This is a genomic window from Nocardia sp. NPDC059177, from assembly GCF_042755165.1.
Taxonomy (GTDB): Bacteria; Actinomycetota; Actinomycetes; order Mycobacteriales; family Mycobacteriaceae; genus Nocardia.
On record NZ_JBHZBX010000001.1, the window covers coordinates 127,913 to 185,384 of the forward strand.

Annotated in this window: 52 protein-coding genes (1 of these 52 only partly in view); 15 read left to right on the top strand and 37 right to left on the bottom strand. The window is 69.2% G+C overall.

The window, feature by feature from the left end; genetic code table 11:
- Positions 1-2,491: tetratricopeptide repeat protein (locus tag ACFXK0_RS00610; RefSeq protein WP_379407494.1), on the bottom strand; the 2,491-nt coding region annotated here is incomplete at its 3' end.
- Positions 2,492-2,673: 182 nt separating this feature from the next.
- Between ACFXK0_RS00610 and ACFXK0_RS00615 the strand changes: the two genes are divergently transcribed.
- Positions 2,674-3,129: a carboxymuconolactone decarboxylase family protein gene (locus ACFXK0_RS00615; protein ID WP_379407495.1), complete on the top strand. Its 456-nt coding sequence runs from the start codon at positions 2,674-2,676 to the stop codon at positions 3,127-3,129.
- 30 nt (positions 3,130-3,159) lie between these two features.
- Positions 3,160-3,588, top strand: a complete 429-nt coding sequence (locus ACFXK0_RS00620) for a nitroreductase family deazaflavin-dependent oxidoreductase (RefSeq protein WP_379407496.1) — start codon at positions 3,160-3,162, stop codon at positions 3,586-3,588.
- A 38-nt stretch (positions 3,589-3,626) separates the two neighbouring features.
- Here ACFXK0_RS00620 and ACFXK0_RS00625 read toward each other — a convergent pair whose 3' ends face one another.
- The 8 genes from ACFXK0_RS00625 to ACFXK0_RS00660 all read right to left on the bottom strand — a co-directional run bounded on the left by ACFXK0_RS00625 (position 3,627) and on the right by ACFXK0_RS00660 (position 11,642).
- The gene (locus ACFXK0_RS00625; protein WP_379407497.1) at positions 3,627-5,009 is read right to left on the bottom strand and encodes a VWA domain-containing protein; all 1,383 of its coding nucleotides are present in this window, start codon (positions 5,007-5,009) and stop codon (positions 3,627-3,629) included.
- Between the two features lie 151 nt (positions 5,010-5,160).
- Positions 5,161-6,051, bottom strand: a complete 891-nt coding sequence (locus tag ACFXK0_RS00630) for an AAA family ATPase (protein ID WP_379407498.1) — start codon at positions 6,049-6,051, stop codon at positions 5,161-5,163.
- Between the two features lie 36 nt (positions 6,052-6,087).
- Positions 6,088-7,329, bottom strand: a complete 1,242-nt coding sequence (locus ACFXK0_RS00635) for a DUF2252 domain-containing protein (protein WP_379407499.1) — start codon at positions 7,327-7,329, stop codon at positions 6,088-6,090.
- Between the two features lie 169 nt (positions 7,330-7,498).
- Positions 7,499-7,795: a hypothetical protein gene (locus ACFXK0_RS00640; RefSeq protein ID WP_379407500.1), complete on the bottom strand. Its 297-nt coding sequence runs from the start codon at positions 7,793-7,795 to the stop codon at positions 7,499-7,501.
- Positions 7,792-7,998: a hypothetical protein gene (locus ACFXK0_RS00645; protein ID WP_379407501.1), complete on the bottom strand. Its 207-nt coding sequence runs from the start codon at positions 7,996-7,998 to the stop codon at positions 7,792-7,794. Before ACFXK0_RS00645 ends, ACFXK0_RS00640 begins: the two co-directional genes overlap by 4 nt.
- 97 nt (positions 7,999-8,095) lie before the next feature.
- Positions 8,096-9,097 carry a ketol-acid reductoisomerase gene (gene ilvC / locus ACFXK0_RS00650; protein ID WP_379408049.1) on the bottom strand — a complete coding sequence of 334 codons (1,002 nt, stop codon included), beginning with the start codon at positions 9,095-9,097 and terminating at the stop codon, positions 8,096-8,098.
- 51 nt (positions 9,098-9,148) lie between these two features.
- Positions 9,149-9,652: an acetolactate synthase small subunit gene (ilvN, locus tag ACFXK0_RS00655; RefSeq protein WP_189024559.1), complete on the bottom strand. Its 504-nt coding sequence runs from the start codon at positions 9,650-9,652 to the stop codon at positions 9,149-9,151.
- A gap of 76 nt (positions 9,653-9,728) precedes the next feature.
- Entirely contained in the window at positions 9,729-11,642 is a 1,914-nt protein-coding gene (locus tag ACFXK0_RS00660) for an acetolactate synthase large subunit (protein WP_379407502.1), read from the bottom strand.
- Positions 11,643-11,949: 307 nt separating this feature from the next.
- Here ACFXK0_RS00660 and ACFXK0_RS00665 point away from each other — a divergent pair, with 307 nt between their 5' ends.
- The gene (locus ACFXK0_RS00665; protein WP_379407503.1) at positions 11,950-12,690 is read left to right on the top strand and encodes a PH domain-containing protein; all 741 of its coding nucleotides are present in this window, start codon (positions 11,950-11,952) and stop codon (positions 12,688-12,690) included.
- A 294-nt stretch (positions 12,691-12,984) separates the two neighbouring features.
- Positions 12,985-14,826, top strand: coding sequence for a dihydroxy-acid dehydratase (ilvD, locus tag ACFXK0_RS00670; RefSeq protein WP_379407504.1), 1,842 nt, complete (start codon positions 12,985-12,987; stop codon positions 14,824-14,826).
- Positions 14,827-14,958: 132 nt separating this feature from the next.
- On the opposite strand, the gene ACFXK0_RS00675 is transcribed toward ilvD, so the two are convergent.
- From ACFXK0_RS00675 to ACFXK0_RS00705, 7 genes are all read right to left on the bottom strand, one after another.
- On the bottom strand, positions 14,959-15,399 hold the full coding sequence (locus ACFXK0_RS00675; RefSeq protein WP_379407505.1) for a hypothetical protein: 441 nt from the start codon (positions 15,397-15,399) through the stop codon (positions 14,959-14,961).
- Between the two features lie 21 nt (positions 15,400-15,420).
- On the bottom strand, positions 15,421-16,083 hold the full coding sequence (locus ACFXK0_RS00680; protein WP_379407506.1) for a pentapeptide repeat-containing protein: 663 nt from the start codon (positions 16,081-16,083) through the stop codon (positions 15,421-15,423).
- Positions 16,071-17,579: a hypothetical protein gene (locus ACFXK0_RS00685; protein ID WP_379407507.1), complete on the bottom strand. Its 1,509-nt coding sequence runs from the start codon at positions 17,577-17,579 to the stop codon at positions 16,071-16,073. The genes ACFXK0_RS00680 and ACFXK0_RS00685 overlap by 13 nt, the downstream gene beginning before the upstream one ends.
- Positions 17,580-17,584: 5 nt before the next feature.
- The gene (locus ACFXK0_RS00690; protein WP_379407508.1) at positions 17,585-17,884 is read right to left on the bottom strand and encodes a WXG100 family type VII secretion target; all 300 of its coding nucleotides are present in this window, start codon (positions 17,882-17,884) and stop codon (positions 17,585-17,587) included.
- A gap of 7 nt (positions 17,885-17,891) precedes the next feature.
- Entirely contained in the window at positions 17,892-18,221 is a 330-nt protein-coding gene (locus tag ACFXK0_RS00695) for a WXG100 family type VII secretion target (RefSeq protein WP_379407510.1), read from the bottom strand.
- A gap of 698 nt (positions 18,222-18,919) precedes the next feature.
- Complete coding sequence (locus tag ACFXK0_RS00700) at positions 18,920-19,657, bottom strand: DsbA family protein (protein ID WP_379407511.1); 738 nt, start codon at positions 19,655-19,657, stop codon at positions 18,920-18,922.
- Between the two features lie 194 nt (positions 19,658-19,851).
- Positions 19,852-21,465, bottom strand: a complete 1,614-nt coding sequence (locus ACFXK0_RS00705; protein ID WP_379407513.1) for a DHA2 family efflux MFS transporter permease subunit — start codon at positions 21,463-21,465, stop codon at positions 19,852-19,854.
- A gap of 85 nt (positions 21,466-21,550) precedes the next feature.
- Here ACFXK0_RS00705 and ACFXK0_RS00710 point away from each other — a divergent pair, with 85 nt between their 5' ends.
- Positions 21,551-22,048 (top strand): MarR family winged helix-turn-helix transcriptional regulator, encoded by a 498-nt coding sequence (locus ACFXK0_RS00710; RefSeq protein WP_379407515.1) that lies wholly within the window; start codon positions 21,551-21,553, stop codon positions 22,046-22,048.
- 2 nt (positions 22,049-22,050) lie between these two features.
- Here ACFXK0_RS00710 and ACFXK0_RS00715 read toward each other — a convergent pair whose 3' ends face one another.
- Entirely contained in the window at positions 22,051-22,899 is an 849-nt protein-coding gene (locus ACFXK0_RS00715; protein WP_379407516.1) for a DoxX family protein, read from the bottom strand.
- Between the two features lie 90 nt (positions 22,900-22,989).
- On the opposite strand from ACFXK0_RS00715, the gene ACFXK0_RS00720 reads away from it, so the two are divergent.
- Positions 22,990-24,111, top strand: a complete 1,122-nt coding sequence (locus ACFXK0_RS00720; RefSeq protein WP_379407517.1) for a PQQ-dependent sugar dehydrogenase — start codon at positions 22,990-22,992, stop codon at positions 24,109-24,111.
- A gap of 60 nt (positions 24,112-24,171) precedes the next feature.
- On the opposite strand, the gene gatB is transcribed toward ACFXK0_RS00720, so the two are convergent.
- From gatB to ACFXK0_RS00765, 9 genes are all read right to left on the bottom strand, one after another.
- Positions 24,172-25,677 carry an Asp-tRNA(Asn)/Glu-tRNA(Gln) amidotransferase subunit GatB gene (gatB, locus tag ACFXK0_RS00725; RefSeq protein ID WP_379407519.1) on the bottom strand — a complete coding sequence of 502 codons (1,506 nt, stop codon included), beginning with the start codon at positions 25,675-25,677 and terminating at the stop codon, positions 24,172-24,174.
- A gap of 45 nt (positions 25,678-25,722) precedes the next feature.
- Complete coding sequence (locus tag ACFXK0_RS00730) at positions 25,723-27,105, bottom strand: alpha/beta hydrolase family protein (RefSeq protein ID WP_379407520.1); 1,383 nt, start codon at positions 27,103-27,105, stop codon at positions 25,723-25,725.
- A 30-nt stretch (positions 27,106-27,135) separates the two neighbouring features.
- Positions 27,136-28,170 carry an ATP-dependent 6-phosphofructokinase gene (locus ACFXK0_RS00735; RefSeq protein ID WP_379407521.1) on the bottom strand — a complete coding sequence of 345 codons (1,035 nt, stop codon included), beginning with the start codon at positions 28,168-28,170 and terminating at the stop codon, positions 27,136-27,138.
- A 28-nt stretch (positions 28,171-28,198) separates the two neighbouring features.
- Positions 28,199-29,086 carry a hypothetical protein gene (locus ACFXK0_RS00740; protein WP_379407522.1) on the bottom strand — a complete coding sequence of 296 codons (888 nt, stop codon included), beginning with the start codon at positions 29,084-29,086 and terminating at the stop codon, positions 28,199-28,201.
- 109 nt (positions 29,087-29,195) lie between these two features.
- A complete protein-coding gene (gene fdhD / locus ACFXK0_RS00745; protein WP_379407523.1) occupies positions 29,196-30,005 on the bottom strand; it encodes a formate dehydrogenase accessory sulfurtransferase FdhD in 810 nt (269 codons plus the stop codon).
- 29 nt (positions 30,006-30,034) lie between these two features.
- Positions 30,035-31,255, bottom strand: coding sequence for an FUSC family protein (locus ACFXK0_RS00750; RefSeq protein ID WP_379407525.1), 1,221 nt, complete (start codon positions 31,253-31,255; stop codon positions 30,035-30,037).
- A 169-nt stretch (positions 31,256-31,424) separates the two neighbouring features.
- Positions 31,425-35,342 (bottom strand): protein kinase, encoded by a 3,918-nt coding sequence (locus ACFXK0_RS00755; protein ID WP_379407527.1) that lies wholly within the window; start codon positions 35,340-35,342, stop codon positions 31,425-31,427.
- 43 nt (positions 35,343-35,385) lie between these two features.
- Positions 35,386-36,075, bottom strand: coding sequence for a response regulator (locus ACFXK0_RS00760; RefSeq protein ID WP_379407528.1), 690 nt, complete (start codon positions 36,073-36,075; stop codon positions 35,386-35,388).
- Entirely contained in the window at positions 36,072-37,397 is a 1,326-nt protein-coding gene (locus ACFXK0_RS00765; protein ID WP_379407529.1) for a sensor histidine kinase, read from the bottom strand. Before ACFXK0_RS00765 ends, ACFXK0_RS00760 begins: the two co-directional genes overlap by 4 nt.
- Positions 37,398-37,553: 156 nt before the next feature.
- Here ACFXK0_RS00765 and ACFXK0_RS00770 point away from each other — a divergent pair, with 156 nt between their 5' ends.
- The 3 genes from ACFXK0_RS00770 (at position 37,554) to ACFXK0_RS00780 (ending at position 41,126) form a co-directional block, all read left to right on the top strand.
- Positions 37,554-37,877 carry a hypothetical protein gene (locus ACFXK0_RS00770; RefSeq protein WP_379407530.1) on the top strand — a complete coding sequence of 108 codons (324 nt, stop codon included), beginning with the start codon at positions 37,554-37,556 and terminating at the stop codon, positions 37,875-37,877.
- Positions 37,878-37,944: 67 nt separating this feature from the next.
- The gene (locus ACFXK0_RS00775) at positions 37,945-38,637 is read left to right on the top strand and encodes an ABC transporter ATP-binding protein (RefSeq protein ID WP_379407531.1); all 693 of its coding nucleotides are present in this window, start codon (positions 37,945-37,947) and stop codon (positions 38,635-38,637) included.
- Positions 38,634-41,126 carry an FtsX-like permease family protein gene (locus tag ACFXK0_RS00780; protein ID WP_379407533.1) on the top strand — a complete coding sequence of 831 codons (2,493 nt, stop codon included), beginning with the start codon at positions 38,634-38,636 and terminating at the stop codon, positions 41,124-41,126. The genes ACFXK0_RS00775 and ACFXK0_RS00780 overlap by 4 nt, the downstream gene beginning before the upstream one ends.
- 42 nt (positions 41,127-41,168) lie before the next feature.
- Here the strand turns inward: ACFXK0_RS00780 and ACFXK0_RS00785 are convergent, their stop codons facing one another.
- The gene (locus ACFXK0_RS00785; protein ID WP_379407534.1) at positions 41,169-43,991 is read right to left on the bottom strand and encodes a protein kinase; all 2,823 of its coding nucleotides are present in this window, start codon (positions 43,989-43,991) and stop codon (positions 41,169-41,171) included.
- A 196-nt stretch (positions 43,992-44,187) separates the two neighbouring features.
- Between ACFXK0_RS00785 and ACFXK0_RS00790 the strand changes: the two genes are divergently transcribed.
- The gene (locus ACFXK0_RS00790; protein WP_379407535.1) at positions 44,188-45,090 is read left to right on the top strand and encodes a hypothetical protein; all 903 of its coding nucleotides are present in this window, start codon (positions 44,188-44,190) and stop codon (positions 45,088-45,090) included.
- Positions 45,091-45,100: 10 nt separating this feature from the next.
- Here ACFXK0_RS00790 and ACFXK0_RS00795 read toward each other — a convergent pair whose 3' ends face one another.
- Positions 45,101-45,766, bottom strand: coding sequence for a response regulator (locus ACFXK0_RS00795; protein WP_379407537.1), 666 nt, complete (start codon positions 45,764-45,766; stop codon positions 45,101-45,103).
- Between the two features lie 18 nt (positions 45,767-45,784).
- Positions 45,785-46,948 (bottom strand): sensor histidine kinase, encoded by a 1,164-nt coding sequence (locus ACFXK0_RS00800; RefSeq protein WP_379407538.1) that lies wholly within the window; start codon positions 46,946-46,948, stop codon positions 45,785-45,787.
- A gap of 166 nt (positions 46,949-47,114) precedes the next feature.
- On the opposite strand from ACFXK0_RS00800, the gene ACFXK0_RS00805 reads away from it, so the two are divergent.
- Both ACFXK0_RS00805 and ACFXK0_RS00810 read left to right on the top strand, forming a co-directional pair.
- The gene (locus ACFXK0_RS00805; protein ID WP_379407539.1) at positions 47,115-47,882 is read left to right on the top strand and encodes a hypothetical protein; all 768 of its coding nucleotides are present in this window, start codon (positions 47,115-47,117) and stop codon (positions 47,880-47,882) included.
- A 39-nt stretch (positions 47,883-47,921) separates the two neighbouring features.
- Positions 47,922-48,362, top strand: coding sequence for an SRPBCC family protein (locus ACFXK0_RS00810; RefSeq protein WP_379407540.1), 441 nt, complete (start codon positions 47,922-47,924; stop codon positions 48,360-48,362).
- 46 nt (positions 48,363-48,408) lie between these two features.
- Here the strand turns inward: ACFXK0_RS00810 and gatA are convergent, their stop codons facing one another.
- The gene (gene gatA / locus ACFXK0_RS00815) at positions 48,409-49,896 is read right to left on the bottom strand and encodes an Asp-tRNA(Asn)/Glu-tRNA(Gln) amidotransferase subunit GatA (protein ID WP_379407541.1); all 1,488 of its coding nucleotides are present in this window, start codon (positions 49,894-49,896) and stop codon (positions 48,409-48,411) included.
- The gene (gene gatC, locus ACFXK0_RS00820; RefSeq protein ID WP_067493225.1) at positions 49,893-50,189 is read right to left on the bottom strand and encodes an Asp-tRNA(Asn)/Glu-tRNA(Gln) amidotransferase subunit GatC; all 297 of its coding nucleotides are present in this window, start codon (positions 50,187-50,189) and stop codon (positions 49,893-49,895) included. Before gatC ends, gatA begins: the two co-directional genes overlap by 4 nt.
- Positions 50,190-50,446: 257 nt before the next feature.
- Here gatC and ACFXK0_RS00825 point away from each other — a divergent pair, with 257 nt between their 5' ends.
- On the top strand, positions 50,447-51,097 hold the full coding sequence (locus ACFXK0_RS00825; protein WP_379407542.1) for an amino acid-binding protein: 651 nt from the start codon (positions 50,447-50,449) through the stop codon (positions 51,095-51,097).
- On the opposite strand, the gene ACFXK0_RS00830 is transcribed toward ACFXK0_RS00825, so the two are convergent.
- The 5 genes from ACFXK0_RS00830 to ACFXK0_RS00850 all read right to left on the bottom strand — a co-directional run bounded on the left by ACFXK0_RS00830 (position 51,094) and on the right by ACFXK0_RS00850 (position 55,207).
- Entirely contained in the window at positions 51,094-51,615 is a 522-nt protein-coding gene (locus ACFXK0_RS00830; RefSeq protein ID WP_379407544.1) for a GNAT family N-acetyltransferase, read from the bottom strand. The genes ACFXK0_RS00825 and ACFXK0_RS00830 overlap by 4 nt on opposite strands.
- A 72-nt stretch (positions 51,616-51,687) precedes the next feature.
- Positions 51,688-52,035, bottom strand: a complete 348-nt coding sequence (locus ACFXK0_RS00835; RefSeq protein WP_379407546.1) for a hypothetical protein — start codon at positions 52,033-52,035, stop codon at positions 51,688-51,690.
- A gap of 92 nt (positions 52,036-52,127) precedes the next feature.
- Entirely contained in the window at positions 52,128-53,312 is a 1,185-nt protein-coding gene (locus ACFXK0_RS00840) for an ATP/GTP-binding protein (protein WP_379407547.1), read from the bottom strand.
- A 153-nt stretch (positions 53,313-53,465) separates the two neighbouring features.
- On the bottom strand, positions 53,466-54,272 hold the full coding sequence (locus tag ACFXK0_RS00845; RefSeq protein ID WP_379407548.1) for an ABC transporter permease: 807 nt from the start codon (positions 54,270-54,272) through the stop codon (positions 53,466-53,468).
- Positions 54,269-55,207, bottom strand: a complete 939-nt coding sequence (locus ACFXK0_RS00850) for an ATP-binding cassette domain-containing protein (protein WP_379407549.1) — start codon at positions 55,205-55,207, stop codon at positions 54,269-54,271. Before ACFXK0_RS00850 ends, ACFXK0_RS00845 begins: the two co-directional genes overlap by 4 nt.
- 120 nt (positions 55,208-55,327) lie before the next feature.
- Between ACFXK0_RS00850 and ACFXK0_RS00855 the strand changes: the two genes are divergently transcribed.
- Together ACFXK0_RS00855 and ACFXK0_RS00860 are read left to right on the top strand one after the other, a co-directional pair.
- On the top strand, positions 55,328-55,966 hold the full coding sequence (locus ACFXK0_RS00855; RefSeq protein WP_379407550.1) for a PadR family transcriptional regulator: 639 nt from the start codon (positions 55,328-55,330) through the stop codon (positions 55,964-55,966).
- An 87-nt stretch (positions 55,967-56,053) separates the two neighbouring features.
- Complete coding sequence (locus tag ACFXK0_RS00860; protein WP_379407552.1) at positions 56,054-56,407, top strand: hypothetical protein; 354 nt, start codon at positions 56,054-56,056, stop codon at positions 56,405-56,407.
- 8 nt (positions 56,408-56,415) lie between these two features.
- Here the strand turns inward: ACFXK0_RS00860 and ligA are convergent, their stop codons facing one another.
- Positions 56,416-57,472, bottom strand: partial view of an NAD-dependent DNA ligase LigA gene (gene ligA / locus ACFXK0_RS00865; protein WP_379407554.1) — the 3' portion only. Its footprint extends 1,052 nt past the window's final position; the window shows 1,057 of its 2,109 coding nt (coding positions 1,053-2,109); its start codon lies off the right edge, out of view; its stop codon occupies positions 56,416-56,418.

The following is a 57,472-nucleotide window of genomic DNA, read 5'->3' on the forward strand; positions in this document are numbered from 1 at the left end:
GGGCCTCTTCTTTTTTTTTAACGACCCTGTTCTTGGGGCTCCCACCCCCCCGCCCGGCCGCGCCCCCCCCGCCCGGCCCGGCGCCCGCGGCCGGATCGGTGTCGGCCAGGACCTCGGCGATGCCCCGGTGCGCGGTCGCCCGCTCGAAGCGGTAGCCGAGTTCCGGTGCCAGGTCCAGGGTTTCGCGGTAGCGGCGCAGTGCCTCGGCGGGGAGGCCGGCGAGGCGGCAGGTTTCGGCGTAGCTGTTGAGGAAGTGGATCTTCCAGTGTTCTTCGAACAGTTCATCGAGCAGGGCGAAGGCGGCGCGGTGCGCGTCGAGGGCCTCGCTGTAGCGGCCCATCCGGCGCAGGGCGACACCCTGACAGTTCAGGCACCAGGCCTCGTTGTGTTTGTGGCCGTCGGCGCGTGCCGCGGCCAGGGCCTGGTCCAGCTGCGCGAGGGCGGCCTCGGGTTCCTCGGCGGCGATGGCGACGCCGAGGGTGATCTGGGCCTGGAGCGAGGGCGGGTGCTCGCCGGCGAGGTCGAGGGCTTCGCGCGCGAGGCGGGCGGCCTCGGCCGGCTCGCCCAATTGCAGGACCGCCCAGGCCTCACCGGCGAGTGCGTCGGCGGCGCTGGCCGGGCAGCCGCTGGTGGCGTAGAGCTCGCGGGCTTGGCGGAACAGTTCGAGGGGCTCCTCGACATCGCCCTCGTCCCAGCGCAATTGGGCGCGGCGCACGATGAGCTCGGCGCGCGGGAGCGGGTCGCCCGCCGCGTCGACCAGGGGTGCGGCGGCGGCGTAGGCGGCGGCGGCCTCGGTCATCCGGCCCGCGTTGTAGCGGGCGAAACCGAGGTCGCTGTGCGCTTCGGCGAGCCGGCGCGGGTCGCCGAGCTGTTCGGCGGCGGCGAGGGAATGCTCGAAGAGCGCGTTGAGATGTGTTGTGCCGCACCGGCGGGCGAAAAAGGTCCGTAGGAAGCGCGGGAGTTCGCAGACGTGTGTGTCGGCGCCGGTTTCGACGGCGGCGTAGAACACCGACATCAGATTCGTGTATTCGGCGACGAACCAGAAGAACGCGGCGTCGCGGCCGGGGAAACGCGGCAGCTCGGCTGGTGGCGGGCCGGCCGAGACCGGTCTGGTCGGGGTCAGGAACGGCATGGCGGCGTCGGCGGCCGCGGCGGTGTGCACGTAGTAGTCGAGGACGCGGCGCAGCGCGCGCTCGCGGTCGGCGTCGGAGTCGGTCTCGAAGGTGGCGCGGCGGGCGTGCTGGCGGACCAGGTCGTGCAGGCGGTAGCGGCCGTCGGCGGGCTGCTGGACCAGGTGCGCGTCCAGGAGGTCCTCGAGCATGGTGCGCGCGGTGCGCAACGAGACATCGGCGACGGCGGCGGCGACATAATCGGTGAAGGTGGATCCGGGGATCAGGCCGAGCAGCCGGAACAGGCGGCGCTGATCGCGGGCCAGCTGACGCACCGACATGCCGAACGCGGTATCGAATTCGCTGGGCCCCTCGGCCATTCGCTCGACCAGGATGCCCACCGACCAGCCCGGCCGGTGCCGCAACCTGGCCGCGGCCAGCCGCAGCGCCAGCGGTAGATTCCCGCACAGCCGCAGCACCTCGGCGGCCTGCTCGGGTTCCCTGGCCAGCCTGCCGTCGGGTCCGCGGGAGTCGCCGCTGGCGCGGGCCAGCAGTTCGGCGCTCTCCTGCTCGCTGAGCACGTCGAGGGTCACCGGGGGCACTTCGTCGAGCTCGAGCAGCCGGTTGCGGCTGGTGATGATGGCGACCGACTCCCCCGCGCCGGGCAGCAGGTGCGCGACCTGCGCCGCGTCGGCGGCATTGTCAAGCACGACCACCGCGCGCAGCCGGGCCAGTTCCGCACGCCAGCAGGCAGCGCGCAGTTCCACGCCGCCGTCCTGGGGCACCTTCTCCGAGGGCACCCGCAGGGCGGCGAGCAGGGCGCGCAAGGCGGCGTCGGGGTCGAGTGGTTGCCTGCCGTCGGTGAATCCGTGCAGGTCGAGGTAGAGCTGGGCGTCGGGGTAGTCGGCGGTGAGCTGGTGGGCGGCGTGCACGGCGAGCGAGGTCTTGCCGACCCCGGCCATGCCGTCGACGGCGACCACCCGATCGCCGCGGACGGCGGCGAGCACCTCGGCCAGCGCCTGCTCGCGGCCGGTGAAATCAGGGACATCGCGGGGCAGATCGTTGCGCGGCGGGGGCGGCGCGTCGGCCGGCGGACTCGGCGGGGCGACCTGGCGGCTGGTCTTGGGTGGGGCGGGCAGCGGGTTGGCGGCGCGCTCCCACAGCGGACGCAGCGGGCGCGGATCACGCTTGACCAGGCGGCATAACTCGAGCACGGCGGGCCACGGCGGCACCGTCTGCCCGCTGAGATAGCGCGACAGCGACGACGAACTCAGGCCGGTGTCGCGGGCGAGGGCGCGCACGCCGCGCCCGGACAGTTCCTGGAGCAGGCGCAGCCGGGTGGCCAGTTCGTCCTGGGGGTAAGGGGCCGTCTGCTGTTGCACAACCACCGTTCTCCGCTCTGTCGTCCCATGCCGAAACAACTAATTCCCGGCCGCTGATCCCGAGGTCAGGGCCGTTTTCCGATGTCCCACAGTGTCCCACAGGCATCGCTTCGCGACCCAGCGCGAGCTGTTATGGGGACACACCGCGAACAGCGGAAACCACCCCGGACAAGGAGAACACAATGCAGTCTCGGATGCAGAACCCGGCCATGGTCCTCACCGACGCGATGGGCCCGCTCCAGCAGGTCCTTGCCGCCGTGCGGACCGGCGGCGTCGACGGCGAGATCCTGGAGCTGGTGCACGTGCGGGTCAGCCAGATCAACGGCTGCAGCGCCTGCGTGGACGGCGGCATCAAGACCGCCCGCAAAGCCGGCGTCGGCGATGATCGTCTCGCCACCGTGGTGGCTTGGCGCGAGACGCCCTACTTCAGCGACGAGGAACGCGCCGCCCTGGCACTGGCCGAGGCCGCGACACGCCTGGCCGACCGTTCCGACGCGGTCACCGACGAGATCTGGGACGCTGCTGCCAGCTATTTCGACGAGCGTCAGCTGGCCTCGATCGTGCTGATGATCGGCGTGACCAACATGTTCAACCGCCTCAACACCACCACCCGCCAGATCGCCGGCGCCTGGGGCTGAGCCCCGACCCGAATCGAAAGGACGACTCCGATGGCCACCTCAGCCTTCTCCCGCTGGATGCAGCACAAGATGAACGCCCGCATGAACCGCAAGATCCGAAACGGCAAGGGCGAGTTCATGGGCATGGACGTGCTGATCCTGCACACCGTCGGCCGCCGCAGCGGCGAGCCACGCCAGACCCCGATCTCCTGGTTCTCCGACGGCGGCGACGGCTGGCTGCTGGTCGCCTCGGGCGGTCAGGGCGGCGACCCCGACTGGCAGCGCAATCTCATGGCCAACCCGGACAAAGCCACCATCGAACTGCCCGCGGGCCCGCCGCAACCGGTCCGGCCGCAGGTACTGCACGGCCAGGAGCGCACGGCGGCCTGGGAAACGATCACCACCGCCCAGCCCCGCTACGCGAAGTACCAGGCCAAGAGCGAGCACGAGTACGCGGTGGTCCGGCTCACCGCGCGGTGAGTCATCCCGTCGGCGTCGGCTGCGCAGTCCTGCTGAGTTCAGGCGGGCAGCAGCCGGCCGACGACCTCGGCGAGCTGGCGGACGTTGCGGCACTCGTGCATGGTGACCACTTCGGTGTAGGCGTCGGCGGCGGAATCGCCGGTCGACCAGGAGCGAGCCGGTTCCGGGTTGAGCCAGTACACGGCCTTGGCCTGTTCGGTGATCTGTTGCAGGGCAGCAAGATTCGGGTCGGTGCGGTTGGTGCGGGCGTCGCCGAGGATGAGCACGCAGGTGCGGGGGCCGAGGGCGTCGAGGTAGTGGTCGGTGAAACCCTGTAGTGCCTCGCCGTAGTTGCTCGAACCGAAGCGCACCACGCCCGCCTCGCGGACGATGCTCTGCGCGAAGCCGGGTGGAGGGGGTTCGCCGGGGGTGAAGTAGTGGGTGATCTCGGCGCACACGTCGACGAAACCGAAGCTGCGGACCCGGCTGAACTGGTCCTGCAGCGCCTGCACCAATTGCAGGGTGAACTCGGAGAAGCCGGTGACCGAGCCCGAGACATCCGCCAGCACAACGAGATCCGGGCGGCCCCGCTTGCGGGCGCGCAGCACCGGATCGACCGGTACGCCACCGGTGGCCATCGACCGGCGCAGGGTGCGGCGCAGGTCGATCTGACCGCGCACGGCCTTCTTGCGACGCACCGCGAGGCGGGTGGCGAGTTTGCGGGCCAGCGGGTGAACGAGCCGGCGCATCTCGGCCAGGTCCTGTTCGCGGGCGCCGAGGAAATCGGTACTGTCACCGCCGGGTTCGACCCCGCGCCGGGCGATGTAGTCGGTGCCGCGCAGTTGCGCCGAGCGCAGGCGGGCTTCGGCCTGGACCTGCGCGCGGAACTGCTCGACGCGGCGGCGGGCCTCGATGGTGTGCACGGCGGCATCGAATTGCCCTGTCCCACCCAGGGTTTGCGCGACCTGCTCGGAAATCTCGCCCGGACGCAGTGATTTCATCGTCAGATACGACGACCAGCCCGCGCCGGAGGCCGTGGTGACGCGCCCCGCCGACTCCCCCGCGCCGCCGTAGGCGCCGAAGGTGTTGAGCGCTTCGCGGGCCAGCTCGGCGGTGTCGGAGCCCTGGATCAGGGTGGCGACGAGGCGGTCGCGCAGGTCGCCCGCCGGCTCGCCGGGGACGGTGACCGGGCGGGCGCCGTCGAGGAAGAACAGGTCGAAGAGCTGGTCGAAGACTGTGCGCTGGCCGTTGCGGCGCAGCAGGCAGGCGGCCAGGCCCGAGCGCAGGACGCGCGGATCGTCGGTACCGAGGGCGACGATCGCAGCGGCGGCGTCGACAGTCTCGCTGGGACCCGCGTGGATGCCGTGCTCGCGCAGCAAGCCGACAAAACCAACCAGGCGGTCGGTATTCGGCAGGGCATCGCGCAGGAGAGTGCCGGTCATCGGGTCACCCTGGGCGTCGGCCGGGCAGCCGCGCCAACACACGCGGTCCCTGCGGTAAGGCGTCGTCGCTCGCGCTCGGGCCGGAGGCAAGCCGTCCGGACCTTCCGCACCTGCTCGACCGGGCAGGCGGCGCCGTGTCGCGGACCGCCGGTCACTGGGCCGCGCTCGCTGTCGCGGTGCCGTCGTCGAGGCCGAGCCGTTCGATCGCCATCCGATGGTCGGACTGGTATTTCAGCAGCACACCCAGGGTCGAGCGGACCACACTCCCGGTCAGCGTGCGGGTACCCAGGGCGACCAGCGTTTTCGCCCAGTCCACGGTTTCGGCGATGGAGGGCGCCTTGCGCAGCGACAGCTGACGCAACGCGCTCACCGTCGTCACCACCGGTTCGGCCAGGTCGGCATCCAGCTCCGGCACCTTGAGCCGGACGATCGCCTTCTCCAATTCCGTTGTCGGATAGTCGATGTGCAGGTAGAGGCAGCGGCGCTTGAGCGCTTCGGACAGGTCACGGTGTGCATTGGAGGTGAGGATGACGAACGGCTTGCGGACCGCGGTCACCGTGCCCAGTTCCGGAATGCTGACCTGGAAATCGCCGAGCACCTCCAGCAGCAGGCCCTCGAGTTCCACGTCGGCCTTGTCGAGTTCGTCGATCAGCAGCACCGTCGGATCCGGGTTGCGGATGGCGGCCAGCAGCGGGCGGGCGAGCAGGAACTCCTCGGTGAAGACGTGGTCGCGAGTGCTGTCCCAGCCTTCGCCGTCGGTGGCGGTGATGCGCAACAGCTGTTTGGCGTGGTTCCACTCGTAGAGCGCGCGGGCCTCATCGATGCCCTCGTAGCACTGCAGGCGGATCAGCTCGGCGGAAACGGCGGTGGCGATCGCCTTGGCCAGCTCGGTCTTGCCGACCCCGGCCGGCCCCTCGATCAGCAGGGGCTTGCCGAGGCGGTCGGCGAGGAAGACCGCGGTCGCGATGTCGAGGGACGGCAGGTAGCCGGCCGCGGTCAAGCGCTGGGTCACGACGTCGACCGACGCAAAGAACTTACTCATCGGTAGCCAGATTACCCGGCCGCCGGAAACCGCCGGTCAGTACGCGTGCTCTGCGGCCTTCACCTGGCCGGAGTCGATCGCGGCGAGCAGCGAATCGCGGTCAGCGGCGGTCTGGTCGGCGTAGGCGAGGGCGAACTCGCTCATCGCCTTGTCGAATTTGTCGCTGCCGCCGAGATAGGCGTGGATGGCGAGGCGATCACCGGAGCGGGCGTGCGCGCGGGCCAGCACACCGCCGCACAGGCCACCGTAGTAGGCCAGCTCGCGGTGCGAGAGGCTGCCGATATCGGCGGAACCCTTCATGTCCTTGAGCTGACGCCAGTAGAAGAAGCGGCCGGCCGGTCCGGTCGCCCAGCCCAGGAAGATGTCGCTGGCGGCCTGCGTGAGGCGCTGGCCCGCGACCACCCGGTGGCCCTGATGGTGGTATCTGCTCGCGGTCAGATGCGCCGCCAGCACCGAGGCCTCGGCCTCTTTGACCTGCAGAAACAGCGGGGTGCCTGATTCCTTGTCCATGAACAGGACAATGAAACAGCGGGTGCCGACGCTGCCGACGCCGACCACTTTCATCGCCATGTCGACCATCACATGCCGGTCGAGCAGGGTGCGCCGTTCATCAGGCAGGCTGCGGCGATAGTCACCGAGCACGGTCTTCACCTCGCGTTCGTCGAGCAACTCCATCGGCACCAACAGCGGTGGCTGGTTCTTGATGCGCGGGACCCCGTCGGCGTCGGGCTCGGTGAGCTTGTCCAGGGCCTGCAAGCTGGTGCGTTTCCGGGCGGAGTGCACGGTCTTCTCCGCGACCCGGCGGCGTTTCTGTTTCGGGATCATCGCGGTCACGTCGTCGGCGTCGACACGGGCGTACCAGATGCTGAGCGAATCGAGTTCGACCATGGCGGCCATCGCTTCGCGGTAGCCGCGGGCGGTGGCCTCGGCGGCGGTCGCGGCGTGCTGATCGGAGCAGCCGTTGTCGCGGGCGGCGACGGCGACGCTGGCCGCCAGGCGTTTGACATCCCATTCGAACGGGCCGGGCAGGGTTTCGTCGAAATCGTTGAGGTCGAAGACGAGATTGCGTTCCGGGGAGGCGAACAGGCCGAAGTTGGACAGGTGCGCGTCACCACACAGCTGCACGGTCAGGCCGGTGTTCGCGCTCTGCGCCAGATCCGCGGCCAGCACCGCGGGCGCGCCACGCAGAAAGGTGAACGGCGAGATCGCCATTCGCGCGTACCGGATCGGCACCAGCTCCGGCACCCGCGTCTGCGCCTGCCGCTCGAGAATCGCCACCGGATCCTCCCGCCCCGGCCCCGCTCCCCACACCCCCAACCCCGACCGCGAGATCAGCTTCCGCGCCGCCCGCCCCGCCTCGACAGCACTCCGATCGAAATCCGCCACCGTCGTCATCGAGCAAGTCTCGCGCTACCAGGGCGCGACAGCAAGGACCTGAGGCGTGCTGTCAGGAAGCAATGAGCGCATCGAGATCGGACTCCAGCTCGCGGTCACGATGAAACCCCCGTTCGGTGATCAGCCGCGCGGCGCCCCTCGCCTCCGCGATATCACCGGGGGACGCGATGGACAGTAGCCCGCGCAGATCGGCCAGGTCTTGCGGACGGGTGGCGTCGTCGCGCGCGAGCAGCGTGAAGCGGGGGACCGAGCGGGCCGACACCTCGAATCCGCCGACCAGGGCCCATCGATATCCCAACTGGTCGATATCGGCGGTGGCCTGGCGCAATGCCGTTTCGAGCGGGTTCACGCGAAGCGGGGCGACGGCCGGCCGGGCGCGTCTCCGAGCGGTGCACCGGGCCGGGACAGCAACCAGGCGTGCACCTTTGCCTCGACGGCGCCCTCGGAGGCGTCGGGGAATTCGCGACGCATACGCGCTCGATACATCTGGATACCGAAGTCGGACATCTCCAGAGCGAGTTTGAGGCGCTGGGCCGGGGTACCTTCCGTCACAGGTCCAGCGTACCGGTCGCCCGATGTCAGCTGTGAAAACGCGCAGGGCCCGTTCGATCCGGGGATCGAGCGGGCCCTGCGGGCGATCAGCGAGGAATTACGCGGTTTCGGTGATCGGGCGGTCGACCCAGCTCATCAGGCCGCGCAGCTTGGCGCCGGTGACCTCGATGGGGTGCTCCGAGTTGGCCTTGCGCAGGCCCTCGAGCTCGGTGTTGCCGTTCTCGACGTTGGCGACCAGGCGGCGGGTGAACTCGCCGGACTGGATGTCGGCCAGGATCGCCTTCATGCGCTCCTTGGTACCGGCGTCGATGACGCGCGGACCCGACAGGTAGCCACCGAACTCCGCGGTGTCGGACACCGAGTAGTTCATGCGCGCGATGCCGCCCTCGTACATCAGGTCGACGATCAGCTTCAGCTCGTGCAGCACCTCGAAGTAGGCCATCTCGGGGGCGTAGCCCGCCTCGACCATGACCTCGAAACCGGTCTTGACCAGTTCCTCGGTGCCACCGCAGAGCACGGCCTGCTCACCGAAGAGATCGGTCTCGGTCTCTTCCTTGAAGGTGGTCTTGATGACGCCGGCGCGGGTGCCGCCGATGCCCTTGGCGTAGGACAGCGCCAGGGCCTGGCCCTCGCCGGTCGGGTCCTGGTCCACGGCGATCAGGGCGGGGACGCCCTTGCCGTCGGAGAACTGACGGCGCACCAGGTGGCCGGGGCCCTTCGGGGCGACCATCGCGACGGTGACGTTGGCCGGAGCCTTGATCAGACCGAAGTGGATGTTGAGGCCGTGGCCGAAGAACAGCGCGTCGCCGTCCTTCAGGTTCGGCTCGATGTCGTTGGTGAAGATCGACGCCTGCGCGGTGTCGGGCGCCAGCACCATGATCACGTCGGCCCACTCCGAAACCTCGGCGGGGGTGCCGACGGTCAGACCGGCCTCTTCGGCCTTCGGCCGCGACTTCGAACCCTCAGCGAGGCCGACGCGCACGTCGACACCGGAGTCGCGCAGGCTCAGCGAGTGCGCGTGGCCCTGGCTGCCGTAGCCGATCACGGCGACCTTGCGGCCCTGGATGATCGACAGGTCAGCGTCGTCGTCGTAGAACATCTCGACTGCCACTGTGGAGTCCCTTCTGGATAATTTCTGGTGGGTAAAAAGTTAGCGGGTGGCCGTGATCGACTTCGGACCGCGTCCGACTGCGACCACGCCCGACTGCACGATCTCGCGGATACCGAACGGTTCGACCATGCGCAGCAGGGCATCCAGCTTGGACCGGGTGCCGGTGGCCTCGATGGTCAGCGCGTCGGGCGAGACGTCGATCACCTTGGCGCGGAACAGCTGCACGGCCTCGATCACCTGCGTGCGCACCGACGCGTCGGCGCGCACCTTCACCAGGATCAGCTCGCGGGCCACCGAGGCGTCGGCGTCCTGCTCCACGATCTTGATGACGTTGATCAGCTTGTTGAGCTGCTTGGTGACCTGCTCGAGCGGCAGATCGTCGACGGTGACGACGATGGTCATGCGCGAGATCTCGGGGATCTCGGTGCCGCCGACGGCGAGGGACTCGATATTGAAGCCACGGCGCGAGAACAGGCTCGCGACTCGCGCCAGCACGCCCGGCTTGTCCTCGACGAGAACGCTCAGGGTGTGGGTCGTGCTCATGCCGCCACCTCGCTAGCGCTCGGCGTCGGCACGATCACGATCGTGGCTGTGCTCATCGGGCGCTCGCTGCGCTCGCTCATTCCTGCTCCTTGTTCATCGCCTCGTGGATGACGGCCGGTTCGGAGACCGACTCGTCCTCGTCGAAGAGCGGGCGGATACCGCGGGCGAACATGATCTCGTCGTTGCTGGTGCCCGCGGCGACCATCGGCCACACCTGGGCGTCCTTGCCGACGATGAAGTCGATCACGACCGGACGGTCGGTGATCTCCTGCGCCTGCCGGATCGCGGCCTCGACGTCTTCTTCCTTCTCCACGCGGATGCCGACGCAACCCAGTGCCTCGGCCAGCTTGACGAAGTCGGGGATGCGCAGGGTGTGCGTGCCCAGATCGGTGTTGGAGTAGCGCTGTTCGTAGAACAGGGTCTGCCACTGGCGGACCATGCCGAGGTTGCCGTTGTTGATCAGCGCGACCTTGATCGGCACACCCTCGATCGCGCAGGTGGCCAGCTCCTGGTTGGTCATCTGGAAGCAGCCGTCACCGTCGACCGCCCAGACTTCCTTCTCCGGGGCGCCCATCTTGGCGCCCATGGCCGCGGGCACCGCGTAGCCCATGGTGCCGAGGCCACCGGAATTCAGCCAGGTACGCGGGTTCTCGTACTTGATGAACTGCGCGGCCCACATCTGGTGCTGGCCGACGCCGGCGCAGTACACGGCTTCGGGACCGGCCAGGCGGCCCAGCGCCTCGATGACGAACTCCGGCGACAGCGAACCGTCGCTGGGGGTCTTCCAGCCCAGCGGGTAGTTGTCGCGGATCTCACTGAGGTAGGCCCACCATTCGGTGAGCTTCAGCAGCGGGGCCGCGCCGGACTGCGGGTCGGCCTTGAGGGTCTCGATCAGCTCGACGATCACCTCACGCGCGTCGCCGACGATCGGGACGTCGGCGTGGCGGTTCTTGCCGATCTCGGCCGGGTCGATGTCGGCGTGGATGACCTTCGCGTCGGGCGCGAAGGAGTCCAGCTGACCGGTGACGCGGTCGTCGAAACGGGCGCCGAGGGTGATCAGCAGATCCGAGCGCTGCAGGGCGGCCACGGCGCCGACGGTGCCGTGCATGCCGGGCATGCCCATGTTCAGGGTGTGGCTGTCGGGGAACGCGCCCCGCGCCATCAGGGTGGTGACCACCGGGATGCCGGTCAGCTCGGCCAGTTCCAGCAGTTCGGCCGAGGCGTCGGACTTGATGACGCCGCCACCGACGTAGAGCACGGGTGCCTTGGACTCCAGGATCATCCTGGCGGCCTCGCGCACCTGCTTGCCGTGCGGCTTGGTGACCGGGCGGTAGCCGGGCAGGCGCATCTCCGGCGGCCACGAGAACGTGGTCTGGGCCTGCAGGGCGTCCTTGGTGATGTCGACCAGGATCGCGCCGGGGCGGCCCGAGGCGGCGAGGTAGAACGCCTCGGCCAGGATGCGCGGGATGTCGATCGGGTCCTTGACCAGGAAGTTGTGCTTGGTGATCGGCATGGTGATGCCGGAGATGTCGGCTTCCTGGAACGCGTCGGTGCCGACCAGGCTCGACGCCACCTGACCGGTGATCGCCACGATCGGGACCGAGTCCATCTGCGCGTCGGCCAGCGGGGTCACCAGGTTGGTGGCGCCGGGGCCGGATGTGGCCATACACACACCGACCTTGCCGGAGGCCTGCGCGTAGCCGGTCGCCGCGTGACCGGCGCCCTGCTCGTGGCGCACCAGGACGTGGCGGACCTTCTTGGAATCGAACAGCGGGTCGTAGACAGGAAGGACCGCGCCGCCGGGAATGCCGAATACGGTGTCGACGTCGAGCTCTTCGAGGGACCGGACCACCGACTGCGCGCCGGTGACGCGCTCGGGCGCGACCTGGCGGCGGGTGGGGTTGGTCGCCGGGCTACCAGCGGCGGGCTGGTTCGCCGAAGGCGCTGACCTGCGGGCCGATGGCCCGGGCCGTGCGGTAGGTGCACTCACCGTCTTCGTTCCTAACTTTGTCGTTCCGACTCCGGACTGGCGCGGAATTCTCCCGAACACAAAAAAGCCCCCGACCAGCGTATAGCTGTTCGAGGGTGGCGCGTCGCAACGCGAGCTGACGTATTCGACTCAGGTAGTCAGGCTCAACGCTGGACGCGCCGGCCGAGTACGAGCAACTCGTTTCGATTCACGTCACCGACGTTATTCGCGTGCGAACCGAAGAGTCAAACAGGCTACTCTCTGCATCCCATTATGTGGGACTCGAGTGGTTGCGTGGGTCCGTGTACCAAGATGCGAGGATAGGAGGGTGTCATCACCGCATCAGTCCGTGCCACCGGCTAAATCGTCCCACACCGCCGACGAGGGAACCGATACGGGTCGCCCCTCGCGGCCCGGCGGTCTGCGCTCGGCGAGTCCGGGCCGGCTCGCCGCGATCGCCGCGGTGGTGCTCGCGTACCTGATCTTCGTCGTCGCCGGGACCGTGCAGGACTGGTCGCTGGGCCTGCGGATCGGCCTGATCGTGCCGGTCGCGGTCGTGGTCTGGCTGCTGGTGCCGCGCCGGGCGAGCGTCCCGACGCCGGGTGTGCGGGTGATCGGCGTGCCGCGACTGGCCTACATCGGCGTGCTGGTGCTCGCGTTCTGCGTGTTCTTCCCGTTCGTCGGCTGGCCCGCCGGGCTGTGGTGGCTGCTGCTGTTCCCGCTGATCGCGATCTGGTGGGTGATCCGCACGCACACCACCGTCTCCGACGCGGGGCTCGACCTGAGCACGATGATCGGCAAGAAGCACCTGGACTGGGCACAGGTCAAGGGCGTCAGCATCCCCAAGCGCGGATATGTGCGGGCCCGGCTGTCCGACGACTCCGAGGTGCGACTGCCCGCCGTCGGCTACGACCGGCTGCGTGAGCTCATCGACGCCGCCGGTGGCCGGCTGCCCGACGTCTTCGCCGCCGCCGAAGCCGCCGAGGCCGAACGGCTCGCCGCCGAGCGGGCGAAGGAGCAGGCCGAAGCCGAGGCGAAGGCCGCCGAGGAGCCCGGCACCGAGCAGTGACCGCCGGCTCGGCTGTGGGAATCAGCATGGCGCCGCGCGCGTTCGCACCGGTAAGCTGACGGCACCGGGCACCCCGCGCCGACGGCATCACCGCGGCGACACCCTCCGGAGCGACACTCCCGCCTCGAGCCCGGTTCCGGCACTCCCCCACCGACGACCGGCGCGACGCGACCAGCGCACGCCGGAGTAACGTGCGAGGTTGCCGGACGCACCGCGCACTCGCTCTGTGCCGCGCAGATCAGCCCGTCTGCGCGCACGCTTGGACGCACCCAGCGACACTACGAGGACTCCCCCATGCCACCGCTTCGCTCACGCACCACGACCATCGGCCGCAATGCCGCAGGCGCCCGCTCGCTCTGGCGCGCCACCGGGATGACCGACTCCGATTTCGGCAAGCCGATCATCGCGATCGCGAACTCCTACACCCAGTTCGTGCCCGGTCACGTGCACCTCAAGAACATGGGCGACATCGTCGCCGAGGCCGTGCGCGCCGCCGGTGGCGTGCCGCGCGAGTTCCACACCATCGCCGTCGACGATGGCATCGCCATGGGTCACGGCGGCATGCTCTACTCGCTGCCCTCGCGCGAGATCATCGCCGACTCGGTCGAATACATGGCCAACGCGCACACCGCCGACGCGCTGGTGTGTATCTCCAACTGCGACAAGATCACTCCTGGCATGCTCAACGCCGCCATGCGGCTCAACATCCCGGCCGTGTTCGTCTCCGGCGGCCCGATGGAGGCCGGCAAGGCCGTGGTCGTCGACGGTGTCGCGCACGCCCCGCTCGACCTGGTCAGCGCCATTTCGGCGAGCGCGAGCCCGGCCGTGTCCGAGGAGGGCCTCGACGAAGTCGAGCGCTCGGCCTGCCCGACCTGCGGTTCGTGTTCGGGCATGTTCACCGCCAACTCGATGAACTGCCTCACCGAGGCGCTGGGCCTGGCCCTGCCCGGCAACGGTTCCACGCTGGCCACGCATGCGGCGCGCCGCGCGCTGTTCGAGCGGGCGGGCACCGTCATCGTCGATATCGCCAAGCGCTGGTACCAGGACGACGACGCCTCGGTCCTGCCGCGGAACGTGGCCAACGCCAAGGCCTTCCGCAACGCGATGGCCCTCGACGTCGCCATGGGCGGTTCCACCAACACCGTGCTGCACACCCTCGCCGCCGCGCAGGAAGGCGAGATCGACTTCGATCTGCAGACCATCGACGAGATCAGCCGCCGTGTGCCGTGCCTGTCGAAGGTGTCGCCGAACTCGGACTACCACATGGAAGACGTGCATCGCGCCGGCGGCATCCCCGCCATCCTCGGCGAACTGCGTCGCGGCGGCTTGCTCGAAACCGATGTGACCACCGTGCACACTGCCGACTACACGGAATTCCTCGACACCTGGGACATCCGCTCCGGCAAGGCATCCGAGGAAGCTCTCGAGCTCTTCCACGCCGCGCCCGGTGGCGTGCGCACCGTCGAACCGTTCTCCACCAGCAACCGCTGGTCCTCGCTGGACACCGACGCCGCCGGCGGCTGCATCCGTGACATCGAACACGCCTACACCGTCGAAGGTGGGCTGTGCGTGCTGCGCGGCAACATCGCCCCGGACGGCGCGATCCTCAAGACCGCGGGCATCGACGAGGAACTGTTCACCTTCGAAGGACCGGCCGTGGTGGTCGAGTCCCAGGAGGAGGCGGTCTCGATGATCCTGGGCAAGAAAATCCAGCCCGGCGACGTCATCGTCGTCCGCTACGAGGGCCCCTCCGGCGGTCCCGGCATGCAGGAGATGCTGCACCCCACCGCCTTCCTGAAGGGCGCCGGCCTGGGCAAGGTGTGCGCGCTGATCACCGACGGCCGCTTCTCCGGCGGCACCTCGGGCCTGTCGATCGGCCACATCTCCCCCGAAGCCGCCCAGGGCGGCGTGATCGGCCTGATCGAGAACGGCGACCGCATCCGCGTCGACGTGCACACCCGCGCGCTCGAGGTGCTGGTCTCCGACGAGGTGCTGGCCGAACGCCGCGCGAAGATGGAGGCTTCGGAGCGTCCGTGGCAGCCGGTCAACCGGGAGCGCCCGGTCACCACCGCGCTGCGCGCCTACGCGGCCCTGGCCACCTCAGCCGACAAGGGCGCCGTCCGCAAACTGCCGTAACCGCCTCTCCGGGAATTCTGGCCGAACTCAGGCACGCCGCTGGTTGTTGATGCGACCGGCGGCGTGCTTGTCGGTCGGGTCATCCCGTACCCGGCAAGTTACCTATGTGCTCGCCGGATGCCTCCCTGCTGGTCATGGCCACAGCCTGACTCGCCAGCATCCCGTAGATCGCACCGACGGGGCGCGTGCGGAATCAATGCTGCCGACAACGTCAACATTGTATCGACCTGATGGAGCATAAAAATTCAGGTAGTCCAGACCCGCAGCGGAGGAGATCGATATGTTTTCATTCTCACCCACTGCGATCTCCGATTCGAAAGCAACCGCCCAATTATCCCGGTCGTTCGGCGGCGGTGCACTCCACAGTTCAACAGTGAGCTTCATCTTCGGATCGTATGAAATCGGTGAGAGCACTACGAAATTGCTGCCGTCGCTAGCAAAGCGGCCGTGCTCAATCGCCATGTCGACAATGTCGGTCAGCTCGAGATCACTCGAGGTCGCCGCAAAAAGGTAGAACTGACCATAGTCGATGGCAAGTTCGTATGACTGTCGGCGTATCAGGCCTACTGGCATGGCGCTCCCATGACAGCTGGATCACGATCGAATGGTGACATCCACAGCTCCATTTTCGCTGAACCATTTCTTGAGCTCGAGACCCGCGAGAACCATAGCCGATTTCACTCCGACATCCACTGGACCAATTATGGACCCCGAAGCGCCTGCCACCGAACATCCGCCCATTCGTGCGTCCGAAAAATCGGTCGAAGAAAACTCGCAGCCTCGCAGATCGGCGGATCCGAGATCGGCATCCGCAAAGCTTGCGCTCCGCAAGTCAGCACCAACCAGATTTGCACGCCGAAAGTCCGAATCCTCGAAGACCGCGCTCTGAAGACGGGCATCACAGAAAATACCACCAGATGCCGAACAGCCACGACCTTCGACCTTGCGGAGATCGCTACGACTGAAATCAGCATTACGCAAGTCGGCCGAAATCATCCACGCTGTATACAGATCCGCATCGGAGACACATGCCGAAGTCAGATCGGCCCCATTCAAGGACGCACCCTCCAAGAACAAACCCGATACATCAGAGCGGGAAAGGTCCAGACCGTCCCCATTGAAGAGATTAGATACCGACATCGACATCGACATCGGTGGCAATTGATCCAGGTAGAGCCCCAGAGCCGCTTGAGCCGCAGGGTCCGAAGGCCAACGCTTGACATCGCTCCTGGTCCGGCCATAAATCAACTGCCCCATACTACTTTTCCTTCCCACTCGGGATGTTCAGAAACTAGTTGTTCCAATCGCGCACGCCGCGCTGGCGACATTCCGTCAGGATCAATTAGGACATTCTCATCGTCAGCGAGGTCTTTATTGATCATCTTGACAAATTTCTCATCAGATTGAGGGTTGCTGATCTCCTGACCAGCATTTGGCCGGTACGATGGCTGACTGTCAGGAGAGCTCTTCACGTCCCAGCGCTTGCCCGTCGCATCTACGAACTCGCCCATATCTTCATTATTCGGCCCCGGTTGAGCACGCGTTATAGGCCCCGGAATCTTGCCATCACGTTCCGCTTGCAATCCTACCTCAGCTTCTCTCTGCGATGCCGGATTGGACTTTCCATTTTTTGCGGGGTCCTTCGACAACTCATCGTGACGGGCTTTATACTCAGTCGTCCCGGGCGTGTTCGATTTGTTCTCTGGACTCTTCCCGATTACCTCGGTGTTCGTGGCAGTGATCACTATCGGCAACTCGACAATGGCCAGAAGGTCGCCGTTTATCAGCGTGGCAGTGGTGAAAGTGATAGCGCTGAGAGTGGCGAGAAAGGTATTGGCGGGCCCGGCTATGGCCCAAGCCGCGTCGTTGAGGAAGTCGATATCTATCTCGACTTTGTTGTCGTCGGAGGGCTGCCGCTTGCTCGGCGCCTTTTCCTTCGCTGGTTGCTCTTTGACATTTACCATCGAACGCCCGATCGATATGGCGGTGACGGCAACTACCGCTGCGAACTGAGTATTGATGTCCGCGCGCATTTGCGCCAAGGCTGTCGAGTGAGCCTCGACTGCATTGGCGATGTCGTGCGCTGCGGTGCGGATTTCGCGGAGTTTGTGTGCGAGCTTGGTGAGGTTGGCGGTGTGGTTCGGGATGTCGTCCGGGACTTTGTGTACGAATCCTTTTTCCAGCCCGGCGGCGACGGTTACTAGTTGTACCACACCGTATTCGAGAGGGTCTGAATTGGCGAAGGTCTTCCACATGGCTGCGGAGCGTGCGAGTTTGTCGGTGTCTCCGTCGGGGACTTGGCCACCGGTGACAAACGTGGTGACCTTTTCCTGCAGCTCGGTCCAATCTGTCTGAAGTCCGTTAGTGTAGGCCCCGGACGATGCGATCCCGACTACTGTTCCTGCGCCGTAGGGCAGCTCGGACGGGATGCCGGTGGGCAGTGACGGTGGGGCTCCCTTGTTGGGATCGCGGTTGGCTGTGTATTCTGCGGACTTCCAGTTGTAGCCCGACGCAGTAAGGATGTCCCCCATGTGCTGCAGGGCTCGCGCGAAGTTGGTTGCGACCGTTGTCAATGCGGCGGCCCGGTCGTCGTAGGCTTTCGACCACGACTTGACGGCTTGATAGCCGCCGGCCATCGCACTTGTTTCCAGCAGTACGGTTTGCGGTGTCTCGTAAACGGTTTGGAACTTCTTCGACAATTCGTAGCATGCCTTGGCCGCACTGTCATAGGACTGCGGCGCGATTGCGGCCATAGAAGTCAGCCACCGCTCATTCTCAAGTTGGCTTCCGCTGCCGCGCTGTAGGCGTCGCGGGCGGTGACGGCGGCGTTGTACATCTGGGTGATTCCTTCAATTGCCGTGGCAGCCCCGGTAGCCCATTCTCGGTAGGCTTGCTCTTGGGCGTCGGCAGCGGCTCCCTGCCAGTTTTGCTGCACGGATACGATTCGTTTGTCGATGCCGTCGAGGCTATCGGTGAGGAAGCCGATGAATCCATTGGCACGGCTGATGAGCTGGTCCAGCTCATCGATGTCGAAGGTGAAGTCGCGAGAGTCGTCCATCACATGTTCACAGAGGTAGGTCGAGTGAACTCAAAGTATCGGAGTTCGAGATATCCTGACCGACAACGGCTTTGCTTGCGATGCCCAGAAGTTCGCCCATCGTCGTTAGGGCGTTCAATACGTCTGCAGCACCCTTCTTGGTTTCAGTCCAGCCGTCCTCGAACGCCTCGGCCGCCGCACCGCTCCAATTGTCCAGGACAGTGGATACCTCGCGGTCGAGCGTGCCGAGCCCGTTGATCAAAGATTCCGCGATCTGCTGGATATAGACACCGGCATCGGTCACCTCTGCCGGCACGATCGCGAAAACTGTTCCAGAAGTATCGTTTTCACCCGTCATGCTTCCCCCCGTTCTCAGGCCATCGGAGTCAGCCTAGACACGGCAGCGTGGGGCTGCAACAGACGAGGTCTCTGCCCAAAGGAATCGAGCCCAGCCAGCACGACCGGGCATTCCGGGCGATTCGACCACTGACCGAGCACAAGGCGTTCAAGCTACTGCCCGACGAATGTAGGATTGCCGGTCGCGACGGGTTCGGATCCGACGCCGGTGCGGAAGTTGCCGAGGTGGCGGGCACTTGGGCAGGTCGCCCGGTCGATCGCCGAAGCCATCACTCAGACGTCCTGAACTCGCCCGAAGCTGGTCACAGTGTCACCGGAGTCGCTGACCACGGTGACATAGGGCTGGATGCTGGCGGGACCGACGACCCCGGTCACCGTGCCGAGATGTGGACGATGCTGATCTTGCCGGTCACGCCGCTGATCCTGCCAGAGGCCGCCTCGACCTGCTTGACACCGGGTCCGATACCGACTTCCATCTCATGTTGTCGGGCACGTCAATACTTTCGGTGCCGTTCTGCTTCATGCCAGCGGTGAGGACCCCACGCACTATTTCCACAGGTCAGGGGGTTCACGCTGTCGGCTGTACCCGACCCGGTTCGCTCTTGACAACGAGCACCAGCCGCAAGCTAGCTGATGCGAGTGCATGGGGTTACCCATGTTCTTGCGAAATCTGTTGTTGCTGTGGATGATGCCGTCCGCTCAGCGGGCGGAGTCGATTGCGGCGCGCAGGCCTGCCTCGGTGGAGACGGCACGGCTGTCGGCCTTGACGCCGTTGATGAAGACCGTCGGGGTGCCCTGGACCGTTCCGTCGAGGATCTCGGCGGTGCGGGCGCGCAGGTAGGCGTCGTGGGTGCGGGCGGAGATGCATTGCGCGACAGTGGGGTCACGGTAGCCGGATTGTTCGGCCAGGGCGATCAGTTCGCTATCGGGGAAGCCGGCGTCGCCGCCCTCGCTGGGCTGGTTCTCGAACATGGCGCTCAGCCAGCGTTGATAGTTCGACAGACCCGAGGCGGCGACACAGTAGGAGGCGTTGCCCGCGCGGGAGGAGTACTCGTCGGTGGAGGCGCGGTCGAGGAAGGTGATGATGTTGTATTCGACTGCCGCGGTGCCGTTGTCCACCACTTCGGCCAGCAGCGCGCCATGGACCTCCTCGAAGTGCGCGCAGGCCGGGCACTGCAGATCCGCCACGACCCGGATGGTGACCGGAGCCCCCGGCTCACCGACCCGGATCGCACCATTGGCGGTCGCGCCCACCGGGACAGGACCGGCGGCATCGAATGTCGCGGGCAGCGCGCTGCCCGCCACGACCGAGCCGAAGCTACGCCCGGCCAGCACGCCCACCACGACCGCCATTGCCAGCGCCAGCACGGCAGCCACGCCGGTCAGCGCCATCGTGCGCGCCGATCGCGGCTGTCGCCCCGCATCATTCGTACCCATGCACCGTCCCGCTTTTCTCTGAGTGATGTCGACCGCCGGCGACAACACGCTCGACCGCAGTCGAGCTCGCACGCCACCAGGACGAGGTCCCGGCGGCGTGCGAGCTGGTATCCGGCGATCTTGTGATCGAACCATGTTCGATCACCCGGACCGGCGCGGTACCCCCGCACTCACCGAAAGCGGCGTTCCGTCGCTCAGACGAGTGCGGGTTGTGGTGTCGGCGTGGACGAGTCGTCGCCCGCGCGGGACGGGATGAGCGCGGTGGCGATCAGCCCGAGCAGGACGAAGCCCGCGGCCAGGTAACCGCCGAGGGTGATGCCGTCGGTCATCGCCGTGCGGCCGGATTCGGCGACCTGCTGCGTCTCCGGTTGCGCGGCGAAGCCTTCGATGGCCGCGCCCGCGCTGCTGGTGACGGCGTGCGCGAACTGCTGTGCCTGGGCCGGGGGCAGGCCGGCGGCGGTGAGGTCGTCGTCGATCTGGGAGCTCAGCGTGGTGAAGAAGACCGTGGTGAGCACCGCGATGCCGAGGGCGGAACCGAGCTGGCGGAAGGCACTCTGGATACCTGAGGCCTGGCCGTTGTCGTTCTCCGGGATCTCGGCCAGCACCACATTGGTGACCTGGGCCGTCGCGAAACCGACGCCGATGCCGTACACGCACAGGATCAGCGAGATCGCCCACCAGGAACTGTCGGTGGCGGCGAAGAAGGCCAGCGCAGCCAGGCCGACGACCTCGAGCGCGAGACCGAGCCGGACCATGTTCAGCGGTGACGCCTTGCCCGCCATACCGAAGCTGGCACCGCTGGCGATGAAGCTGCCGATGGCGATCGGCACCAGCGCCAGCCCGGACTGCACCGCGCTGTAACCAAGGGTGAACTGCAACCACAGCGGCATGACCGCGACGATGCCGAACTCGCCGAGCCCGATGATCAGCGTGGCGATATTGCCGTTGCGGAACGAGGCCAACCGGAACAGGCTCAGATCCATCAGCGCCTTGTCGGCATCGGGACCACGGCGCAACAGCACCTGGCGCACCACGAAACCGGCCAGCGCGAGCACACTCAGCACGAGCGCGACCAGCACCGGCGAGGGCCCACTGCCCCAGGTGAAACCACCGATCCCCAGCGGATGAACCGTGCTGATCCAGCCGTAGGTGCGGCCTTCGACCAGGCCGAAGGCGAGCAGCCCGAGACCCAGCACCGACAGGATCGCGCCGAGCACATCGAGCCGCCCTGGCACCTTCGGCGACGGCGCGATGCACGCCAGCACACCGATCACGATCAGCACCGCCAGCGGCACATTGATCCCGAACGCCCAGCGCCACGACACGTGTTCGGCCAGCCAGCCACCGAGCAGCGGGCCGAGCGCGGCGGCGGCACCGATCGTCGAGCCCCACACCGCGAACGCCTGACCACGCGCTTTACCGGTGAAGGTGGCGTTGAGCAGGGCCAGCGAGGTCGGCAGGATCATCGCGGCGCTCGCACCCTGCAGGAACCGCGCGACGATCAGCAGCCCGCCACCGGGCGCGAGCCCGGCCAGGACGCTGGTCGCGCCGAACACGACGACACCGGCGACGAACACTCTGCGCGCTCCGACGATGTCGGCGATCCGGCCGACCACCAGCAGCAGCGCCGCGAACACGATCGCGTAGGACTCCTGAATCCATTGCGCCTCGGTCGAACCCGTCGCCAGATCTTCGATGATCGACGGGATGATCACGTTCACGATCGTGGTGTCGACCACGATCAGCGCGACACCGAGGGCGATGGCGATCAAGCCGAGCCATCGGCGGATGGACGACTCTTGACTCATCGCATCTCCTATTTCCATGGTGGAATATTTCCATGGTCAAAGTAAATTGCGGGCAATAGGATGTCAACCGACGCGAAAGGAACCCATGAGTCGGTCGGACGCTGGTGCGCAGTATCAACGGATCCACGAGGGCATGCGCGCCTATGGCGCGAACTACCGCGAATTCACCCATCGGTTCGCGACCTGGCTCGGGTTGCACTCCACCGATGCCGAGGCGCTGATCGAGATCCTCACCGCGGAGGAACGCGGCGGCACTCTGTCACCCGCGCGGCTCAGCGAGCGGATCTCGTTGTCCAACAGCGCGACCACCGCGCTGCTGAACCGGCTCGAGAAAGCCGGTCATATCGTCCGCAGCCGCGAGCACGACGACCGGCGCATCGTCACCCTGCGCAGCACTCCGCGCATCCACGCCATGGCCGATGACTTCTTCGGTCCGCTCGGGGTGAAAGTGGAGGACACAGTGATGGGGCGATACTCCGCCGCCGAACTGCGGCGGTTCGAGGAATTCCTGGCCGATGTGCAGACCGCGATGACCGCCCACCTGGCCGAACCCGGGCCGCCGCGGCCGCCGGAGCTGGGCTGAGCTCAGTCGAACGGACCGACACCGGTCAGCGGGTTGCCGCCGTGCAGGAACCAGAAGGTGAGGATGGCGGCGGCGATCGCGAGCAGGACCACGACGCCGGAGCCGTAGGCGGGGCGGGTGGCCCAGCCCCGGGTGCGATCGAGGGACCAGCGGCCGGGGCCGGTGAGCACGATCGCCAGGGCGGCGCCGGCCAGGATCGAGTCGATCTCGACACCCGAGGGGGTGGCGGCGTTGTACTGGAAACCGGGGATCATGCCCTGCTTCCACATCCAGGCGTTCAGGATCGTCGCCAGGACCGCGCCCGCGGCCAGCGGGGTGGCCAGGCCGATCACCAGCAGGATGCCGCCGCCGAGTTCGCCGGCGATCACCAGGGCCGTCGACAGCGAGGGATAGTCCCAGCCGCCGGATTCCATCATGGCCTTGGTGCCGTCGAGGCCGGGGCCGTGGAACCAGCCGGTCAGCTTCTGCAGGCCGTGGTAGATGAAGGTGTAGCCGACGACCAGCCGCAGCACGAACAGGCCGAGGTCGAGGGTGCCGCGGCGGGGTTCGCGATTGCGGCGCTGCAAGCGCACCGCACCGGCCGAGGCGGCGGTCGCGGGCGGGATCGAGGCATAGCCGTAGTCGTCGCCCCCGCCGCCGGACTGCACCGAATCGGCGGTCGGGACGTCCTCACCGGGATCGAGGTCGAGGTCCTCGTCGGTGTGCGGGAGGTCCTTGCGCATATCGGCCTTGCGCATCTGCGTCGTCGGCGAATCGTACGGGCTGGTCACCGGGCGACCCGCCGACGACGCGGCCGGTCCGGCCTGCGCCGACTTGTCGGCGTCGGGTGTGTCATTCGACTTGTCGGTCACCGCCTCACCTTATGACGTGGAATCGTGGTGCGCCGCTCTTCCCTCGATCAGGCGTGTCCACCCCGCTCGACTGCCGGTAACGTCTGACGCATGAGTTCGGGAATCGCGGGCCGCGTGGCAGTCGGGTTGGCAATCGGTACCGTGCTGGTCGCCGGGTGCGCGCGGTTCGACGAATCGGCGTCGAGCCCGTTCACGACCGAGCCGTCGCTGGGTGGGTCGGGGGCGGAGCCGAAGAAGCCACAGGATTCGCCGTCGCAGCCGCCGCGGCCGACGGGTCCGTGTATCGATCCCGATCCGAATGTGATCGCCACCTGCCTGGATTCGGCGTCGGGGCTGATCTCGGTGGGTGAGGGCGCGCTGGTGGCCGAGCGGCGCACCGGCCGCATCCTGCAGGTGACCCCGGTCGACGCGAGTACCCCGCAGCCGCCGCCGGTGGAGGTCGCCAGCGTGGCCGTCGACGGATCCGGTGACGGTGGCATCTCCGATATCGTGCTCTCGCCCACCTTCCACGAAGACGGCCTGATGTACGCCTACATCACCACCGGCAGCGACAATCGCGTGGTCCGTATCTCCGAGGGCGGCGGCACCAAGGAGATCCTCACCGGAATTCCCAAGGGCGCCACCGGCAATCGCGGTGCGCTCGAATGGGCGACACCCACTCAGCTGCTGGTGCTCACCGGCGACGCCGGGAACCCCGCCGCCGCGGCCGATCCCAGCTCGCTCGGCGGCAAAGTCCTGCGCCTGGAGTCACCCACGTCGGGCACCAATACCCCGCAGGTGGTCGCCTCGGGGATCGGCACGGCCGGTGATCTGTGCCGCGACGGCAAGGACGGCATGTGGGTCACCGACCGCACCGCCGCCGAGGACCGGCTCCAGCACCTCGGCGCCGACGGCACCCTCACGGTCGCCTGGACCTGGCCCGACCATCCCGGCGTCGGCGGCTGCACAGCCACCGGGGACGGGGTCGCGGTGGCCCTGAGCGAAGCCAAGGCGCTGGCCGCGGTCGCCGCCGACCCGGCCACCTTCGCCGTCACCACCGCGCCCACGCTGATCGCCCAGGACAAGTACGGCAAACTCCTCGGCGCCACCGCGAGCGCCGACGGCAGCGTCTGGGTGACCACGATCAACAAGACCGACGGCGAGCCGGGCGAATTCGACGACCGCGTCGTGCGCATCCCGCCCCCGCAGGGCGGCGCGGGCGGCCCGGACTAGAGCGGATACGCGACGGCCGCCCGCCTGTGAAAACAGTGCGGGCGGCCGTTTTTCGTCGTCCTAGGAGCAGGCGGCGATAACCAAGTCGCGGACCTTGGCCGCGTCGGCCTGGCCTCGGGTGGCCTTCATGACGTCGCCGACGATCTTGCCCGCGGCCTGGACCTTGCCCGCGCGGATCTTGTCGGCGATGTCGGGGTTGGCGGCCAGTGCCTTCTCGACCTCGGCCTGCAGGGCGGAGTCGTCGCTGACCATGCCGAGACCCTTGGCCTCGACGATGGCGGCCGGCTCGCCCGCACCGGCGAGGACGAAGTCGACGACCTGCTTGGCGACCTTGTTGTTCACGGTCTTGGCCTCGACCAGCCCGATGACCGCCGCGACCTGGGCCGGGGTGATGGGCAGCTCGGCGAGGGCGACCTCGCGCTCCTTGGCCTTCTCGGTCAGGTAGGCGACCCACCAGGAGCGGGCCTCGTCGGCGCCCGCGCCCGCCTCGACGGTGGCGATGATCAGGTCGAGGGCACCCGCGTTGACCAGGTCGCGCATGACCTCGTCGGACAGGCCCCAGTCGGCCTGGATGCGCGCGCGCACCAGCCACGGGTATTCGGGAATGGTGCCGCGCAGTTCCTCGACCCAGGCCGCGTCCGGGGCGACCGGCTCGAGGTCCGGCTCCGGGAAGTAGCGGTAGTCCTCGGCGGTCTCCTTGCGGCGGCCCGCGGAGGTGGACCCGTCGGCCTCGTTGAAGTGGCGGGTCTCCTGGACGATCTCGCCGCCCGCGGTGAGCACGGCGGCCTGGCGGCGCATCTCGTAGCGCACCGCGACCTCGACGCTCTTGAGCGAGTTCACGTTCTTGGTCTCGGTGCGGGTGCCGAATTCCTTCGCGCCCACCGGCATCAGCGACACATTGGCGTCACAGCGCAGCGAGCCCTGCTCCATCTTCACGTCCGAGACGTGCAGCGAACGCAGTACCTCGCGCAGCGCGGTGACATACGCGCGGGCCACCTCGGGGGCGCGCTCGCCTGCCCCGGTGATCGGTTTGGTGACGATCTCGATCAGCGGCACGCCGGCGCGGTTGAAGTCGAGCAGCGAGTGACTGGCGCCGTGGATCCGGCCGGTCGCACCGCCCACGTGCAGCGACTTGCCGGTGTCCTCCTCCATGTGGGCGCGTTCGATGTCGACCCGGAAGGTGGAGCCGTCGTCGAGCACCACGTCGAGGTAGCCCTCGGTGGCGATCGGCTCGTCGTACTGGCTGATCTGGTAGTTCTTCGGCTGGTCCGGGTAGAAGTAGTTCTTGCGCGCGAACCGGCCCCACGGGGTGATCGAACAGTTCAGCGCGAGGCCGATGCGGATGGCCGACTCGACGGCCTGCTCGTTGACCACCGGCAGCGAGCCGGGCAGGCCGAGGCACACCGGGCACACCTGGGTATTGGGTTCGGCGCCGAATTCGGTGGGGCAGCCGCAGAACATCTTGGTCGCCGTGGACAACTCGACGTGGACCTCCATGCCGAGCACCGGCTCGTACCGGGAGATGACATCGGCGTAATCCATCAACTCGACCGTAGGTGCGCTCATACCCAAGAGTCTAGGTAAGCCCTCCGACGCCGCTCGGCGGTGGTCCTAGCGCGGCGGGACGCGCTGGGTGAGCCAGTCGGTGACATAGGTCAGCACGGCCGGGTCGACGGTGGTCTCGATGGTCGAGTACTCGCTGGGTTTGCCGGTCTCGGTGGGCTGCATGAGGTGGTTGAGGCCGGGGAAGCTGTGCACTGTCGCATCGGGCGAGCCCGCGAGATTCGCCCGCATCGGGCCCTCGTTCTGCGCGGCGGGCACCTGTAGGTCCTTGCCGCCGAAGAACGCCAGCACCGGGATCCGCATGGCCTCGAGCGCCGGTTTCGGGTCGTAGGTGACCAACGCCGTCATGTACGGGGTGTTGAAGGAGTCGATGGCTTCTTGCGTGGCGCGCTGGTCTTCGGGCTGGGCCTGGTTGTGCTGCTCGACGAAGGCCTTCGCGCCCGCGGTGTCACCGGCGCGCAACAGGTTCGTCCACTGGGTGAGGTAGTCGATCTGGGCGTCGATATCGCTCTGCGCGGCGCCCTCGGCGGCCATGGTGAGCTTGTTCTGTTCGATCAGGATGTCGGCGCCGACCACCGACGGGCCCGCCATCAGCACCGCGAAGGCCACCCCGCTGTCGGGGCGGGTCGCGACCAGCGGGGCGAGGTAGCCGCCTTCGCTGTGCCCGAACAGGCCGACCCGCGCCGGGTCGATCTCCGGACGGGCGCGCAGGAAATCGACGCCGGCGGCGGCATCGTCGGCGAGTATGGGATAGGTGGCCTGATCGAGATCGCCGCCGGTACCGCCGACGCCGCGATCGTCGACGCGCAGAACGGCATAGCCGGCCCGGGTGAAGGTGTCGGCCAGCAGCAGGAACGGGCGGTGCCCGGCAAGGGACTCGTCGCGGTCCTGCGGGCCGCTGCCGGTGATCATCAGGATCGCCGGGAACGGTCCGGCGCCCTCGGGTTCGGTGAGGGTGCCGGCGATGGTGATGTCACCGCTGGGATAGCTGACGTCCTCGCTGCGGTAGGGGTACGGCGGGGCAGGCTCCTGCGGCCGGGCCGGGGCCGGGACCGGACCGCGGCTGAGCACCAGCGGTACCGTCTGCCCGTGTTGCGCCCATTCGCCGGTGATCTGGTCGCCGTCGAGTGTGCCGCTGTAGCGCGGGTCGCCGGGGACATCGGCCATGGCGAACTCGACCCGGTCCGGTTCGGTGCGTACGTCTTTCAGCGGTGCCGCCCGCACACCCTGCAGGGGGATGTCGATGGTGGCCGAGCCGTCCTCGGCGAAGCTCACCCCGATCGCCACCGGCTGACCGCCGTTGGCGAGCTCGCCGTGCCACGCCCCGAGTACGGCGGTCGGCGTGGACTGTTCGTCGGTGGATCCCGAACAGCCCGCGACCAACGCGGCGACGACGAACAGAACCGTGACGATCACTCGGCCGGGGCGCATACAGCCACGGTACCGATGCGCACCGACAAGTCAGCCGAAAAAGGCCTGTGCCTCGCTGAGCCGTTCGGCGGGAACCCGTTTGAGCTGCTTGGTCGCCTCCGAGAGCGGGACCAGGCCGATCGCGGTGCCATGCAGGGCGACCATCATGCCGAAGTGCCCGGCGTGCACGGCCTCGGCGGCGTGCACGCCGAAGCGGGTCGCCAGGATGCGGTCGTAGGGGGTCGGGCTGCCACCGCGCTGGACGTGCCCGAGCACGGTGGTGCGGACCTCCTTGCCGATCCGGCGCTCGATCTCGGCGCCGAGCTGCTGGGCGACGCCGGTGAAGCGTTCGTGGCCGAACTCGTCGATTCCGCCCTCACGCAGGGCGAATCCGGAATCGGGCGCCGGATGCGCGCCCTCGGCGACCACGCAGATGAAGTGCTTGTCGCCGCGCTGGAACCGCGATTTGATCATCGCGCACACCTGGGCGACGTCGAAGGGTTCCTCGGGGACCAGGGTCAGGTGCGCGCCCGCGGCGATGCCGGAGTTCAGCGCGATCCAGCCCGCGTGCCTGCCCATCACCTCGACGAGCATGACGCGCTGATGCGATTCCGCGGTGGTGTGCAGCCGGTCGATGGCCTCGGTGGCGATGGACAGGGCGGTGTCGTGGCCGAAAGTGACGTCGGTGCAGTCGATGTCGTTGTCGATGGTCTTGGGCACACCGACCACCGGTACGCCCTCGTCGGAGAGCCAGCTCGCCGCGGTGAGGGTGCCTTCGCCGCCGATCGGGATGAGCGCGTCGATGCCGTTGTCGTCGAGGGTCCGCTCGAGCCGGCCGAGGCCCTCGCGCAGCACCTCCGGATTGGTGCGGGCGGTGCCGAGCATGGTGCCGCCCTTGGCGAGCAGCCGGTCCGTGCGGTCGTCGTTGTGGATGCGGATCTTGCGATCCTCGAGTAGGCCGCGCCAGCCGTCCTCGAATCCGACGATCGCGTCGCCGTAGCGGCCGTTCGCGGTGCGGACCACCGCCCGGATCACCGCGTTCAGCCCTGGACAGTCTCCGCCTCCGGTCAAGACTCCGATGCGCATGGCGTTCATCTTGCCGCACCCGCGCTGATCAGGCGCAGTGACCACCGGCCAGTTCACCGAGGTGCCCGGAGATCAGGGTGGCCATCTTGTCGAGCATGGCCATGCCGTCGGCGAAGGCGCCCGAATCCGGTTGCGCGGCGAAGGCGATCGCGATCCGGCCCGAGGGCGAGTCGATCATCCCGAACTGGCGGACCAGGTACTTGCCGGACAGGTCCGGCCCCCATCCGCCCTTGAATTCGGCGCTGCCGAAGGCGCCGAGCCCCCAGCGGTGACTCGGGATGATCTGCTGCATGAGCCCGACCACGCGTTCGCTCTGCGGGAGGCAGGGCAGGTTCGCGGCGAAGCGCACCTGGTCGGTCAGCGCCCATTCGGCCTGACCGTAGATCGAGGCGTCGGAGCGGGTGCGCACCGCGGGCACCGTGGTCTTGGTGTCACCGCCCTCGCGCAGCACGCCGACCACGGCCAGGGCGGCCGCCTCGGCGCCGCCCAACGACTCCCACAGGGTGTCGGCGGCGCTGTTGTCGGAGGCGGTGATGGCCGCGGTCGCCGTGGTGACGTAGGCGGAGCTGTTGCGCAGGGCGGCGATGGCCAGCGGCACCTTGATCGTCGACCAGGCCGGACCCGTGGTCCAGTTGCCGAAGGTGACCGCCTGGCCGCCGCCGACCGGCATGATCGCCAGGCCCATGGTGCCGCGGAAGCCCTGCTGGAGGGCGGCGAAATCGCCGGCCAGACTGCCGGGGACCGCGATGGAGATATCGCCACCGCCCAGGCCGGGGTCGACCGCGACGGGAGCCGTGGTGATGGTCGGCTCGGCCACGGGCGCCGTCGGTTCGGGCCCGCAGGCGGCGGTGAGCAGGGCGAGAGTACCGAGCAGCGCGTACAGCACCGATCGAACGCGACGTCGGTTGTTCGTCATCATGTGAAGCATCTTCGTTTGTGAACTCCCCCGGGCTTTCGGTGCTGGGTAACCCGTCCCGACACCGTACTGGGCAGCATGGCGCAAGCCCACCCCGACCGCAAATAGCTCAGCTCAGACGGTGTTCACCGGTGTAGATGTTCATCGATTCGCCGCGCAGGAAGCCGACCAGGGTCAGGCCGGCGTCGGCAGCCAGGTCGACGGCCAGCGAGCTCGGCGCCGACACCGCGGCCAGGATCGGCAGGCCGGCCATCACCGCCTTCTGGGCCAGTTCGAACGACGCGCGGCTGCTCACCACGAGCATCAGATCGTGGGCGGGAATCCGGTTCTCCCGTACCGCCCAGCCGATCACCTTGTCGACGGCGTTGTGCCTGCCGATGTCCTCGCGCAGGGCCAGCAGGGTGCCGTCGGTGGTGAACAGGCCCGCCGCGTGCAGGCCGCCGGTGGCGTCGAAGAGTTTCTGCCCGGCCCGCAGTTGCCGGGGCAGCCCGGCCAGCACGGTGGTGGTGACCGCCGCGGTGTCGTGCGGGATGGGATAGCGAGTGGTCGTGCGCACCTCGTCGAGGGCGGATTTTCCGCAGAGCCCGCACGCGCCGGTGGTCAGGAAATTGCGGGTGTGGATCGAGGCCGGGGTGCGCAGACGCAGGTCGAGCACGTTGTAGGTGTTGTGGCCCTGCTCGTCGGTGCCCGCGCAATAGCGGGCGGTGACGAGGTCCTCGGCCGAGGCGATGATGCCCTCGCCGAAGAGGAACCCGTGCACCAGATCGATGTCGTTGCCCGGGGTTCGCATGGTGACGGTGAGCGAGCGCCCGTCGACCCGGATCTCCAGCGGTTCCTCCACCGCCAGGGTGTCGGGTCGCTCGACCCGGCCGCTCGGGGACAGGCGGGTCGTCTTGCGGCGTGTGGTGACTCTGCTCATCGAGGTCGCCGATCCTGCGGCCGGATCGCTCAGTCGTCCTCGGCGTCGGCGGCCTTGTTGCGGGCGCGGGCGATCTCGAGTGCGCGTTCGGCGGTGGCCTGATCGGGGTACGGGCCCATCCGGTCGCCGTACCAGCAGGTCTTGCCCTGCTCGGCCTTGTGATGCTTGATGCAGTAGTACCACTGGTTGTCATCAGCCATAGCGTCAGTATGCAACGGTTCGCATGACTGTGTCGGCAAGCCGGGCACACCGGTATCGCGCACGAGTACGGCGACGGCGATACCGACCGCGGCGCCGAGCAGGGTGTCCACCCCGCGGTCGGTGAGCATGGTCAGCGGATCGGCCGGGCTGGCCAGCTCGGTCATCGAGATGATCAGCGGGGTGAAGAAGCCCAGTGCCAGCGCGTAGTGGCGAGCCATGAACAGTTCGGTCGGGTACAGCAGCGCGATGATGGCCAGCGCCAGCACGGCCGGGCTGGGTCCGGGGATCAGCAGCGGCGCGGTCACCAGGAGGCCGAGCACGGTGCCCGCGACACGATGCAGCCCACGGTTGATCCGGTCGCGGGCGCTCGCGGCCGCCAGCGGTACCGCCGCACCCGCCATCACCCAGTTGGCATGGCCGACACCGAGCAGCAGGCCGATACCGCCGGCGATCGAGATAGCCAGCGCGTAGCGGGCCGCCTGGACGAGGGAGATGCGCCCGGTCCGGTGCGGCGCGATCTCCGGCGCGTTCGGGTCCCGGGCCCGGCGCACGGATTCGAGGTAGCCGACCACCACACACAAGACGGCGGTGGCCGCGCAGATCATCAGGGCGAGAACAGGATTCGGCTGCACGTGGGCCACCATGGCGATGGCGCCGAAGGCGAAGATGCCGAAGAACGGGCCTTCGGGGCGCAGGCCGAGCCGGTCGGTGATCGGCGAGGCGAGCGCGGCGAACACCGTCACCGCGACGACGAGCACCACGGGCGACGCGTGCAGGCGGGCCAGCAGGATGCCCGCGCCGACCGCGCCGACCAGCATCACCGCGGCCTCGCTCTGATGCAGCAGGCGCTGACGTGGCGATTCGGCGAATCCGTACATGCCGGTGAAGGAACCGAACACCGCGAAGATGAGCAGGTCCTCCCGGCCGAGCGCGATGAGTATCAGTCCGGGGACGGCCAGCCCGGCGAAGACCCGGGCGGCGGGCAGGTGATCGATCTCGGTGACGGCCTGGCGGATACTCGGGCGCGCCGGGGCCGACGTGGTGGGCAAGGTTCCTCCGAAAGCTCGGTCCCGGGGCGATTCCTCCGGGCCGCGCAGTCATCGTCTATGACCCTTGCACTGCACGTCAAACCGCTGTGACCGCCGTCGCAGCCGGTTTCGGGGCCGCGGACCACGGCCTGCCCGACCGGTCGCGACGCCGGGGTCGCGACCGACCGGATCAGTAGACGTAGACGATCGCGTTCTCGCCGCCGGTGCAGGTGACGAGCTTGCCCTCGGGCGTGCAGGTCATCGTGTAGGTGCGGCCGGTGACCGGGCTGGTCGCCACCACCGGCCGCGTCGCCGTGCCCGATCCACCGCTGGCGTAGGCCTCGCGGACCGCTTCGGCGAACGGGCAGCTGGTAACGGTGTTGCCGACCGCCGCGTTGCCGAAAGTGCCACCGGCGGAGCCGGATTCGCAGGGTTGCGCGCCGGCGGGCAGGGTGACCGGACCGGCCGAGGTGGTCGGGGCCGCGGTGGTGGCGCGCGGGGTGGTCCCGGCGGGCTGACCGGTGGCCGGGGCGAGCGTGGTCGGGGCGCCGGCGGTGGTGTCGGCGGAGTCGGTCGCCGACATCAGCCGCCAGCCGATCGCGCCGCCGATGGCCAGGACGACCACGGTGAGCACACCGACGAGCACCGGCAGCAGCAGCGAGCGGCGGGGACGCCGGTCCTCCTCCGGCCAGTGCTGGTCCGGACCGTAACCGGGATCGTAGGCCGGATCGCGGTAGGCGTGGTCGCCGTAGGCTTGCTGGTGCTCATCGTATTGCGAGTAGGCGGCTTCCTGGCCGCCGTGGTCGTCGTACTCGGCGGGCGCCTGGTGCGCCGGGAACGGGGCTGCCCCGCCGCGGTACTGATGCGTCGGCTGCGCGCGCTGCGGGTCCGCCGGCCCGCCCTGATAGTGCTGGGTCGGTGCCGCGCGCTGGGCGTCGAGGCCGGCGGGGTCGTACTGCTCGGTCGGCGGGCCCACCTGGCCGGCGCCGCCGAAGTGCTGGGTGGCGGCGTAGCGCTGCGGATCGTCGGCCGGGCCGAACCGGTCGTCGGCGTACGCGTCGGCACCGAACATCTGGGTCCGGGCGGCGGGATCGTCACCCTCGCGACCGAATGCGTCGAATTGGTCGTCGTCGCCGCCGAACTTCCGCGTCGCCGCGCCGAACGGCGGGTTCGCGCGATCCGCACCCGAAGCTCCGGGCGCGGAGCCGAATCGGGCATCCGGATTCGCCCGGTCATCGCCGGGGAAGGCCGAATCACCAGGGCGGGCACCCGGATTCGCACCGAACCGGTGATCGTCGAATTCATCAGCGGGCGGACCGAACCGCTCCGGGTTCTCGCCGGGATAGCGCTGCGTCGCCGGGGCACCGGCAAATGGGAACTCACCGGAGCGCGCGGGACCGGGCATCGGGCCCTCACCCGAATAGCGCTCGGCGGGAGCGCCGGGGACCGGGAACTCACCCGAGCGCTGAGCCGAACCCTGAGCACCAGGCAGCCGGTGGTCATCGGGGTAGCGCTCGGCGGGAGCACCCGGGCGACCGGGGACCGGGAACTCACCCGAACCGTGATCGCCGAACGCGGAACCTTCACCGGAATAGCGTTGTGTTGCAGGGGAACCCGGAACTGAGAACTCGCCGGAGCGCTGAACCGAACCCGGAGGACCAGGGGTCGGATACTCGCCGGGGTAGCGCTCAGTGGGCGAGCCCGGACGACCGGGAACCGGGAACTCATCAGAACCCTGGGGACCGAAGGCCGGGCCCTCGCCGGGGTAGCGCTCGGTGGGCGCTCCGGGGCGGCCGGGAATCGGGAATTCGCCTGAGCGCTGGGGGGTACCCGGTTGCGGGTAGTCAGCGGAATTACGTTGGGTCGCAGGGGAACCGGCGAGGGGAAACTCGCCCGAGCGTTCGGGCGGGGCCTGGCGGCCGGGAAGTGGGGGCTCGCCCGGATAGCGCTGGGTTGCCGGGGAACCGGGGAGGGGGAACTCGCCGGAGCGTTCGGGCGGGGCCTGGCGGCCGGGAAGTGGGGGATCGCCCGGATAGCGCTGGGTTGCTGGGGATCCGGGGGTGGGGAACTCGCCCGTGCGCGGGGGTCCGCCCGGTGCCGGGCGTTCGGTGCCGCTGGGAGGCGGGAACTCGCCGGGGCGGCCTGGGAGTGGGGGTTCGCCGTGGTAGCGCTGGGTGGCAGGGGCCGGGTTCGGTTGCGGGGGCGGGAAGGGGTGGTCGGCGGGGGTCTGGGAGGAGGGTTCGCCGAAGTCGTTGTAGAGATGCGCGTCGGGGAACGGGCGCATGCGTGGGAGGCCCTGGTCCGGGGTGTAGGCCGGTGGGGGTTCGGGGGCCGGGGGTTCGGCCGGGCCGTCGGCGGGTGGGAGGGGGGTGAAATGGGTGTCGGCGGCGCGGATTTCGGTGGGGCCGGTGGGTTGGATCACGGCGGGGACGGAGACCTCCCCCGCACCCTCCACCGGGACGCGGCGGAAACCGGTGGTGTCGTTGCCGCCGGGACGCTGCTCCGGCGGGCGGATGATCAGCGTCGGCTGGGCACCGGTCGCGGTGGTCTGGCTGCGCGAGGTCTCGATGCCGCCGGTCGCGGCGACCGCGCCGACGACCCGGAACTCACCGGTCGGCGTCGGCGTCTGCTCGGCGGATTCCCCGGCCTCGTCGCGACCGGTGTCGCCCTTCGCTTTCCGCGCAGCACCGGTCGACGACCCGGAACTCGCCGTTCCCGGCACCGGCCCGCTCTGCGCACCACGGTCGGATCCCACCGGATTCCCACCGGTCGACCCACCCCGCCGCGCGGCAGCCGCCGCCCCGAACGTGGCAGCACTGGCCTCCGCCGCCGACCCGGCACCGAATGCCACTGCCCCCGACTGCGACCCCGAGCGGACCCCGGGTTGGGCGGTGCCCGAGTCCCGCCCCGACTGCGAACCCGCACCGCCGTGCGCGACAGCACCGGAATTCCGACTGCTGTCGGACCCGAACGGCACAGCACCGGACTGCGCACCCGCACCGAACGCGACCGCACCCGAATTCCGGCCACCCTCGGCACCGAACGGCACCGCACCGGACTGCGAACCCGCCTCGAACTCCGCCGCACCCGGCCGCGCACCCGCACCGAACGCGACCGCACCCGAATTCCGGCCGCTCTCAGCGCCGAAGGGCACACCGCCGGACTGCGAGCCGCCACCGAACGGCACAGGTCCCCCAGCGGACGGGGCGCCCGGATTCTGGCTGCCGCCGAAGGTGCCGGGACGCGCGCCGTAGTTGGCGGGGGCGTGCTGGATGGCGGCGTTGAGGACCTCGCGGGCGGCGACGGCCAGTGCACCGGCCGAGGCGTAGCGGTCGGCGGGGTCCTTGGCCATGCCGCGGGCGATGATGTCGTCGAGGCCCGGCGGCAGGCCGTGGATGATGGCGCTGGGGCGCGGGGGCGCTTCGGAGAGGTGGGCGCGGATGAGCACGCTCATGCTGGCGGCGGGGAACGGCGAACCGCCGGTGAGGCATTCGTGCAGGACGCAGGCCAGCGAGTAGATGTCGGCGCGGTGCGAGATCGGGCCGACATCGAAGCGTTCCGGCGCCATATAGATGTAGGAACCCATGGCCATGCCGGTCTGGGTCACCGCGCTGTCGCCCTCGGTGTGCGCGATGCCGAAGTCGGCCAGGTAGGCGAAATCGGCGGGGGTGACGAGGATATTGGCCGGTTTCACATCGCGATGCACCAGCCCACCCGCGTGCGCGGCGTCGAGGGCGGCGGCGATCTGCTCGACCACGGCGACCGCGCGGTCCGGGCTCAGCGGCCCGCCCTGGTGCAGCACCGTGCGCAGATCGGTCCCGGGGACCAGGCGCATGTCGATGAACAGCACCCCGTTGATCACACCCCAGTCGTGGATCGGGATGACATGCGGCTCGGCGAGCTTGGCCGCGGCCTGCGACTCACGGCGGAACCGGACCTGATAGGCCGGGTCCTGCGCGAGCTCCTCGGCCAGCAACTTCAGGGCGACCACCCGGTCCTTGCCGGTGTCGTAGGCCTCGTAGACCTCCCCCATGCCGCCCTTGCCCAGCATCGACCGCAGTTCGTACGGGCCGAATCTGCTGCCCGCCCGTGACCCAGGTGTACCCACCAGCGCCCGCCTCCCACCTCTGGCAGGCCTGCGCACCTGCTCGTCAGAAGGAAGATTCTCCCGGTGTCACCACGCCGTGGTCAAACGCGAACACGATCGCGGCGGCGCGATCGCGCAGGTCGAGCTTGCCGAATATGTGTCCTACGTGGCTTTTCACGGTGACTTCCGAGATGCCGAGTTCGGCGGCGATCTCGCTGTTGACCCGGCCTCTGCCGATCAGTTCGAGCACTTCGAACTCGCGGGCGGTGAGGTCGCCGAGCCGGCGGTCGGTGCGCGTACCGCTCGGTTTGACGGTGCGGTAGGCGGTGAGCACCCGCCCGGTGACCGACGGGTCGAGCCACGCGCCGCCTGCGGCGACGGTGCGCACCGCGCGGATGAGGTCCTCGGCGGGCGAGTCCTTGAGCAGGAATCCGGCCGCGCCCGCCCGCAACGCACCGGAGAGCAGCTGATCGTCGTCGAAGGTGGTGAGCACGAGCACCGGTGGCGCGTCGGCGCGCGCACGCAGCAACCGGGTCGCATCGATGCCGCCGACGCGTTTCATCCGCAGGTCCATCAGCACCACGTCGGGACGTTCGGCGGCGACCGCGGCCGCGACCTCGTCACCGTCGGCGCATTCGGTGACGGTGAACCCGTCGCGGCGGCGCAGGATACGGCGCAGTCCCCCGCGCACGAGTTCCTGATCGTCGACGACGAGCACCGTCACCGGGTTGTCCAGCGGCGCGGCGGCGGTCACATGTCCTCCTGGGGTTTGATTCTGAGCAGGCCGGTCAGCGTGGTCGCGATCGTCGAGCACGCGCTGGACCCGAGCGGGAACACCGCACGCACCAGCCAGGCGTCGTCGGCGGCGCCCGCGATGATCGTCCCGCCGAGCAGTTCGGTGCGTTTACGCATCCCGCGCACGCCCATGCCGGTGTCGCCGTGTCGCGCCGGACCGAGCGGCAGCGGGTTGGTCACCATCAGCGCGGCCCGTTCGGTGCTGACGTCGAGTCGCACCGTCGCCGCGTTGCCGGGCGCGTGTTTGGCGACATTGGCCAGCGATTCCTGGCCGATGCGGTACAGCGCGTGCCCCACGGCGCCCTCGACGACGGTCAGGTCGCCGGTGCGGTGGTAGTCGATGGCCAGGCCCGCGCGGCGGAAGTCGCCGATGAGTTCGTCGATATCGGCGGCGCTGGGTTCGGGCACCCGCAGCGCCGGACCGGCGTCGAGCATGCCGACGGTGCGGCGGATGTCGGCCATCGCCTGCCTGCCGAGGCGTTCGGCGTCGACGAGCGCGTCGACCGCCTCGGTGACGTCGTCGTCGGTTTGCAGCGCGCGCCGGGCCGCGGTCAGGTGCAGCAGGGTGATCGAGAGCGAGTGCGCGATCACGTCGTGCACCTCGCGCGCGATCCGGCGCCGCTCCTCGTCGGCGGCGTGATTGGCGCGAATGGCCTGGTTCTCGCGCTCCTGGTACAGGAAACGGCGCTGGTATTGCAGCATCACCCCGACGAAGACACCGAGGATGATCCCCAGTACATACATCGGCAGGCCCTGCAATCGCTGGCCCGTATCGCCCCACTGCACGTGCCCGGCGAGATCGAAGGCGACCAGCTCGGCGATCGCGAGCAGCGCGAACCCGATGGTGAGCCCGCGCGAGGCGACCGCGGCTACCTCACCGGCGACGACCACCAGCACGAACGGCGCGAAATCGGCGCTGACCGGCTGCAGCAGGAACAGCGCGCACGACAGCAACGCCGACCCTTTCAATATCGCCGGGTGCGGCATCACCCCGAAGATCGCGAACAGCGGGATCGGCAGGAAGGCGGTGGCCATCGCGATCAGCGGGAGCGGGCTCGGAAAGTAGGAATGCCGCTGGATCACGGCCGCGCCGGTGATCACCAGCAGGGCCAGGTCGGCGCCGATGATCACCGCGGGCGGATAGTCGTAGGGCAACGATTCGATGCGCTCGCGCGCGAGAGCGAGCATCCGGCGCACCCGCGCCCACGGCGGGTCCGCGAGCCGCCGCCAGCGGCTCGTCCGGCCCGCACTGGTCGCGGAGACGGCGTTACTCACCTCCATGAGCCAAGGCTAGCCGCCGTGCCGCCGCTGCGTCATCGTCCCGGGAACGGTGTCTGTCTCCTACCGGGGTAGGAGAAGAAGTCGGGTCCTCGGCACGACGATTCGGCCGCGCGCGCTCCGTAGCGTCATGGGCACCGCTCACGGAAGGTGAAGCTCATGACCTGGACCGATCTGCACCGTCGCACCGAGATCGTGCACACCGTGCTCGCCAGGGCTGCCGAGGACCCGCACGATCCCGATCTGTTCGCCGGCCTGCCGGAACTGGACCGTCTCTTCGGCGGGATCGACGGATTGATGCTGGCACTGGCGAACCGCTGGGACAATCATCTGCACGTCAAACTCGAACTCGCCGAAATCGACGACGACACACCACTGGACGCCTATCTGGCACTGGCCGCCGAGCAGCCCGCGCTGCGGGCAATCCTCGACGCCCGCCCGGTGATCGGGCACACTACCCGTGCCCGGGCGCTCGCGCGCTGACTGTCGTTCATCGAATACCCCTGGGGGACAACACATGCCGGACACGTCATCACCGCAGGAGCCACCGATGCTCGAGCTGAGCGAGGTGGTCAAGCAGTACCGCGTCGGCGATCAGCAGGTGCGCGCGCTCGACGCAGTGAGCCTGCGCATCGAGACCGGACAGTTCACCTCGATCATCGGCCCGTCCGGATCGGGGAAATCCACGCTGCTGCATCTGCTCGGCGCCCTCGATCGGCCCGATGAGGGCTCGATCCGCTTCCGCGGCACCGAGATCGGCGGACTCGACGAAGACGAACAGGCCGCGTTCCGGCTCGAACAGGTGGGCTTCGTCTTCCAGTTCTTCAATCTGCTGCCCACGCTGTCGGCGTGGGAGAACGTCGCGGTGCCGAAGTTGCTGGACGGCACCGGACTTCGCAAGGCCAAGCCGCGCGCGCTGGAGCTGCTCGACCTGGTCTGCCTGGGTGATCGCGCCCAGCACCGCCCCGCCGAGCTGTCCGGCGGCCAGATGCAGCGAGTGGCGGTGGCTCGCGCGCTGATCATGGACCCGCCGCTGATCCTGGCCGACGAACCGACCGGCAATCTCGATTCCAAGACCGGCGAGGCGATCCTCGGCCTGCTGGGTGAGATCACCGCGCAAGGCAATTCGGTGGTGATGGTGACCCACGACATGGGTGCGGTCGCCTACTGCGATCGGGTGATCACCTTGCGCGACGGGCGGATCGGCGCCGACGACGTGGTGCAGCCGCGGGTGGACGCGTGATCGCGGCGGCCTGGGATCGCTTGCGGCTGTTCAATATCGGCGAGCTGATCCGGCATCCGGGCCGGACCTTCCTGTCCGGGGCGGTGATGGGGGTCTCGGCGGCGCTGCTGGTGGCGGTGCTGAGCATCTCCGGCTCGGTCACCGGGTCGGTCGACCAGCTGACCCGCGGCCTGGCCGGTGACGCCGTCCTCGAGGTCACCGGCATCACCGACGCCGGATTCGAGCAGTCGATGCTGCCCGCGCTCGCCGCGGCGCCCGGGGTGCGGGCCGCGGTGCCGATGCTGCGCGCGACCCTGGGCACCGGTCCCGACCGGGCGATGCTGATCGGCGCCGACCAGACCATCACCGCGCTCGGCAGCGATCTGGCCGGGCCGATGGCCGAATACACGACCGAGCTGATCAGTACCCCCAAGGGCGTGCTGGTCGGTGCGGCGATGGGCTATCAGGAAGGCGACAGCATTCCGGTCGGCTGGGGCACCGCCACGGTCGCCGGGGTGCTCCCGGCCGAGGCGACCGATCGGCTCAACGGTGGCCATGTGATCGCCGCGCCGCTGCCGCTGGCGCAGCTGCTCACCGACAAGGTCGGCAAGCTCGACTCGGTGCAGATCATCGCGAAGGCGGGGACCGACGTGGGTGCGCTGCGCACCGCGCTCACCGAGGTGGTGGACGGGCGCGCGGTGGTCGCCGAGCCCAGTCTGCGCACCGCCCAGGCCGGCGGCGCGATCCAGATCCTGCGCTATTCCACGCTGATGTCCTCGGCGGCGGCACTGATCGTGTCGTCGTTCCTGATCTACAACGCGATGAGTATGGCGGTGACCCAGCGCAGGCCGACCCTGTCGCTGCTGCGCGCGATCGGTGGCAAACGCGCGCCGATGGTGCGTGATCTGCTGGTCGAGGCGGCGCTGCTCGGGCTGATCGGTGGCGCTGTCGGCGCCGTGATCGGGGTGTTCATCGGCCGGTTCTCGATCGACCGGCTGCCCGCGGCGATCGTGCAGTCTGTCGAGGCGCGCACCGAGTTCATGGTGCCGAATTACGCTGTGCCCGCGGCGATCGCGGCCTGTGTAATGGCCACGGTGCTGGCGGCCGCGATCGCGGCGCGGCAGGTGTACAAGGTCGCCCCGGTCGAGGCGCTGGCGCCGGTGGAGGCCAGTGATGCCGCCGGTGGCGGGGCGTGGCTGCGCTGGGCCGCGCTGGTCGCGGGACTCGGCCTCGGCGCGGCGGCGATCGTGCTGGCCTACCTCGATCTGGGGCGGATCTCCCTCGCCTCGATCTCGGCCTCGCTGTCCGCCACGGTGCTGATCTGCTTCGCCGCCACCCGCCCGATCGTGCGCGCGGCCGCGGTCATCGCCGGCTGGTTCGGGGCGCCGGGCGCGCTCGGCGCGACAACGCTGGAGCGGGCACCGCGCCGCGTCTGGGCGACGGCGATGACGGTGATGATGGGGGTCAGCGCGGTGGTCGCCCTGGGCGGGGCGTCGAGCAATATGGTCGACTCGGCGACCGCGTCGTTCGCCAGCCTCGGCGACGCCGACCTGTATGTGAGTCCCAGTCCGGTCGAGCAGTTCCCGACCGGCCCTGTTCTGCCGGCCGAAACCGCCGCGAAGGTGGCGGCCGTACCCGGGGTCGCGTACGTGGGGCCCGCCCAGATGGCCTTCGCGACGATCGGCAGCGGACGAGTGATGTTGCAGGGCTACCCGGCCCGGCGCGACGAGTCCAGGCTGGGCGCTGTCGATCCCGAGGTGATCGACCGGATGGCGCGCGGCGAAGGGGTGGTCATCACCCGCGACGTGGCTCGGTCCCTGCAACTCGCCGTCGGTGACGAGATCACCATGCCGACGCCGTCCGGGGAACGGACTGTGCCTGTGCTGCAGGTGATTCCGTACTTCACCGCAGTGTCCGGGGTGGTGATGATGAGCCTGGACCAGATGCGGGACTGGTATCAGCGGCCGGGTGAGACGATCCTGTCGGTGCAGTTCGCGCCCGGCGCTGACCCGCAGGCGGTGCGCGACGCGGTCCGGTCGGTGGTGCCCGAGGCGATCCACGTCGAACGTGGCGTCGACATGGTCGCGGCCATCTCGTCGAGTGTGGAACAGGGGTCGGCGATGAGCACCATGATCCTGTGGATCGTCGTGCTGGTGTCGACGGTGGCCCTGCTCAACACCTTGATGCTCTCGGTGCTGGAACGGCGCCGCGAACTCGGGGTGCTGCGCGCCATGGGCACCAATCGCACGTTCCTGTTGCGGTCGGTGCTGGCCGAGGCGGCGGGGATCGGCATCGTCGGCGCGGCGATCGGGCTGGTGGTCGGCGCGGCCGTGCAGTACCTGGCCACCATCGCGATCGGGCACGCGATGACCATCGACATCGTGTATCAGCCCAGCCCGCTGCTGCTGGTCTACGGTGTGGTCGCGCTGGGGCTGGCGCTGCTCGGTTCCATCCCGCCCGCGCTGCGGGCCTCGCGGATGCCGATCATCGCGGCACTCGCGGTCGACTGAGGTCTGCCGCGGCGGCATATTGCGTGGGCCGCCGCGGTCGGGCTACAACGGAACCTCGTCCCACCAGGCGATCACTTCGTCCTGGGCGGACGGGCGTGGTGCGCCGTTGGCGCCACTGCTGCCCCGGCGGCTCACCACGATCAGGTAGTTCGCGCGCTCCTCGTCGTCGGGGAAGCTCACCACCTGGTGCGCGGTCTGGATCCGCGCGCTCGCCGGATCGGCGACTGCCCAGCGGCGCAATACGAACGGCACCCCGTCCTTGTCGCCCTCGTACCGGACCGCACCCGGCATCGCCCCGACCACCGACCGCGCGTGCGCCGGGTCGGCGTATTCGAGCACCAGATAGCTCACCGCCGCCGCACCGTTGCCGACCCGCTCGCACTGCCAGCCGATGGTGATCGGATTCCATTGCAGCGCAGGCTCTTTCCACTCCAGTTCGCTCACGTCCCGCACCGCGGCACACCGCGCACCCCGATACCCGGGGCCGACGGTCGCCGCGCCCTGGGGCACCAGTGTCGGGAAGATCTGCCTGCTGGCGATCAGCGAATCCTCGTCCAGCTCACTGATACTCGCCGTCGCACTGGTCGGCGCACTTCCCCCGGCCGCACTCGGCGCCGCTTCGTCGTCGTCACCGGGCAACACCACAACCACCAACGCCAGCAGCAACGCCACCAACGCCAGCACCAGAAAACCCAGCATCAGCCACCCGAACCGATGCAGCCCGGAAACCCGCCCGCGCTTCCCCGACCGCCCCACCGGCCGCCCGGGTGGCTGCCCCGTCCAGGGCGCCTGCCCACGCAGCATCGGCAGTCCGCCGGTCGCCGGACCATCCGGACCAGGCGGCAGCATCGGCAGTCCCCCGGTCGCCGGGCCATCCGCACCGGCACTCATCGGCACCGCCTCCCCCTGCGAAAGCCCTCCCGGAGCAACACCCGAACCCGACGGCAAGGCGTCCGGACTCTGCGGCACACCAGCCGATCGGGCGTCCGGGCCGTTGGCTTGCGAATCGCCGGAGCGCTGCGGATTGCCGTCCGGCGCGGCCTGGACGACGTCCTGCTGGCCATCACCGAGCCCATGCTCGGTATCGCCCACCCGGGCACCGTCCGATGCTCGCGCGGCCGAATCGCCGGGCGAACCAGCAGGGCCGCGTGTTCCACTCGATGACGTGCTGTCCGCGGCGTCGACATCCAGCCGCGGCATTTCGACGGAATCCACTGCGTCTCCGGATGATTCACTATTCGTGAATCGGCCCGACCGGTCATGCGACGCGACCGCCGCCACATCGGTCCGGGCATTCGCGTTCGCAACTTCGCGCGCGTCAAGTTTCGGCCTGGCGACGACATCGGTTGCCGCCGTGGCAGATACATCTCCCGGAGCATCGGCTCGCGGACCGCCACTGCTGTCGCCGCCGGCACCGGACGCGCGCGGCCCCTCCTCTCGCGACGCGGACCCACGGCTCCGCCCGCTCACTACCGCCGCATCCGACGCCGCCGAATCTTCCTGCCCCGAAACCGAACCCGCATTCTGCGTGCCGGGCGGTGATTGCGAACCGAGCCCCGCAGACGGCTGCCCGGCTGGACTCGAGGACGGCGGTTGCGCGCCTGACGACTGGACTCCCGGCGGCGCCAGCGGCGGTTGCCCGGCTGGTTGCGCGCCTGACGGCTGGACTCCCGCCGACGGCGACTGCCCGCCAGGACGCACCGCGGGCGGCTGCGGGCCGGGCTGGGCGGTGGGCGGTTGCCCTGCCACCGGTGGTGGGACGCCCGGTTGCGCGGACGGTGGCGCAGGTGGTTGTTGCGCGGGGACCAGGCGTGGCGCCGCGAACGGGGGCGCGCCGGCGGGTGGCGGGGCACCGTAGGGGACGGCCGGTGGCTGGGGGGTCGCGGCGGGGCGGGCTGGGGGTTGCTGGGGCCAATTCGGTTGGGGTGCGGGGGGATAGCCCTGGCGGGCGAAAGGGGCTGCGCCGGGCTGGGGCGCGGGCGGGTAGTAGGTGGGGGGTGGGGTGGTCGGGCGCGGGAGGACGGGTGGGGTGGTGGAGGTCAGAGCCTGGCGGGCCGCGGTGGTGAAGGCCGTGCAGGAGTCGAAGCGGGCGGCCGGATGTTTGGCCATGGCGGCGGCCAGGACCGCGTCCAGGGCGGGGGGCAGGCCGGGGCGGCGCAGGGCCAGCGGTGGCGGGCCCAGGTAGAGGGTGCCGCGGATGATCTCGTTCGGGTCGGGTGAGTCGAAGGGGGCGATGCCGGTCAGCAGCCAGTACAGCGTGCAGGCCAGGGAGTACTGGTCGGAGCGGTGGTCGAGTTCGGTGCCGGTCATCTGCTCGGGCGAGGCGTAGGCCAGCGTCGCGGTGAACATGCCCTGCTGGGTGAGGTGGGTGGAATCGGCGCGCAGGCGGGCGATCCCGAAGTCGGTGAGGAACACCCGTTCGCCCTGACCGCCGCTGGAACGGGCCAGCAGGACGTTGGCCGGCTTCACATCGCGGTGCAGCACTCCCCTGCCGTGCGCGTAGTCCAGCGCGTCGGCCACGCCCTCGACGATCTGCACGGCCCGCTCGGGCGGCAAGGTCATCGGGTCGACGGTGGCCGCGTCGACCCCGTCGACGTACTGCATGCTGATCCACAGCTGCTCGCCCTCGGTCCCCCGGTCGAAGACGGTGACGATCCCTGGATGGTCCAGCCCGGCCGCGAGATCGGCCTCCCGCTCGAACCTGGCCCGAATGCGCTCGTCGGCGAACAGGTCCCGATTGAGCAGCTTGAGCGCGGTCAACCGGTCCAGGCGCGGATGCCGCGCCAGATACACCGTCCCCATCCCGCCCTGGCCGAGCATCCGCTCGATGGTGAACCCCGCGAACACCTCACCGATGTCGTGCACTGTGACCCCCTTCCGGCCTCCGTGGCGGACCAGCATGGCACCCGGCCGGCGGTGTGACCACGCTCATTCGAATTCTCGCCGTAAATCGGTGAAACTGACTGCTATGCGTCCGGTATCGTCCGGGCGCGCTCGACGAGTAGTTTGCACCGCCGAAGCAGGGCGCCGACGCGCAGTGGGTGGTGGGGAGGATTCGGTGGTGAAGTCGACCGCTATGGCGGCCGCCTGTCGCAGGCTGCTGCTGCAAGGGGTGGTGCTGGCTTCGGCCGCGCTGTCCGTCTCGTGTGCCATCTCCGGTACGGCGACGCCGGTGAGCGCGCCGACCGTCACCGTGAACAGTGACGATACCTGGGATCCCGGCCTGTCCATCGTGCTGCCCGATTCGCTGGCGGCGGAGTTCACCCAGCTGCAGTCGCAGCTGCCCGGCCAGGTCGGGATGGCGTTGATGCCGGTCGGTGGCGGCCGGATGACCATCTTCGGCGACTGGACCACCGGTATCGCCTGGTCGACGATCAAGATCCCGCTGGCCATCGCCGCGCTGCGCCACGATCAGGACCGGCATCAGTCGATCTTCGAGATGGTGCGGGCCGCGATCACAGTGTCGGACAACGCCGCCGCCGAGGGGCTGTGGGAGTCCCTCGGTGACGCGCGCGAGGCCCGCGTGGCCGTGGAACAGGTGCTCGACGAGGGCGGGCGGCTCCCATCGGGCAAGGTGGCCCATGTCGACATCGATGAGACCGCGTTCGGCGTGACCGAATGGTCGCTGGCCGATCAGGTTCGTTTCGCCTCGCGGCTGCCATGTCTGCCGCACACCGAGGTCGTGACCCGGCTGATGGGTCAGATCACCCCCGATCAGGCCTGGGGCATCGGCCTGCTGGAGGACACCGAGTTCAAGGGTGGCTGGGGCCCCGACGACGACACCGGGATCTACACGGTGCGCCAGTTCGGCCTGATACCGGTCGGCAGCGGCCGACTCGCGGTAGCGATCGCCGCGCAAGCCGATTCCGGCACCTTCGATGACACCACCGCCCTGCTGGACCGGCTCGCGCTGCTGCTCTCGCGGCATCTGCCGGAGCTGACCGGGGGTGTCTGCCCGGGCTGAGCCGGCCCGCTCAGCCGGGGACGACCAGGCCGGATTCATACGCCAATACCACGGCCTGGGCGCGGTCGCGCAGCCCGAGTTTGGAAAAGACCTTGGAGACATGGGTTTTCACGGTCTGCTCGGCGACATAGAGCGAGGCCGCGATCTCGGTGTTGGACAACCCCTTGGCGACCAGTTCGAGTACTTCGCGTTCGCGCGGGGTGAGCGCGGCCAGCGCGGGCGCCGGTGGGGTGCGCACCGAGTTGCGTCTGCGGGTGACATCGGCGATGAGCCTGCGGGTGATCGTCGGGGCCAGCAGCGCCTGCCCGTCGGCGACCACCCGCACCGCGCGCACCAGTTCCTCGGCGGGCGCGTCCTTGAGCAGGAATCCGCTCGCGCCCAGGCTCAGTGCCTCGTAGACGTAGTCGTCGATGTCGAAGGTGGTGAGCATGAGGACCCGCACCGGCGGGTCGAACCCGGCGGCCAGGATGGCGCGGGCGGCGTCGAGTCCGTTCATCTCCGGCATCCGCACATCCATCAGCACCACGTCGGGGCGCAGCCGCTTGGCCTCGGCCACCGCCACTTTGCCGTCGGGTGCGTCGCCCACGACGCTGATGTCGGGCTGTGCGCCGAGCAGCGCGCCGAAACCCTGCCGCACCATCGCCTGGTCGTCGGCGATCAAAACGGTAATAGCCACCCGACCACCCTAATGGGCCTACGGGGTGGGCAGGTGGGCCGAGACCTCGAATCCGCCGGTCGAGGTGGGCGCGGCGGCCAGTTCGCCACCGACCGCGGCGACCCTGGTCCGCATCCCCTCGATGCCGTGCCCGCCGCCGAGGGTGGGCCGTGGCACGGTGGCGGCGGGTGCGTTGCGCACGGTGACCCCGACCCCGCCGGCTGTCACCGCGACGCCGACGTGCACCGCGGCGCCGGGCGCGTGCCGGGCGGCATTGGCCATCGACTCCTGCACCACCCGGTAGACGGCCAGCCCGGTCGTCTCCGGCACCGTCTCCAGATCCCCGGTCACCGACCATTGCACCGGTACCCCGGCCCGTTGCGCCGACGCGCACAGGGCGGGCACCTCGGCCGCGCGCGGCTGCGGCGCGTGCTCGGGCAGCTGCCCGTCGCTGCGCAGTACGCCGAGCAGGCCGCGGATCTCGTTGAGCGCGGTGCGCGCGGTCGCGCCGATGGATTCGAACTCCGCGCGGGCCGCCGGTTCCAGATCGGCGATCCGGTAGGGCGCGGTCTGTGCCTGCACGACCACCATCGACATGTGGTGGGCCACCACATCGTGCAGGTCGCGGGCGATGCGCGCCTTCTCCTCGAGGATCGCCCGGCGCGCGCGTTCGAGCTCGGTGACCTCTTCCTGCTGCTCGAGCTGGCGCCGCGAGTCGACCAGCACGCGCACCAGATAACCGAACAGCGCCAGCGCGCCGAACCCGATCACCCAGCCCCACACCGGCCCGGTGTCGGATCCGGGCATGGTGGCGGCGAACAGCATCGACTGCGCGAGCCAGGCCACCACGATGACCTGCACCGGTGCGCGCAACGCCACCGCGAACAGCAGCACGAACAGCACGATGATGTGCACGACCTCGAACGGCAGGTCGTTGCCCGGGCTCGGCGAGAGCGCCAGCGAGAGCAGCAGCGCCGCGCCCGCGGAGATCGCCCAGCCCAGCGCCGGGTTGATCCGCACCAGCAGGATCGGGAACACCGCGAGCGCGGACACCAGCGGCGCGAGCACCGGCGCGACCTCGTGGGTGACGAACAACGTCGGCCAGGCGATGCTGTAGAGAATCAGCGCGACCAGCACCGTGGCCAGGTCGAACCAGAGGCGCGCGGGGATGCGGCGCGCGGCGGGGCGCAGTTGTCCGGACATGCCTGTGAGCCTACGAACCGCCCGGTCGGCGGACCTCATACCCACGGGCGAATTCGGACCCCCTACCCTGGTGTGACCCCGGCGCCGGGTCACCCGCCCGCGCCGCTGACGAACCGGTCCGCAGCGGGATGCCCGCCGCGCGCCCCGCTCCTTACCGTCGGAGGCCATGAACACCCCGCTTCGCCCGGTACCCGCCGCTCGCCGCGCCCGTACCGCCGTCTCCACCGCCTCCGACCAGTCACCGGCTCCCGCCGAGCCCGGGCAGCGCCGCCGTCGTAGCGGTGTCGCCCTGTGCACCGCGGGGCTGGCGATGGCGGCCGCGGTCGTGATGTCCTCGCCCGGTGCCATGGGCACCACCCCTGATCTGCCCGAGAACGCCGTCGCGGCCGAGGTGGTGCGGGCCCTCACCGATGACGATCCGGACGCTCCCGCGCTCATCCCGCGCGATTTCGGCTACAAGTTCGGCTACGACCCGGCGGTGCGCAACGGGCTGCTGGTGAACCCGAACGGGTCGTGTTCCTCGCCGGTGACCCTGCCCGCGGAGTTCCAGTCCGCCTGCATGGCGCACGACCTGGGCTATGACATGCTGCGCTACGCCGAGCGGGTCGACGAACCGCTGGGCCAGTGGGCGCGCCGGGCGGTGGATGCGGCGCTGAACCGGCGCATCCACACCGCCTGCGAACAGCGCGAGGGCGAGTTCTCCCAGGCCCGCTGCGGGGTGATGGCCGATATCGCCTTCACCGCCGTCGACGTGAACTCGCGCAGGCAGGAGTACCGCGCGCCGGTGGTGGAGAACCTCTTCGCCGAGACCGACCCGGCTGACCGGCCCAATCTGTGGCCGCTGGCCCGGACGGTGCTCGGGTTGTTCGCGGCGACCACGGCGTGCGTGGTGATCATCGACGCGCTGCGCAAGCGCCGCCGTCGCCTGTCCTGACGCCTTGCCGAAAACTAGAACATGTCCTAGTTTGCTGGCATGGCCTTGGTGATCGACGAAACGATCGAGATCGACGTACCCGCCGCGACGGTGTGGGAGGTGCTCACCGACTTCGACCGCTACGGCGAATGGAACACCTTCTGCTTCGAGGCGGCGAGCACGCTGGAGCCGGGCGCGCCGATCGACATGCAGGTGCAGCTCGGCGGCAACCGCCGCCCGCAGCGCGAGTGGATCCGCACCCACACCCCCGGCAGCGAGTTCAGCTACGCGATGAAGCCGGTGCCGCTGGGCGCGCTGCACAGCCTGCGCTCGCACACCGTGGTCCCGCTGGGCCCCGACCGCTGCCGCTACGAATCCCGCTTCACCCTGGCCGGCTGGCTCAGCCCGGTCGTGGTGCTCGCCCTCGGCAAGCACCTGAAAGCAGGCTTCGGCGCGATGACCGCAGGCGTGGCCACCCGCGCCACCAGCCTGGTCGACTGAAAAACGCGGTGTGCCGGGCTGTTTCGGCCCGGCACACCTTCTTCGCTCAGACGCCCGCGGGCACCGGCAGCGCACCGCGCGCCAGCTCGTAGGCCGCGCCGACCCGGTACAGGCGGTCGTCGGCCAGAGCGGGCGCCATGATCTGCAGACCCACCGGCAGGTTGTCGTCGGCCGACAGGCCCGAGGGCACCGACATGCCGCAGTGCCCGGCCAGGTTGGTCGGCAGGGTGCACAAGTCCGACAGGTACATGGCCAGCGGATCGTTCACCTTCTCGCCCAGCTTCCACGGGGTGAACGGGCTGGTCGGCGAAACCAGCACGTCGACCTTCTCGTAGGCCGCGTCGAAGTCCTGCGCGATCATCGTGCGGACCTTGAGCGCCTGACCGTAGTAGGCGTCGTAGTAGCCGGCCGAGAGCGCGTAGGTGCCGATGATGATGCGGCGCTTGACCTCCGGGCCGAAACCGGCCTCGCGGGTCAGCGACATCACCTGGTCGGCGCTGTGGCTGCCGTCGTCACCGGCGCGCAGGCCGTAGCGCATGGCGTCGAAGCGCGCCAGGTTCGACGACACCTCCGAGGGCATCACCAGGTAGTACGAGGACAGCGCGTACTCGAAGTTCGGGCACGACACCTCGATCACCTCGGCGCCCAGTTCCTTCAGCACCGCGACAGCGGCGTCGAAGGAGGCCAGCACGCCGGGCTGGTAACTGTCGGAATGCAATTCGCGCACCACGCCGACCCGCACACCACTCAGGTCACCGGTGGCACCCTGACGGGCCGCCTCGACGACCGGGGCCACGGGCACATTGCGCGACGTGGAGTCGCGCGGGTCGTGCCCGGCGATCACCTCGTGCAGCAGCGCGGTGTCGAGCACGGTGCGACCACACGGGCCGCCCTGGTCCAGTGAGGACGCGCAGGCCACCAGGCCGTAGCGGGAGACGGTGCCGTAGGTGGGCTTCACGCCGACCGTCGCGGTGACCGCGGCGGGCTGCCGGATCGAGCCGCCGGTGTCGGTGCCGATGGCCAGCGGCGCCTGGAACGAGGCCAGCGCCGCGGCCGAACCACCACCGGAACCGCCCGGGATGCGGGTGGTGTCCCACGGGTTGCGGGTCGGGCCGTAGGCGGAGTTCTCGGTGGAGGAGCCCATCGCGAACTCGTCCATATTGGTCTTGCCCAGGATCGGGATGCCCGCGGCGCGCAGCCGCGAGGTGACCGTCGCGTCGTACGGCGACATCCAGCCCTCGAGGATCTTCGAAGCGCAGGTGGTCGGCATGTCGGTGGTGGTGAAAACGTCCTTGAGCGCCAACGGAACTCCGGCCAGCGCCGAGGCCGGGGTCTCGCCCGCGGCGTGCGCGGCGTCGACCACGGCGGCCGCGGCCAGCGCCTCGTCCCCGGCGACGTGCAGGAACGCGTTGAGCTCACCGTCGACCGCGGCGATCCGATCCAGGTGCGCCTGGGTGACCTCGGTCGAGGACACCTCGCCCCCGTGGATCTTCGCCGCCAGCTCGGCCGCCGACAGCGTGGTCAGCTCGCTCATTCGCCCTCTCCCAGGATCTGCGGGACCAGGAAACGCTGTTCCTCGACGGCGGGCGCCTGGTCCAGCGCCTGCTCGGGGGTGAGACCGGGCACGACCACATCGGGCCTGGTCACATTGGTCGTCGGGTTCGGCGACGCGGTGGCGGGGACGTCGGCGGCGACCTCGGAGATGGTCCGCACGTGGCTGAGGATCGAATCCAGCTGACCGGCGAACTGGTCGAGTTCGGCGTCGGTCAACGCCAGCCGGGACAGCCGGGCGAGGTGAGCGACCTCGTCACGGGAGATTGCGGGCACCGCGGGACCCCTTTCGGCTTCGGTGGGCAGTAGTCGCCTACAGCCTAGTTGGCACCGGTGCGCGGCAATCCGCAGCCCTGCGCACGCCGACCGGTACCGCTCGACCCGCTCGGGGACGCACCCGCCGCGCACGAAAGGTCGCCCATGTCGCGCGATTGGGGTCATACTCGAGTCGAGAACCCGCGTACCGGGGTGTAAGTATTGCGTCACCGGGTATTCGTCTCGAACCACCTCGGCCGTCAAGGAAAGGAACGCACGTGTCATACCTGCTCCGCGTGCAACTTCCGGATCGACCGGGAAGCCTCGGTTCTCTCGCGCTCGCCCTCGGCGGTGTCGGCGCCGACATCCTCTCCCTCGACGTCGTGGAACGCGGGGCCGGATTCGCGGTCGACGATCTGGTGGTCGAAGTGCCCACCGGCGCCCTGCCCGACACCTTGATCACCGCGGCGGAATCAGTGCGCGATGTGAGCGTCGACTCCATCCGCCCGTATTCCGGCGTGCTCGACACCCATCGCGAGCTCGAGCTGATCGACCAGGTCGCCAGTGCCCGCGACGACCGCCTGCAGGTACTCGTCGACGGGTGCCCGCGGGTGCTGCGGGTGGGCTGGTCCACCATCATCGGGCTCGGCCCGGCCGGCGCCTATCGGGTCGTCGGCAGCCCGAGTGCGCCGGAGACACAAGCGGGTTCGGCGCCGTGGATGCCGCTGGAGAAGCCGATGTGGCTCGACGGCGAGGCCGAGTGGGTGCCGCAGATCTGGCGTGACATGGACACCAAGCTCGCCGCGGCACCGCTGGGCAACTCCGGCAAGGCGTTGCTGCTGGGCCGTCCCGGTGGGCCCGATTTCCGCCCGTCGGAGGTCGCCCGGCTCGGCTACCTGGCCGGCATCGTCGCCACCGTCCTGAACTAATTCAGCGCCAGGCGCATCACGTGCAGCTGTAAACCGTCCGGGGTGGCCCAATTGCGTTCCGGCACAGCGACGAAGCCGAGCCGCTCGTAGATGCGGTGCGCGTCGACCATGGTCGACATGGTGGTGAGCGCGACCGCCTCGTAGCCGCCCGCCCGCGCCGCGGCGAGGACCGCGTGGACCAGCGCGGTGCCCGCACCGAGGCCGCGGGCGCGTTTGGCGACGGCGAGCATGCGGAACTCGAGCTCGCCGGGCAGGGCGATCTCGGCATAGGGCGTACCCGGCTTCGCGACGGTCAGCGAGCCGGCGATCCGGTCGTCGTGGACGGCGACGAGGACCTCGGCCGCGGCGGCGCGATGCGCCACGTCACCGAGTTCGGTGACATAGGCGTCATCGGGTGAGACGTAACCGTCGCCGACGTACACGTCGACGGTCAGGGCGGAGATCTCGTCGTACTCGCTGGGGTGTGCGGGACGGATCTCGAGTCCGGTGCCGGGGGTGGGGGCTGATGTGCCGTGCATCTGCGCATGATCCCATCCGCACCGCTGTGAGCTCGCCCTCACCCGACAATCCGGGCGACGGTGAGCTCGCGGTCACGACCCGAGGTAGGGGCGCAGTCCGGGATGGTCGGCGACCCACTTGTCCGGATTGAGCGGCGGGTAGGCGACGAGCAGCTGGTCACCGACGGCGGGCCAGTGCGCCGCGTCCCAGGCGAAGCGCCGGTAGACCACGGTCCCGGCGACCGAGGGTCCGGTGAGGGTGCCGGTGATGGTGACGTAGTGCTCGCCGGTCATGGCGGGCAGCGGGCTGACACCGGTGATGTGCAGCGACCCGTGTTCGAGGTTCGCTCCCCCGCCCTTCCCGGCGCGGGCGGCCACGATCGCGCCGATCGTCACGACCAGCAACGTCACCATGGCCGCCGCCATCACCACTTCGAGCATGTCTCCATGCTAGGCCCCGGCGTCATCGTGCAATTCGGCGCCGCTCAGTCGATATAACGACTGGCGGTCGCCGAATTGCACGATTACGCCGGTCACAGCGGGGTGAGTTCGCTGACGCCGTGTTCGCGGCGCAACTGCCAGACCGCGGTCCTGGTGCGTTGCGAGCGCCCGTTGCCCCGGTCGATCAGGGCGCGGTTGGCGGTGGTGTAGAACAGTTGCGCGCCACGGGCATTGGTCTCGGGGTTCTGGAACAGCTGCACCAGCCGGTCGGTCTCCTCCACCGGCAGTCCGGCGCCGAGATCGTCGACGGCCAGGACCTGTCCGGTGTCGAGTGCCTCCAGCATCGCGGGCAGCACCCGCAGCAGCGAGCGGGTGGCGCTGGACTCGTCGGCCAGTTCGAAGGGCACATCGATCCCCTCGTGCACCAGGCTCAGCCCGGCACCGCGCCGGTCCACCATGCGCCGGTACAGCGCGTCCCTGGCGGCGCGCACGGTGCTCAGTTCCCGTTCCACCAGGATCGGGTCGGCGCCGCCGTGGTCGAGTTGTGCTGACAGCGCGCCGATTTCGGCGTCGAGGTCGCGCAGGTAGTCGGCGTACATCGGGTCGTGTTCGGCGACGAGCAGGTCCTCGATACCGAGGTCGGCGGTGCGCAGCAGCATCAGCAGCCGGGCGGCGTTGTCGGGTGAGCGGGAGATGTGACTGCCCAGATCGTGAGCGAGCGCGTCGGTGCCCGCCTCGCCCTGCTGCACCCGCAGATTCGCCGCGAACCACCGATACGCGGGGACCAGCGCCTCGGCGTAGAGCTGCCCGGCCAGGCTCAGCAGCAGCGCGTTCGGCCGCAGCAGCGGCACCAGCGCCGCCACACCGTAGCGGGCCGCCTCGAACATCGGCCCGATCTTGACCTGATCACCGGTGCGCTCGAACACGATTCGCTTGCGCGAGCGCGGATGCGTGTACAGCCACTCCGCGAGCACATCGGCGTTGTCGAGCCGGAATCCGTAGGTGTAGGGCACGCCTTCGGCGACGAACCCCACCACGAATTCGGTTGGCCGATCCGCGAACCCGAGATGCGGCCTGCGCACCGGCCCCGCATAGGGATCCCATCCGCTGACCGAGTGCAGGACCGCGTCTCGCATCTGCGCGAGCGCGTCGATCAGGCTCGTCTTCCCCGAGGCGGCCACACCGTGCACCGCCGTCACCGGCACCGCCACCGGCCCACCGACACCCTTGCTGAGCCGCAATTGCTGCGCCTCAGCCAGCGATCGGTGGTTTGTCACCTGAAAACTACGCAGCACTGCGCTCGTCCGCCTCTCCGAGTCCTTTGGCCAGACTAAGGGACGTGCGGGCTCGTCGACGCGGCAGGCGATGGGGTACGTGGCCGGCTCAGCCCGTACCCGGCGAGTTACCCCTGTTCTCGCCGGGCGAGTCCGCTATCGGCTCAGGTCCCGGAACCGCTGCACCGCCAGCGGGAAGAACACCGCGACCAGGGCGACCGGCCAGGCCACCGCGAGCAGTTCCGCGTTGGCCGCGGCCCACGAGTCACCCGCCGCGACCGGGTTGCCGAACAGGCCGCGCACCGCGGTCGCCGTCGCCGACATGGGATTCCATTCGACCACCGCGCCCAGCCACGACGGCATCGATTCGGGCGAGGCGATGGCGTTGGAGAGGAAGCCGACCGGCCAGACCAGGATCTGGACCGCCTGCACCAGTTCCGGTTTGCCCGCGACCATGGCCAGGTAGATGCCGATCCACAGCATCGCGAACCGAAGCAGCAGCAGGAGTCCCACCGCACCGAGGAACGCGGCGCCGCCGCCGTGCCAGCGCCAGCCGATCGCGTACCCGACCGCGATCATCACCGTCAGCCCGACCGCCGACTGCAGCATGTCGGCGATGCTGCGGCCGACCAGGACCGCGGCCGAGTTCATCGGCATCGAGCGGAACCGGTCGATGACACCCTTGTTCAGGTCCTGGGTGACCGCGAGCATCGTCGACTCGAGGCCGAAGGCCATGGTCATCGTCAGCATGCCGGGGACCAGGTAGTCCTTGAAGTCGCCGTCGATGCCACGACCACCACCGATCAGATAGCTGAACATCAGCAGCAGCATTACCGGGAAGACCAGCCCGACGACCAGCTGCACCGGCTGGCGCGCCCAGTGCGCCAGCTCGCGCCTGGTCATCGTCCACGAGTCGGCCACTGCCCAGCTCAGCGTCGAATCCAGCTGTCGCGTCGTGCTCACGCCGCGTTCTCCTTGGTCAGGTGCAGGAAGACTTCGTCGAGTGTCGGGCGCCGGACCGCGATGTCCTCGGGTTCGATGCCGTGGGCCGCGAAGGCCCGGACGGTCTCGGTCAGGGCCGCCATCCGGTCGGTCACCGCGGCGCTGACCAGGCGGCGGTCCTCGTCCACCACCGCGTCGCCGGGCAACAGCGCGGCGGCCATGGCGAGCTGGGCCGGGTCGTGCAGGACCACGTCGATGCGGTCACCGCCGGTCTTGGTCTTCAGCTGGTCGGCGGTGCCGTCGGCGATGACCTTCCCGTGGTCGATCACCGAGATCCGGTCGGCCAGCTGGTCGGCCTCCTCCAGGTACTGCGTGGTGAGCAGGACCGTGGTGCCGCCGTCGACCAGGGAGCGCACCGAATTCCACACCTCGGTGCGCCCGCGCGGATCGAGCCCGGTGGTCGGCTCGTCCAGGAACAGCACTTGTGGTTCGGAGATGAGCGAGGCGGCGAGGTCGAGGCGGCGGCGCATCCCGCCGCTGTACTGCTTGACGGCCTTCTTGCCGGTGTCGCCGAGCCCGAATCGCGCCAGCAGTTCGTCGGCCCGCACGCCCGCGCGGCGCGTGCCCAGATGGTAGAGGCGCCCGAACATCTCCAGGTTCTGCCGTCCGCTGAGCTCCTCGTCGACGGCCGCGTGCTGACCGAGCAGCCCGATCCGGGTGCGCACCTGCTCGGCCCGGTGCCGCACATCCATGCCCGCCACCTCGACGTATCCTTCGTCCGGGCGCAGCAGGGTGGACATGATGCGCACCGCGGTGGTCTTGCCCGCGCCGTTCGGGCCGAGGACCGCGTGCACGGTCCCGGTCCGGACGGTGAGGTCGAGACCGTCCAGGGCCGGCTTGTCGCCGTATTTCTTGCGCACGCCCGCGACGACGATCGCCTGATCGTGGTCAGTCACTTCACCCTCCGAAAACTCAGTGATCAAATTTGACTAGACGGCCACGGTACGGCGATCGCCGGAATTAGTCAAACTTGAATACTGCTAGATTGGTCAAAGTTGACCAGAAGGGAGCCGTCCATGTCAGCGATCCGCCTGCTGGTCCTCGGCGCGGTCCGCCAGCACGGACGAGCACACGGCTACCAGGTGCGCAACGACCTGGAGTTCTGGGGTGCGCACGAGTGGTCCAACGCCAAGCCGGGCTCGATCTACCACGCGCTCAAGCAGATGGCCAAGCAGGGACTGCTCGTCGAGCACGAGGTCGCCCCGAGCACCGTGGGCGGTCCGCCGCGGGTGGAATACGAGATCAACGACAAGGGCACCGAGGAGTACTTCGCGCTGCTGCGCCAGGCACTGACCTCCTACGACCAGAAGATGGACATGCTCTCGGCCGGGATCGGCTTCCTCGTCGACCTCCCCCGCGACGACGCCGTCGCGCTCCTCGAACAGCGGATCACCGGCCTGACCCGGTGGCGCGCCTCGGTGACCGAGTACTACACCCCCGAAGAGGGCCCCGGCCAGCTCGGCCACATCGGCGAGATCATGAACATGTGGGTCCACTCCGCCGACAGCGAAGCCGCCTGGACCCGCGGCCTGATCGAGCGGATCCGCCAGGGCGCCTACGTTTTCGCCGGCGAGGGCGAGCCCTTCGTCGGCATCCTCGCCGACGACGAACCGAACCCGTTCGCGACCGGACCGGATCCGGCCGACAACCGCTGACGAGCCGGCCGAAACGCACTACCATGCTGGGCACCGCGGCCGGTCGGTGCGCGGAATCCGGGTCGGCGACGAGAATGGGTGCGCGTGATGGCAGTTCGGGTGATGGTTCGCGGAGTTGTCGTCGTGGCGATGTCGGCGGGTGCGCTGGTGCCCGCCGCCCTGGTCGGGGCGCCGAACGCGGTGGCCGATCCGTGCCCGAACGGGACCGCGCGGGTCTTCCTCGGGAACTCGACGAATTCCTGTCAGGGCGCCGGGTCGGTGTCCTACACCGAGGCGCCGGTCTCGAAGGTGTGCTCGATGTCGGGGACGCAGGTGGTCGTCGAGATCGAGGTCGACAACAAGAAGCGCCCGACGCGCACCGTCGAGATCAGCAACGGGCGGTGCGCGAGCTTCGACATGAAGACGCAGATCGGCAACACCGTCACCGTCACCCCGCACTGAGCGAGGGACTACTCGCCCTCGGACGGTTCCGGCGCGGGCGTGACCGCGGCGGGACCGCCGTCGAGTAACAGACGGAAGCCGTCCTCGTCCAGGATCGGCACACCGAGTTCCTCGGCCTTGGCCGCCTTCGAGCCGGGCGCGTCACCGATCACCACGAACGCGGTCTTCTTCGACACCGAACCCGCCGCCTTGCCGCCGCGCACCAGAATCGCCTCCTTGGCGCCGTCGCGGGTGAAACTCTCGAGCGAGCCGGTGACCACGATGGACAGGCCGTCGAGGGTGCGTGCGATGGAGTCGTCGCGTTCGTCGGCCACCCGCATGCCCGCCGCGCGCCACTTGCCGACGATGGCGCGATGCCAGTCGACGGTGAACCACTCCGCCACGGCGGCCGCGATGGTGGGGCCGACCCCGTCGGTGGCCGAAAGTTCTGCCACCGTGGCGGATTCGATGCGGTCCAGGCTCGCGAATTCGGCGGCCAGCGCGCGGGCCGCGGTCGGGCCGACGTGCCGGATCGACAGGGCGACGAGCACCCGCCACAGCGGGCGGTCCAGCACCGTGCGCAGGTTCTCCAGCAGGCGCTTGCCGTTCGCGGAAAGGCCGCCCTCCTTGTTGGTGAACAGCGGGACGCCGAGCAGCTTCTGCTCGTCCAGGTCGAACAGATCACCCTCGTCGACGATCGCCCCCGATCGCAACAGCGCGTCGGCGGCCTTGTCACCGAGCGCCTCGATATCGAAGGCCCCGCGTCCGGCGAGATGGAAGACACGTTCGCGGAGCTGAGCGGGACAGTGCTGCTGGTTGGGGCAGCGGATGTCGGCGTCGCCCTCTTTCTCCGGCGCCAGTTCGGTGCCGCAGTTCGGGCAGTGCGTCGGCATCACGAACTCGCGTTCGCCGCCGGTGCGCGCGTCCACCACCGGACCGAGGACCTCGGGGATCACATCGCCGGCCTTGCGAATGGTGACGGTGTCGCCGATCAGCACACCCTTGCGTTTCACCTCCGAGGCATTGTGCAGCGTCGCCATGGCGACCGTGGAGCCGGCGATCGACACCGGCGCCATCACCGCGAAC

Excerpts from the sequence above, each read along its gene's own strand:
- ACFXK0_RS00615 (WP_379407495.1), top strand. The coding sequence starts at position 2,674 with ATGCAGTCTCGGATGCAGAACCCGGCCATGGTCCTCACCGACGCGATG.
- ACFXK0_RS00620 (WP_379407496.1), top strand. The coding sequence starts at position 3,160 with ATGGCCACCTCAGCCTTCTCCCGCTGGATGCAGCACAAGATGAACGCC.
- ACFXK0_RS00625 (WP_379407497.1), bottom strand. The coding sequence starts at position 5,009 with ATGACCGGCACTCTCCTGCGCGATGCCCTGCCGAATACCGACCGCCTG.
- ACFXK0_RS00630 (WP_379407498.1), bottom strand. The coding sequence starts at position 6,051 with ATGAGTAAGTTCTTTGCGTCGGTCGACGTCGTGACCCAGCGCTTGACC.
- ilvC (WP_379408049.1), bottom strand. The coding sequence starts at position 9,097 with ATGTTCTACGACGACGACGCTGACCTGTCGATCATCCAGGGCCGCAAG.
- ilvN (WP_189024559.1), bottom strand. The coding sequence starts at position 9,652 with ATGAGCACGACCCACACCCTGAGCGTTCTCGTCGAGGACAAGCCGGGC.
- ilvD (WP_379407504.1), top strand. The coding sequence starts at position 12,985 with ATGCCACCGCTTCGCTCACGCACCACGACCATCGGCCGCAATGCCGCA.
- ACFXK0_RS00675 (WP_379407505.1), bottom strand. The coding sequence starts at position 15,399 with ATGCCAGTAGGCCTGATACGCCGACAGTCATACGAACTTGCCATCGAC.
- ACFXK0_RS00680 (WP_379407506.1), bottom strand. The coding sequence starts at position 16,083 with ATGGGGCAGTTGATTTATGGCCGGACCAGGAGCGATGTCAAGCGTTGG.
- ACFXK0_RS00685 (WP_379407507.1), bottom strand. The coding sequence starts at position 17,579 with ATGGCCGCAATCGCGCCGCAGTCCTATGACAGTGCGGCCAAGGCATGC.
- ACFXK0_RS00690 (WP_379407508.1), bottom strand. The coding sequence starts at position 17,884 with ATGGACGACTCTCGCGACTTCACCTTCGACATCGATGAGCTGGACCAG.
- ACFXK0_RS00695 (WP_379407510.1), bottom strand. The coding sequence starts at position 18,221 with ATGACGGGTGAAAACGATACTTCTGGAACAGTTTTCGCGATCGTGCCG.
- ACFXK0_RS00700 (WP_379407511.1), bottom strand. The coding sequence starts at position 19,657 with ATGGGTACGAATGATGCGGGGCGACAGCCGCGATCGGCGCGCACGATG.
- ACFXK0_RS00705 (WP_379407513.1), bottom strand. The coding sequence starts at position 21,465 with ATGAGTCAAGAGTCGTCCATCCGCCGATGGCTCGGCTTGATCGCCATC.
- ACFXK0_RS00710 (WP_379407515.1), top strand. The coding sequence starts at position 21,551 with ATGAGTCGGTCGGACGCTGGTGCGCAGTATCAACGGATCCACGAGGGC.
- ACFXK0_RS00720 (WP_379407517.1), top strand. The coding sequence starts at position 22,990 with ATGAGTTCGGGAATCGCGGGCCGCGTGGCAGTCGGGTTGGCAATCGGT.
- gatB (WP_379407519.1), bottom strand. The coding sequence starts at position 25,677 with ATGAGCGCACCTACGGTCGAGTTGATGGATTACGCCGATGTCATCTCC.
- ACFXK0_RS00730 (WP_379407520.1), bottom strand. The coding sequence starts at position 27,105 with ATGCGCCCCGGCCGAGTGATCGTCACGGTTCTGTTCGTCGTCGCCGCG.
- ACFXK0_RS00735 (WP_379407521.1), bottom strand. The coding sequence starts at position 28,170 with ATGCGCATCGGAGTCTTGACCGGAGGCGGAGACTGTCCAGGGCTGAAC.
- ACFXK0_RS00740 (WP_379407522.1), bottom strand. The coding sequence starts at position 29,086 with ATGACGAACAACCGACGTCGCGTTCGATCGGTGCTGTACGCGCTGCTC.
- fdhD (WP_379407523.1), bottom strand. The coding sequence starts at position 30,005 with ATGAGCAGAGTCACCACACGCCGCAAGACGACCCGCCTGTCCCCGAGC.
- ACFXK0_RS00765 (WP_379407529.1), bottom strand. The coding sequence starts at position 37,397 with ATGGAGGTGAGTAACGCCGTCTCCGCGACCAGTGCGGGCCGGACGAGC.
- ACFXK0_RS00770 (WP_379407530.1), top strand. The coding sequence starts at position 37,554 with ATGACCTGGACCGATCTGCACCGTCGCACCGAGATCGTGCACACCGTG.
- ACFXK0_RS00775 (WP_379407531.1), top strand. The coding sequence starts at position 37,945 with ATGCTCGAGCTGAGCGAGGTGGTCAAGCAGTACCGCGTCGGCGATCAG.
- ACFXK0_RS00800 (WP_379407538.1), bottom strand. The coding sequence starts at position 46,948 with ATGTCCGGACAACTGCGCCCCGCCGCGCGCCGCATCCCCGCGCGCCTC.
- ACFXK0_RS00805 (WP_379407539.1), top strand. The coding sequence starts at position 47,115 with ATGAACACCCCGCTTCGCCCGGTACCCGCCGCTCGCCGCGCCCGTACC.
- ACFXK0_RS00810 (WP_379407540.1), top strand. The coding sequence starts at position 47,922 with ATGGCCTTGGTGATCGACGAAACGATCGAGATCGACGTACCCGCCGCG.
- gatA (WP_379407541.1), bottom strand. The coding sequence starts at position 49,896 with ATGAGCGAGCTGACCACGCTGTCGGCGGCCGAGCTGGCGGCGAAGATC.
- ACFXK0_RS00830 (WP_379407544.1), bottom strand. The coding sequence starts at position 51,615 with ATGCACGGCACATCAGCCCCCACCCCCGGCACCGGACTCGAGATCCGT.
- ACFXK0_RS00835 (WP_379407546.1), bottom strand. The coding sequence starts at position 52,035 with ATGCTCGAAGTGGTGATGGCGGCGGCCATGGTGACGTTGCTGGTCGTG.
- ACFXK0_RS00855 (WP_379407550.1), top strand. The coding sequence starts at position 55,328 with ATGTCAGCGATCCGCCTGCTGGTCCTCGGCGCGGTCCGCCAGCACGGA.
- ACFXK0_RS00860 (WP_379407552.1), top strand. The coding sequence starts at position 56,054 with ATGGCAGTTCGGGTGATGGTTCGCGGAGTTGTCGTCGTGGCGATGTCG.